Below are 57,103 nucleotides of genomic sequence, written 5' to 3'. Positions count from 1 at the left end.
GCGAATCCACGGTTCACTGGGTTACGAATCGCCAGATCGGTTTGAAGCAGCTTACTACGAGCAGCAGAACCGATGAACTACGTTATGCGGTGTCCACTTTCTTGACAGAGGTCCACAAACGACCTTAACGGGCTCGCTGAGCCGCGATTCGGCTCGCTTAAGGGCTTCAAACGACCTTAACGGGCTCGCTGAGCCAAAATCGGCTCCGGTAAGGACGTCAAACGACCTTATCGAGCTCGCTGAGCCGCGATTCGGCTCGCTTAAGGGCGTCAAACGACCTTATCGAGCTCGCTGAGCCGCAATTCGGCTCCGGTAAGGGCTTCAAACGACCTTAACGGGCTCGCTGAGCCGCGATTCGGCTCGCTTAAGGGCGTCAAACGACCTTATCGAGCCTGCTGAGCCAAAATCGGCTCGCTTAAGGGCGTCAAACGACCTTACGGGCTCGCTGAGCCGCGATTCGGCTCCGGTAAGGACGTCAAACGACCTTATCAAGCTCGATGAGCCGAAATCGGCTCGCTTAAGGGCGTCAAACGACCTTATCAAGCTCGATGAGCCAAAATCGGCTCCGGTAAGGACGTCAAACGACCTTAACGAGTAACGCTGCCCCTCCCATAACTTAACTTATGGGACAGCCCCTTCGTGTTTCTTACGAAACTCTTTATTCAAGAACCTTCCAGCCATCCAAACGAACTGCCTCGACGGGCCAATCGGCTTCATCGGCCAGCCAAGCCAGCGCCTGCATCACAAGCGGCGAGCAGCTTTTTTCGTTAAGCATGCCGGGATCGGCCCATTCCGTTCCAAGGGAATCGTTATTGGGGATGAATTCTTCCATTTCAAGCCCGCCGGGCACGCGCTCTGCCAGATAAAAAATCGCGATATGGTGAATATGCGACGTGCCTCGCTTGTCCAGCTTATAAGGGATGACAAAATCCGCCGTCCCCAATTGACGGTCCGGGCGAATATCAAGCCCTGTCTCCTCTCGCAGCTCTCTGCGCAGCGCGTCGGCCAGCGGTTCTCCCCCTTCTACGCTACCGCCGGGCAAGTCGAACCGATTGGTGTAAGGCCCGCTATGTTTACGAATGACAAGCAGCTTGCCTTGCTCCACACATATTCCGTATACACCTAAATGCCGATGCCACAGTTCCATCCTCATCACTCCCCTGCGCTGTCACTCCGCTGTTTCCCGCCCATCCTTGCGAACAACAAGCCGCTGAGACGAATAGATGCCGCCATGCCCGGAGCATAAATAAGCGATCACGCTCACGGTCATAAAATAAACGGCTGCATCCGCGCCGAACAGCTCCATTCCGAGAATGAAGCAGGCAATCGGTGTGTTGGACGCCGCGCTGAACACGCCGACCAGCCCCAATCCTGCCAGCAGCGGCGCAGGCAGCTGCAGCAGCGGGGCAAGCGCATGGCCTAGCGTTGATCCGATGACAAACAGCGGCGTTACTTCCCCGCCCTGAAATCCAGCTCCTAGCGTAATTGCCGTAAAAGCCAGCTTCCACAGCCAAGCGAGCGGCCCAACCTCGCCCGAGGGCTCAAACGACGACTCCAGCAGCGGCAGGCTCAGGCCAAGATAGTCTCGCGTTCCCGCAGCATACACCAGAGCAATGATGACAAAACCTCCGGCAGCAGCACGCAGCGGAGCCTGCGGAATCCATTTGGCCGAAGCTGCGCGCACAGCATGAACGCTGCGGATAAACAGCCGCGCGGCTAGTCCGAACAGGATAGCGGCGGCGGCCGCCAACGCCAGCGTCTTCAGGTTTACGGCAGGCACTTCGCCCAGCCGGTATACGTGATGGCGAATTCCCCAGGCGCGCGTCACCGCATCTCCCGCGAGCGCCGCCACAAGACAGGGAAACAGCGCGTTATGACGCAGCAGACCGAGCGCCAGAACCTCCAGTCCAAACACGGTTCCCGCAAGCGGCGTACCGAACACGGATCCGAAACCTCCGGCAATTCCGCACATAAGCAGGATGCTGCGGTCCGTGGCCCCGATTCGAGTGATTGTACCGGCCAGCCAAGCGAGCGATCCGCCCATTTGCACGGCTGTGCCTTCCCGGCCTGCCGAGCCGCCGGTCAGATGTGTCAGCACCGTTCCCGCAAGCACCAGAGGGGCCATGCGAAGCGGAATGCGCTCGCGGCCCTCATGAATGCTGTCCAATATTAAATTGGTGCCTCTGCCGGCTGTCCCGCCGTATGTTTTGTACAACCAGCTGACAGCAAAGCCGACTACCGGAAGCAGCCAAAGCAGCCACGGATGAGACAGCCTAACCGCTGTCGCGGCTTCCAGGCACCAAAGAAACAACGCCGAAGCCGAGCCGGCAAGCAGCCCGGCAAAGGTGCCGAGCAGCAGCCACTTGACCAAATAAAGCATCATTCCGTTTGGCCGCTGCCAGCGAAAGTTGAGGCGATTTGGCTTTCCTGTTTCATCCTGATGCGCTCTCATGCCTTTTTTCAACCTCCAGCAGTCCAATCCCTACATTACATCGCAGCGCCTTCGCCGCCGCTGCTCCTGCGGGCCGTCCGATTTCGCCGCAGCAGGCTGAGCAGCGACAGATGCGGCTTGGCCGCATAATATCCGGAGTCCTCATCCGGAGCAAGCAGCACTCCGAGCTGATGATGCTCCCCGGCAAATCGCGCTCTCTGGACAAATTTGATTTGGCCCTCCAGATTGATGACCTCAAGCTTGCAAAATGCCGGATTTTCATGAAGCGCATCGTACAGCTCTTCCTTGGTGCGCACGCGCTGTCCGTTCACCTTATGAAGAACCTCTCCGGCCTCAAGCCCCATCTCCTCCGCTGGAGCACCTGGGACGATACCAAGAATGCAGAGGCCGCGCTCATCATGCACAAAACGCGGCGGCTGCCGCCGCTGGAGAAATTCCCCGAGCAGCGCCAGCGATTCATGCAGCCCCAGCGCCGCAAGTGCCGCTACCGGAATTAGCGGCGAAGCATAAGCAGCTGCAAGCGCAAGCACGGCAAGCGCTCCGCTGTAAAGAAGCAATCGGCGCGAGGCAAGCCGCGCCTGCTGCTTCGGCAGCGAAGAAAGCGCGAGATCGGCAAAGCCGACGATTACCGGCAGCGCGAGTACAGTCCAGCCGCCTTCCCAGGCATCTCCGCCGAGCAGCGGCGTCCAAGGTAAAACCGCCGAGCCCCCGGCAGCCGGAACGAGCAGCAGCAGCGGTACGGGCCAGAAGCCTTGAAGCGAATAGCCGCCGATCAGCTTGCCCCGCTTGCCCTCCAGGTAAAGCGGAGAAGCGAGCTGAGCGGAATCGCGCCGCACGAGCAGCGCCTCGGCCGCATGCAGCCCCGCTACTAGCAGCAATAGGCCAGGAATATCAAGAGCGGCTAATGATTGCGCCGCTTGTCCAACCGCTCCTCCGCTTTCATCCAGCGACAACATTCCAGAAGCTGTCTGCAGCAGCCCCAGCACTCCGACGCTGTAGGCAAAACAAAGGTATCTTACGCGCAGCAGCGCCAGTACAGCTGCAGTTCCCCACAGCCAAAGCACAGTGTCCGGCGTAAGCATCACGCCGACAAACGCAGCAGCCACAGATACGGCCGCCCCGGCAAGCAGACCCCAGCCGGCTGCCCGCAGCAGCTGCAGCGGCCATACGTGGAGCCGCACATGGAACAGGCTTCGCTCCGTGCGAGTGCGGTGAATATAAGCCAAAACCATGATCAAACAGGATACATAGTAAAAAGGCTGGGACAGCAATTGCAGCGCCGCCGAGCCGTAAGCACGCATTAGTTCCATTGTCAGTTCCAAGCAAGCACCTCTTTCTGTTCAAGCTTATTAGCTCTTATTGTTCGACAAATAAAGGCCGAATTCCTCCCCTGGAGAAGAATCCGGCCTGTCAGCTTGCCCTTATGATGCGTCTTCCTGCGCTTATTTAAGCGCGCCTTGCCCGCTTCGCAGCGCCTTCACCGCCGCCTTGAGCTGGGCGTCATGCTCTCCGCTCATTACCCAAGCGCGCACCGCTCCCTCCAGCTTCTCCTGGGTCGGCACGTCAGCGATTCCGCTCGCCTTGAGGCCGCTCGCCTTCTGGAATTTCTTAACCGCCTCGGCAGTGCCGGAGCTAAAATAACCGTCGGTCCGCCCGGGGCGGTAACCGAGCCCCTCCAGCATGACCTGAAGATTTTTGGCATCCTCGCTTATCGCATCGGCCGCAATTGACCCGGAGCGCGAAAGCCGTGAAGCCGTATACAGCGCTGGCGGATTTGAGTTGATATCAGGCTTGATGCCGCTGCGGTGAATCCAGCTTCCGTCCGGAGTCAGCCACTTGGCGATCGTCATTTTGACGAGTCCGCCCTCCAGCTGGCGGTCATAGCTAACCTGGACCGTACCTTTGCCAAAGGAGGTCTCGCCTACCAGAACCGCTCCCGCCGACTGCCGGAGAGCTCCCGCAAGGATTTCCGACGCGCTTGCGCTGCCCTTGTTGATCAGCACCGCGACTGGATAGCTTTTGCCGCCGCCCTCCGACATTACCTTTTCCGCCACCTGGCCGCGCTGTTGAATTTGCACGATCGGCCTTCCTTGCGGCACAAACGGCTGGGCAATTTGCTCTACGACAGGCAGGATGCCGCCGGGATTATTGCGCACATCGATAACAAGGCCCTTCAGCCCGCTCTTCTCCAGCTGGGTTAGCTCGGCCGCGAATCTTTCCGCCGTATTCATTGAAAATTGCCGGATTTCAATCAGGCCAATGCCGCCGTCCATTTTTTTGGCATGTACAGTTTCAACGTCAATCTCCGCGCGCACAACACGGACGGAAAACGGATTGCCGCGCCCGCCCCGCAAAACAACCAGATCCGCCTTGCTGCCCTTCGGACCGCGAAGCTTGGCCACCGCCTCCGAGATCGGCAGGCCAGACAGCTCGGACCCGTTAACGGACAGAATAACGTCTTTGGCCGCAAGCCCCGCTTTCTCCGCCGGCGAGCCTTTAATGGGGGAAACGATGACAACCTTGCCTGCCTCGGATGTAACCTCCGCTCCTACACCTCCAAACGAGCCTTCAACCGCTTCCGCAAACTGTTTGGCCGCCTTAACGTCCATATAGGTCGAGTACGGATCGCCGAGCGCCTCCACCATGCCTTGAAGCGCCCCGTTCACCAGCTTGTCGCGGTCCACCTTTTCGTAAAACTGGCGCTGAATTAGCTCCATTACCATGTTCAGCCGCTGCAGCTCTTCCTTCGACAATCCCGCGCCTTCCTTTCGGGACTCCTCCTTGCGCGTTTCCGCTTGCTGGCTCGCTGCTGGAAGCGGCGCCGCCTTCGCCTTCCATGCCGTTCCGGCCGCCTCGGCTGCCGCTGGCTGTTTAACCGCCGCAGGCTGAGCTCCCGCAGGCACTGCGCCGCCAAGCATAAGCGCAGCCGACATAGCGGCTGCCAGGACAGCCTTCAAACCGCCTTTGCCGCGCCTCGTTTTTGTATGATGCATCGCCAATCTCCTCCCTCATCTCCCCCGGACTTGCCTCCGGGCCGTCAGGCGATTAGTATGCAACAACAGGATGAGGATTATTTGGCAAAAAAGGAGAGCATATGAACAAAGTGTCGATGATGTGCAAAAATAAAAGCCCCTTGGCCCGCCTAACGGCGGACAAAAGGGCTTTACAAAATATCAATATGAATCCATGAAGCCTTAATGAAAATGGCTAATTCGATTTTTGGCCTAAATAAGTCATCGGATTGACTGGCTCACCGTTTTTGCGCACTTCAAAATGAAGATGATTGCCGGTGGAGTTTCCGGTAGAACCGACCTCTCCGATATGCTGGCCGCGTTTAACCGTTTGGCCCTTCTCAACAAGAATTCCTCCGTCAAGAATATGCGGATAAAGCGTCCATAATCCGTTGCCGTGATCGATAACGATCGTATTTCCATAACCGTTCCACCATTGAGCCACAATAACTACGCCGCTTTCCGCAGCATAGATGTTTGTTCCGGCAGGAGCAGCCATATCAACTCCAGCATGCATTTTCCGCTTGCCGGTAATAGGGTGAATCCGATAGCCGTAGTTCGAGCTTAACCGGTAGGAGGACTTGATCGGCATTGCCAGCAAACCCCCGCTGTAGCTGCTGTAGCTCTTTTTCTTCAGCGAGTTCTTTTGTCTGATCAGCTTGGATTCCTTGGTGGCGAGCTCGATAAGCAGCTTTTCCTGCTCCTCGCTGATGTCGCCAAGCGCGTCCAGCTTTTGATTGTAAGTTGAAATCAGCTGGGTTTTCTGAGCTTCCTTAGAAGCCAGCGTCGCCCGGTAATCGGCTACTTTGGCGTACAAAGTTTTGACTTCGGCAAGCTGAACCTCAACCTGGGCTTTCTTTTCAGCAACGAGCTTTTTCTCCTGCTTACGGCTTTGCAGCGTTTCTTTATCCTGGTTCATAATCGTATGCAGCGAATCCAGACGTCCCAGAAAATCGGAAAAGCTCGTGGCGTTCAGCAGCACATCCAGGTAACTGACCCGGCCGTTCATAAACGTAACGCGCATGCGCGATTGCAGGCGCTCATCCTGTTTTTTGATACGCTGCTCGGCCTCGTCCAGCTCCTGGGCGGTACGGTTGAGCGTTTCCGTTCGCGCGTCGACCTGACTCTGAACGTCATTCATGCGCATGCCGACGGTATTAATTTGAGTCATGACGGATTTCAGCGTCTCGACGGTGTTCAGCTTCTGGGTCATGATGGTTTTAGATTGCGCCTCGGCTTGCTTTTGGTCCTTGGCGGCGGCTTGCATCTTTTGACGAACCTGCTTTAACTCTCGGTTTATGCGATCCGCTTGGGATGATGCTTGCGCGGACAACGGCACAGCCGTCAGGCACAGCGCACCGGCAAGAACAGCTCCCAGCAGTTTACGGTAACGTTTGTTCAAGCTGCAATCCTCCTACACTTTCAGATATCTGCGGACGGACAACACGCTTCCCCATACGCCCAGCATCGTGCCGATGCCAACGGTCACAGGGATGACGATAGAGGCGGCTTCACTTATGGATATGAGCTGAATGCTAAGCAGCCCGAGATCGAATTCGGACTGGCGAACCAGTTCGCCATAGCCCAGCAGCACGACAGCGGCCGTAAGCGCCGAGGACAGAAATCCAATAAGCGCTCCTTCAACAAAAAACGGCCAGCGGATAAAGGCGTTGGTCGCCCCGACAAGCTTCATGATGCTGATTTCCCTCTGGCGTCCGATAATCGTCGTCTTGATCGTCGTTGCGATGAGGAACATCGCTGTAATCGCAAGGCCTGCAACGATGGCTAGACCGACGTTGCGCACCATATCGGTAATTTTGAATAACGTCTCAACCGTTCCCTGACCGTACTTCACCTGCTGAAAAGCCGGCGGGTCCTGGGCGCTGCTGATTGCCGTCACCTCGCCCGCAACAGTTGCTATCGCAACCGGATCAAACACTTCAATCGTAAAGCTGGCCGGCATCGGGTTATCCTCGCCCTGGTAGTCCTGAAGCAGCTGTTTGCCGTCCTCTCCGAGCATTTCGCTCATTTCCTGGAGATTCTGTTCCGGAGTGCGGTACTCGACTCCCTTCACCCCGGAAATATTGCGCAGCTTGTTTTCCAGCGCCTTTACGTCCGCTTCCGCCGTATCCATCTGCAGAAACGCCCTGATCTCCACCTGGCTTTCGAGCTGCCCAGCCAGCTTGTCTACGTTAAGCGCCAGCATCATGAACACGCTGAGGATAAATAGCGATACAAAAATGCTGCTGACCGAAGCGAAGCTCATCCATCCGTTGCGAAAAATATTGCGGATGCCTTCCCGGATATGCCGCCCTAACGTTCTAAGCTTCATATCCGTAATCTCCTCTCGCCTGGTCACGCGCGATAAGCCCGTTCTCGATGGCGATAACCCGCTTGCGAAGGGTGTTGACGATCTCGCGGTTATGCGTCGCCATCACAATCGTTGTGCCGCGGAAATTGATCTCTTCCAGCAGATTCATAATGCCCCAGCTTGTCTCGGGGTCCAGATTGCCGGTAGGCTCGTCAGCGACGATAACGCTTGGATTGTTGACGATTGCGCGGGCGATCGCCACCCGCTGCTGCTCGCCGCCGGACAGCTGCGCCGGGAGATGGTTATGCTTGCCGCCAAGACCGACGAGCTCCAGCACCTCCATCGTGCGTTTTTTCATCAGCTTGCGCGGGGCCTCGATGACCTCCATCGCAAAAGCCACATTTTCATAAGCGGTCAGCTTCGGCAGGAGGCGGTAATCCTGAAAAATAACGCCGATATTACGCCGGACGTAGGGAATCTTGCGCGGCTTAAGCTTGCCAATATTGAAGCCGTTCACGAAAAGCTGGCCTTTGGTCGGGAACTCCTCGCGGTAAATCAGCTTCATAAACGTGGATTTGCCGGCGCCGGACGGCCCGACTATATACACGAACTCATTGCGGTCAATGACCACGGACACTCCTCTAAGAGCGTGAGCTCCGTTCGGATAGGTCTTCCAGATGTCCATCATTTCTATCACGTATTAACTCACATCCTGTCTATATTCCGCTTATTGGTGTTCGACAGAAAGAGGGTATTTCCTTTCCCGCAAGGGGCTAAACCCTTAATTTTCACAATTCTCATCATCGAACGCGGACATGCGATGGAGTTCGACAGCGATGCTAGTGAGGATAATGTCGAATTTTTTCAACTATAGTTAACATCGGTAGAAGAGTTTGGCGAATGAAGCCAATACGAGGGTTAATTGAGGTTATGAAAAGATTCTCATTATTTGGGGCGGGCCGATACGATGCGGCAATTAAAACAGCCAGCCGAATGGCCGGCTGGCTGGCTGTTTTTCTTTTTATTGAAGCTCCTGTTCCACGGTCAGCTTCTTGAGCGGCTTCTCAGCCGGACCTTCCAGCACGGCGCCGTCATAACCGAAGCGCGACCCGTGGCAAGGGCAATCCCAGCTCAAATCGCCGGAGTTCCACCTGCATTCGCAGCCCATATGCGTGCATGTCGTATCGACCAAATGCAGCTTCCCTTGCGGGTCGCGGTAGCCGCCTGCGCGTTTGCCCGCTACCTTCACAACCGCGCCTTCGCCCGGCTCCAGCGAGTCCGGCAGCCGCGTCGGCGATTCCAGCTTGCCGGAAATGAGCTGTCCCGCAACGTTCAAATTTTCTTTCACGAACGTTTTGATCGACGGGTCGGCATGGAATCGCGCCGGCTTAAACAGCTCCAGATGTTTGTTTTGACCGGTGTTGACCAAATCGCTGATGATCAGCGCCGCCAGCGTGCCACCCGTCATGCCCCATTTGTTAAACCCCGTCGCGATGAGCATATTGGGGTATTTGTCCCTGACCGGCCCGATATAAGGCATCTCATCCAGCGTCGTCAAGTCCTGAGCCGACCACCGGTAAGGGATATGTTTCACGCCGAGCAGCGAATCCGCGAATTGCTCCAGCGCTTCATAATGCTGAATCATCGGCGCGCCTTGGCCGGTTTTGTGATTTTCGCCGCCAACGATAACGACCGGACGGCCGTCCAGCTCAGCCGCCCGCAGCGAGCGGACCGTCGCTCCCGCTGACAGGTACATGCCGCCGGGAAACGGCTGCTCCGATTCTACCGCCAGCACGTAGGAACGCTGCGCATGCAGTCTGGAGAAAAACAGCCCGCCGCCGTCGGTAAACGGGAAATGCGTCGCTGATACGGCCCAGCTGCAGGACACGGTGCCGCCTGCGGCGCTATGCAGCATAATCCGCCCGTCCTGCTTGTTCTCCTCAACCTTTTCCGTGACAACCGTATTCTCATAAACGGTTAGGCCTAGCTTCAGCGCCTCATCCAGCAGCCCTTTGAGATATAACAGCGGGTGAAAACGCGCCTGGCCCGGCAGCTTGATCGCGCCGCGTTCAGAAAGGCCGTCGAGAGGCAGCTTGTCTACCCATTCTCCGGGCAGTCCGATTTGCTGATACGCCTTCCACTCTTTCTGCAGCAGCTCCAAGTCCGCTTCATTATCTGCGTACAAATAAGCGTCCTCGCTTGTTAGCCCGCATTCAATTCCGAGCGAGGCCGCCGTATTCTGAATCCATTTCAGCGCCTCGTCGTTTGCGTCAAAATACTGCTTGGCCTGCTCCTTGCCCAGATGCTGCAGCAGCTTGTCATAAATAGCGCCGTGCTGGGCTGTAACTTTAGCTGTCGTGTGTCCGGTCGTGCCGTCCAGCAGTTTACCTGCCTCTAACAGCGCCACCTTCAAGCCGTTTTTGCATAACAAATAGGCGCTCGTGATGCCGGCGATGCCGCCCCCGACAACCGCCACATCGGCTTTAATTGTACCTTTGAGCGACGGGAAAGACGGAAGCGATGATGTTGCCCGCCACAAGGACTCCGGCAGCTGCGGCAAACGGCTGGCGGCAACGGGATCAATATTGTTCATAAGAGCCTCCTCATAATGAAAACACTACATCCTTTTATTCCCATTTATGCTCTGTAAAATTCCCTTACGTTCTATTTGCGCCAGACCCCTATAGCAAAAAGAAAGATATAATTCCGCCCCGGCGCGCATAAATCTAGTAGACCACGCTCACCAGAAGGGAGGATTGCCTGTGAAAAGGCTCCACATGCTATTAATCGTTGTACTTGCCCTCATGCTGGCTGCCTTCGCGATATGGGGGCTGCTCTGGATATACGGCTCCAAATCAAAAGTGCCCAACGGCACGGAAGCGGCGGGGCTTCCGCTTGGCGGCCTTCATAAAGCGGAGGCGCTGCAGCTGCTGGAAACCTATCGGCTTGCGCTGGACAATCGCGTTGTCACGCTGGCGGACGGAACACCGTCCGCCTCTTCCGGCGAGGACAAGCCTGTAGGAGCCGCAGCGAACGACGGCGCTCCCTCTGGAACAGCCGCAGCTCAAAACCAAGCCGCTCCCCAGTTAGAGTCCGCAGACGGCTCTATCTCTGCAACGGCCGAGCGCAGCGCGTCATGGGCGCTGGACGAGCTGGGACTGCGCATCAACCTGGATGCTGCCGTTGCCGCGATTAGTAAGCTTGGCGAAGGCTCTGTGCTGGAGCGGGCCAAGTACCGCTGGAATTGGGGCAACCAGCTGCCCGTAACGCTTGCTTCGAACCGGAAACAGTTCGACGCCGCAATCCGTAAGCAATGGGGCTTTTATGACGAGCGGAAGCCCGTGGACGCCGTTCGCACGATTACCCCTTACGATAAAGTCGTTTACACTCCAGGCCGCAACGTCCTGCATCTTGACTTGGAGCGCCAGCATGAGGGCATTCTCCGTTGGGCGGCTAAAGGGCTCGGCAATAATGAAGCGGAACAGCCTGGCGGCGGAATACGCAGCTCTGCCAAGCTCAAGCCATCCCGCCTGCCGCAGCTGGACGGGCCCGGGCTGCTGGCCGCTCTCGGCGTTGAGGCCGGCTGGAACGGCACGCTGCAATTTCGCTCCGTTGCGCCAAAAGTTACGCTGGCGTCGCTCAAGGCGGAAGGCGTCGAGCGGCTGATCGCCTCTTTTTCGACCGATTACAGAACAAGCTCGCAAGGCAGAGCCTTCAACGTATCCGAGACGGCGCGCACGCTTAACGGCTGGATGCTTAAACCCGGCGAGGTATTCGACTACGGCGAGATTATCCGCATTACGGAGCGGGAGACCGGCTACCGGGAAGCGCCTGTTATCCTGAACGGCCAGTTTACGCGCGGTATTGGAGGAGGCATATGCCAGGTGTCCAGCACGCTCTACAATGCGGCTCTCCGGGCGGGACTGGAAATTGTGGAACGGCGGCATCACTCTCTGCCGGTCTCCTATTTGCCGAAGGGACAGGATGCAACATTTGCGGAGGGTTCCATTAACTTCCGTTTCCGCAATACGACCGGCAAACATCTGATTATCCGCACTTATACCGGAAGCGGGCAGCTGACGATCAAGCTGTTTGGCACCATGCCTAAAGAGGTGCGCTACAGCATCGTTTCCCGCACAGTGCGCACTCTCTCCCCCCCTGTCCGGCTTCGCCGAAGCTCCGGCCTGGCCCCGGGCCAGCAGGTCGTGCTGAAGAAAGGGAAAACGGGATATATCGTCGAAACCTACCGGATTCGTTATGAGAACGGCAAAGAGGTATCCCGCACCCGCATTTCCCGCGACACCTACAAGCCGCAGCCGGCCGTCATTATGGAAGGCCCCGCTTCCGCTCCAATTCCACCTTCTCCTGGACCGGGATCGGAAGCCGATCCGCACGGCGCGGAGGAAGCCGGACCGGCTGGAGGGGCGGGAACGCCGCAGCCGCAGCCGCAACCGAAAGATCGCCAAACGTTTGAAGAGCTGGAGCAAATGCCGGACGGTTCATCCCCGCCGACTGAACCGCCGCTGCTGGAGGACGGTATTCGACTGCTTGGGCCGGAACAGAGCAGCCTTCTTCCGGAATTCCCCTTTGTCTCTTGATGCAGCCTCCACTGTTCCGCATGTTAGAAGAAGCGTGAATAACCCGCCAATCTCTTCCGCAGAGATAGGCGGGTTTAGTTTTTTTTACAATTATGACCCCTGGTCGTAAATCGAACTGAGAATCAGGGTAAAAAGTCCTACTTCTTATGCCGATTATAAGAGAAGAGTCACAATAAAAGGAGAATCCATTATGGTGCATCACGAGCCGATTCAAGGCTCCTACAATATAGCGCTCGTCGCCCTCTCTCTGCTAATCCCTGTTGTTGCGTCCTTTGCAACGCTGGATTTGGGCATTCATATCCATAAAGCCCGCGGCAGAGCGCGTTACGTGTGGACATCCTGCGGCGCGCTTTCGATGGGCATGGGCATCTGGTCGATGCATTTCATCGCCATGTTAGCCTTTCATATGCCAATCCGGGTCACCTACAGCCCGCTCGTCGTTGTTGCCTCTATCCTGCCTGCTATATTTGCCTCCTACCTGGCTCTGCGCATCATCAGCCGGCCTTCCTTGAAGCTCCCCAGGGCCGTGCTGAGCGCGTTTCTGATGTCTTTGGGAATCGTCTCGATGCATTATGTTGGAATGGCCGCGATGCAGATGGATGCTATCATCCGTTATAATCCAGGTCTCTGGGCGCTGTCCGCGCTTATTGCGTTTGTCGCCTCGCTCACGGCTCTATATCTGATGTATTCCGTCAAAATAAAAGCCGACCAGCCCCGTCAATGGCTGCGCAAAGCCGTTGCCTCGCTCATAATGGGCGTTGCAGTCTCGGCGATGCACTATACCGGAATGGCTGCGGCGAGCTTTTACAACCGGCATTCTAGCGAACCTGCCGGCGACAATATGCTGAGCAACAGCCTGCTCGCCTACGCGATTGGGATCGGCATGTTAGTTATCCTGAGCATGGTATTTACGAGCACGTATGTGAACCGCCGCTTTGAATCCCAATCGCGGGAATCCGAGCGCAAATTCCGGTCCGTAATTGAATCGGCCAGCGATGCGATCATTTTGGCGGACAGCCGCATGCTTATTCAATCGTGGAACCGGGGAGCGCAGCTCATGTTCGGCTACAGCGATAAAGAAGCGGTTGGCCAGCCGTTAGACATGACGATTCCCGACCGCTTCAAGCAGGCGCATGCCGATGCGCTGCAGCCTTTTCTCATGCTGGAAGACGACACCCTCCCGGGTCTTGGCAGCAGGCTGGAGCTGTACGGCTTGCGGAAGGACGGCACCGAATTTCCAATCGAGCTGTCGCTGGCCGGATGGGAAGAGGAAGGCCAACCCTTTTTGAGCAGCATCATCCGCGACATCACCGAGCGCAAAAAAGCCGAGCATAAGATCAACCAGATGGTTTATCTCGATCCTTTGACCGGTCTGCCCAACCGCCATCTGCTGAACGAACGGCTCAAGGAGGCGCTGGACCAGGCAGGCGAGTCCGGCCTGATGATCGGCATTATGTTCCTCGATCTCGACCGCTTCAAATATATTAACGACACGCTGGGCCATACGATGGGTGATCTGCTGCTCGTTGAAGTGTCGATCAAGCTGCGCGAATGCGTGGACAAGCAGGACACAGTATCCCGCCAGGGCGGCGACGAGTTCATCGTGCTGCTGCCGGGCACCTCTGTAGAGGAGATGACGGTCAAAGCTCAGCGGATTCTGCAGACATTTAATCAGTCTCTGCTTGTCGGAGGCCAGGAGATGTTCGTCACCCCTTCGATTGGCATGAGCCTCTATCCGGCCGACGGCAAAACACGCGATGCGCTAATTAAAAACGCCGACACGGCCATGTACCGGGTCAAGGAGCAGGGCAAAAACAACTACCAGTTCTATACCGCTGAAATGAACGAAGCCGTTACCCGGCGCATGAATCTGGAGATCGGCTTGCGCAAGGGCATCAAGAAAAACGAGTTCACCGTCCACTATCAGCCGCAGGTCGACATTCCAACCGGTGAAATCGTCGGTGTTGAGGCGCTCATCCGCTGGCAGCATCCGCAGTGGGGACTGATTTCCCCGGCTGAATTCATTCCGCTTGCCGAAGAGACCGGCCTGATTATTCCGATTGGCGAGTGGGTGCTGCGCGAGGCATGCCGTCAAAATAAAGAGTGGCAGGATGCCGGGCTTACGCCGCTGCGCATTGCCGTCAACATCTCTTCCCGTCAATTCCAGCAAAGCGGCTTTGTCGAGCTGGTGAGCCGTGTGCTTAAGGATACCGGCCTGGAGCCGCAATACTTGGAGCTGGAGCTGACGGAGAGCATTGTGCAGAACTCGGCTCACGCCATCTCCATCATGCACAAGCTTAAGGAAATGGGAATCTTCCTGTCCATTGATGATTTTGGCACGGGCTACTCCTCGCTCAATTACTTGAAGCTTTTCCCGATCGACAGTCTCAAAATCGACCAAAGCTTCACGCGCAATCTGCTGCAGGACTCCAAGGACGAGGCTCTTGTGCACACCATCATTAACATGGCGCATAACCTCGGGCTGAAGGTCATCGCCGAAGGCGTCGAAACCGGCGAACAGCTGCAATATTTGCTGCTGCGCCACTGCCATGAAGCTCAGGGCTATTATTTCAGCAAGCCGGTTCCGGCAGAGATGATTTCCAATTTGCTTGGCTCGAAGAGCGCATAGGAAAAGGACCTCAATACCCCTTTACGGTGTCTTGAGGTCCTTCATGTGCGGCGTGCGGCGTGCGGCGCGGAGTCAACCTTCAATCCAGACGTACAAAACAGCCAGCACGGCCAGATGCGCCGGGTAAAAGGCCCGCCAGAGCCAGCGCGGCACGCGCAGCTTATCCAGTTCCGCCCGCACCTCTGCCCCGTATACAAGCAGCAGCGTCGACACGATGCTGAACATCTGGATGCCCCACTCCGGACCTTTTACAATCAAATAAAATACATTCAGCAGCAAGTGCAATAGAACGGTCCACAAGCCGCGCGAGTAGCGGTACAGAAGGATGAGCAGCAGTCCGTACGCGTTGTAATCAAAGGGCAGCTCGGTCATGACGGCTGCGGCAGCCAGCACAATCGGCAAAATCATCGTCCAAGCCGCTAAGCGCGGCAGCCGGCTGGTTAAAAGGCCGTCAACGGCATAGAGCACCAAAGCGGAGGCCAGCAGGCTAAAAATGGCGTTGTACCCCGTCGTATTAAACGCCAGCATATACGGGAGCTGCGAGAGCAGAGCAAGTCCGGCAAGCCGCAGCAAATACTTCGGCCGCGAAGAGGTCATCCGGTACCCGACCGTAATGAGATAGGCATAGATGGGAAACGAGATCCGGCCTACCACCCTCCAGCCTGTCGAGTCAGGGAAAAACATCAGCCCGACATGGTCCAGCAGCATCGTGACGATGGCGAGAAGCTGCATCGGTTCACTCCTCCTGTAAATCGATCGATCTATCCTGATTGCTCCAAGTATAGCCCACTAAAATCAAAACGAGCAAACCAGGCCCTTTTCAGGGCCAAGCATGCTCGTTTTTTAATATTGACCGCTTAATAGAACGGGGGAAACGGGAAGCCGCGCCAAGGGCGTCCCTGTTCATGCTGCGCCGAACCCCGTTTAACACCGGCTAGCTAAACGTCTCCCTGCGTATGCTCCTCTACCCATGCCGCGACGCTTTCCAGAGCCTGGGAAGCGCGCCCAATGGCCGCCTCGACCTGCGGGCGAGCCGTGCCGCCGTACACATTACGAGCGTTCACAACCGTCTCCGGCTGCAGCACTTCATAGATGCGCTCGTCGAACAGCTCGGAGAAGCCTTTGAACTCCTCCAGCGTCAGGTCCAGCAGGAACTTGTCGTTCTCGATGCAGTACAGCACCGTTTTGCCGATCACCTCATGCGCCTGGCGGAAAGGCAATCCTTTGCCGACGAGGAAGTCGGCGATGTCGGTCGCGTTGGAGAAGTCTTTGTTGACCGCTTCGCGCATCTGCCCTTTGTTCACCTTCATCGTGGCGATCATCGGGGCAAACAGGCGCAGCGCGCCGGACATCGTTTTGACCGTGTCGAACATGCCTTCCTTGTCTTCCTGCATGTCCTTGTTGTAGGCAAGCGGCAGCGACTTCAGCACCGTTAGCAGGCCGACCAGGTTGCCGTATACCCGGCCTGTTTTGCCGCGCACCAGCTCCGGAACATCCGGGTTTTTCTTCTGCGGCATAATGCTGCTGCCCGTACAAAACGCGTCATCCAGCTCAACAAAGCGGAATTCCGTGCTCGACCAGAGAATGAGCTCCTCGGACAAACGCGACAGATGCATCATCACGATGGACGCATGCGACAGGAATTCGAGAATAAAGTCGCGGTCGCTCACCGCATCAAGGCTATTTTCATAGACGCGGCCAAAACCAAGCTGCTCCGCGACAAAATGGCGGTCGATCGGGAACGTTGTGCCCGCCAGCGCGCCGGCGCCAAGCGGCAGCGTATCGATCCGTTTGTAGCTGTCCTGCAGGCGCTCGATGTCGCGGCCGAACATGCTGACGTAGGCCATCAGATGATGGGCAAACAGAATCGGCTGCGCGCGCTGCAGATGCGTGTAACCCGGAACAATCGTATCCAGATTCTCCTGGGCTTGTCCGATCAGCGCTTCCTGCAGGCTGCGCAGCAGGCCGACAAATTCAACCACGCGCGTACGCAAGTACAGGTGCATATCGGTCGCTACCTGGTCGTTGCGGCTGCGTCCCGTATGCAGCTTGCCGCCGACTGGCCCGATGTCCTCAATTAGCGCCTTCTCGATATTCATGTGAATGTCCTCGTCGGACACGCTGTATTCCAGCTCGCCTTTACGGATTCGCTCCAGCACACGCTTAAGGCCGCCTTTAATCGTTTCCACATCTTCCGCCGGCAAAATGCCCTGTTTGCCCAGCATGCTCACATGCGCCAGACTTCCGCGCACATCCTCTTCAGCCAGCTCTTTATCAAACGTAATAGATGCCGTATATTCCTCAACCAGCTGGTCGGTCTGCTTCGTGAACCGTCCGCCCCATAATTTGCTCATTAACCTTGCCCTCCCCAGAGTAAATGGCAACGGGCCTGCGGGCTCCTGTACGCCCGCAAGCCCATCGATAACTTATCCTTTGCGGCTTTGCTCCACGCCGGAGGATACTTTCAGACGCAGCGCGTTCAGGCGAATGAAGCCTGTCGCGTCGCCCTGATCGTAAGCCTGCGACGGATCGGCCTCCATCGTAGCGATGTCGGGATTGTACAGGCTGACCGGGCTTTTTACGCCGGCGCCGATGACATTGCCTTTGTACAGCTTCAGGCGCACGATGCCGGATACGTTTTTCTGGCTTTCGTTGACGAGAGCCTGAAGCGCCAGACGCTCCGGCGCAAACCAGAAGCCGTTGTATACCAGCGTTGCATACTTGGCGATCAAGGAATCGCGGAGATGCATTACGTCGCGGTCCATCGTCAGCGACTCCATTTTGCGGTGAGCCGAGAACAGAATCGTGCCGCCCGGAGTCTCGTAGACGCCGCGGCTCTTCATGCCGACAAACCGGTTCTCGACCATATCAACACGGCCGATGCCATGTTTGCCGCCCAGCTCGTTGAGCTTCTCCATCACCTGCAGCGGGCTGAGCGATTCGCCGTTAACCGCCGTACAGTTGCCTTGCTCAAACGTCAGCTCCACGTACTCCGCCTGGTCCGGGGCGCGCTCCGGGGAGACGCTCAGCACGTACATGCCTTCGTTTTCCTCGGAGCTCGGATCGAACCAAGGGTCCTCCAGCATGCCGCTCTCAAAGCTGATATGCAGCAGGTTGCGGTCCATGGAGTAAGGTTTGGCAGCGGAAGCCTGTACCGGAATGCCGTGTTTCTCCGCATAAGCGATCATTTCAGCGCGTCCCGGGAATTGAGCGCGGAACTCTTCGCTGCGCCAAGGCGCGATCACTTTGATGTCTGGAGCAAGCGCGGCTGCCGTCAGCTCGAAGCGCACTTGGTCATTGCCTTTGCCGGTTGCGCCGTGCGCAATCGCGGTCGCTCCCTCGGCGCGGGCGATGTCCACCATGCGTTTAGCGATCAGCGGACGCGCGATGGATGTGCCGAGCAGATATTGTCCTTCGTAAAGGGCTCCCGCTTGGAACATCGGGTTAATGAAATCCTTTGCGAATTCATCGCGCAGATCGTCGATGTAAATTTTAGATGCGCCTGTAGCCAGAGCTTTCTCTTCCAGGCCGTCCAGCTCTTCCTTTTGGCCGATGTCAGCAGTGAACGCGATGATTTCAGCGTCGTAGGTTTCCTTGAGCCATTTCAGAATGACCGATGTATCCAGACCGCCCGAATAGGCGAGTACGATTTTTTCCTTTGCCATATAAACTCTTCCTTCCTCAATTGAAAAATGAAACCATATAGTGAAAAGTACCCGCTCCGCCAAAGGCCGGCCCTCCGATCGCTCTTGAACTCAGATTTCCTCGAACTTAACCTCCCGCAGAGGTGGAAATCCGACTTCAAATGCGAACGCTAAAGCTTCTTCGGGCTCAGCCTTTGGCTTCGCTTCTTTTTCAACGCATAATTAGCGTGGTAAACCGTTCAACCCTCAACCCATTGTTAACCTAACTAACGGTTCAAGCCGTTGAACTTTACCAGGGTTAAATCTGTAAGACTAATCGTTCCGAACAAGCAGTCAAGGCTACATCAGCGCGGCCATAATGGCCTTTTGCGCATGCAGGCGGTTCTCCGCCTCGTCGAACACGATGGAATGTTTGCCGTCGATTACGCCTTCGCTCACTTCTTCACCGCGATGCGCAGGCAGGCAGTGCATGAACAGATAGTCCGCTTTGGCATGACGCACCAGCTCCTCGTTCACCTGATAAGCGGCGAACGCTTTTATGCGCTGCTGCTGCTCCGCTTCCTGCCCCATGCTCGCCCATACGTCCGTATACACGATGTCGGCGCCTTCAATGGCTTCGCGCGGATCGCGGCATACGTGGATATTCGATCCCGTGCCCGACGCAACCGCTTTGGTCTGGCTGACGATATCCGCATCCGGCTCGTAGCCTTCCGGCGTCGCTACGCTCATATGCATGCCCAGCTTGGCCGCTCCCATAAGCAGGGAGTGCGCCATGTTGTTGCCGTCGCCGATATAAGCGACCTTGAGGCCCTCCAACCGGCCTTTATGCTCCAGCGCCGTCTGGTAATCGGCCATAACCTGGCACGGATGCTCCGAATCGGTCAAACCGTTGATGACCGGAATGGTCGCTCCGCGGGCCAGATCGATAACGGTGCGATGCGCAAAGGTGCGGATCATGATGCCGTCCAGATAGCGGGAAAGAACCTGGGCCGTATCCAGAATAGGCTCGCCGCGGCCGATTTGCAACTCGTTGCCGCTCAAGAAGAGCGCATGGCCGCCAAGCTGGTACATCCCGACCTCAAAGCTGACACGCGTGCGCGTCGAGGATTTTTCGAAAATCATGCCCAGCGTTTTGCCCTTCAGCGGCTGATACGCCTCTCCGCTTTTCTGGCGTTGCTTCAGCTCGATCGCCAGATCAATCAGATAGCGGAGCTCCTGCGGCGTGTAATCGGCCAGCGCCAAAAAGTCGCGTCCCTTCAGGCTGGCAGCCAGCTCTTCGTTATCCTTTCCGGTTAAAACGGAAGTTTCCTGTGCGCTCATGCAAACATCACCTGCTTTTCTATGAAAATCCGCTTAGAAATACGGTGAAAAAGCGACCGCTACACCAAAGGCCGGCCCTCCGATCGCTGTTGAACTCAGAATTCCTTGATTACACTCTCCCATAGAGGTGGAATTCCGACTTCAAAGGCGAACGCTGACGCTTCTTCGAACTCGTCCTTTGGCTCCGCTACTCTTTTCACCACTTTCTAGAAAATGCGGTTTTAAGGATTATTTAGAAAGGGTTACTGTTTTTTCTTTAAGAACCGCTGAGATAATACCGACCGCCTGGTCAATCTCCTCGTTGGAAACGAGCAGGTTCGGCAGCAGCCGAACGACGTTAGGCCCAGCCGGAACGACGAGCAGGCCGCGCTCGCGCATTGTGGCGATGACGTCTGAAACGGGACCGCCGCATTCGATGCCGATCAGCAGGCCAAGCCCGCGAATCTGCTTCACCCACGGATTGCCCGCCAGCTTCTCGCGGAGCTGGCCTGTCAAATAACTGGCCGCTCCCGCAGCGCGGTCGGAAAGCCTTTTGCCGGCAATCTCCTGCACCGTTGCCTTCACTACAGCCGAAGCAAGCGGCGTCCCGCCAAACGTTGTTGCGTGGGAGCCTGGCGTAAACGCCTCGCGCAGATGCTCCTTGGCCAGAATAGCTCCAACCGGGAAGCCGCTGCCAAGCCCTTTGGCCGCCGTGAAAATATCCGGCTGAATGCCGTAATGCTCATGAGCGAACAGCTTGCCGGTGCGCCCCATGCCCGTCTGCACCTCGTCGAGAATAAGCAGAATGCCTTTGTCGCGGCAAAGCTTGCTCAGGTCATGCACGAATTCCGGCTTTACCGGGAGCACTCCGCCCTCGGCCTGAACCAGCTCCAGCATAACCGCAGCCGTATGATCGCCGATCGCATTCTCAACGGCAGCCAAATCATGCATCGGAACCGTAACAAAACCTTCCGGCAAAGGCAGGAAGCCCTCCTTCACCTTATCTTGGCCGGTCGCCGTCAGCGTTGCCAGCGTCCGTCCGTGGAACGATTGGTTAAACGTAATAATTTCATAGCGGTGCTCGCCCTTTACCTTCTGGAAGTAGCGGCGCGCCAGCTTAATTGCGCCTTCGTTCGCTTCCGCACCGGAGTTGCAGAAGAAGACCGCATCCGCGCATGTATGTTGAACGAGCAGCTCAGCGGCTTCCTCCTGCCCCGGGATACGGAACAGGTTGGACACATGCCACACCTGGTCCAGCTGCGCAATCAGCGCTTCCTTGATTGCCTGCGGCGCATGTCCCAGATTGGTCACAGCGAGTCCGCTCATAAAGTCCAGATACTTTTTGCCCGTGTCATCCCACAGCCAGCTTCCCTCGCCTTTAACAAGCGCAAGCGGGTATCTCGCATAGGTCGGGAATAATGCCTCTCCGCTCATTTCTTCTCCGCCTCTCCGGTTCAAAATAATCGCGGGGCCTGGAGCGCATTCGCGCCCGGCCCTCCGCGTCAAACTTCGATTATCGTGCCGATGCCGCCTTCGAGCACAGCGCGGCTAAGTACGTTAGGCTCCGTGCCGCTGACGATAACAACCTCACGCACATCGCCGTGCAGGCATGCCAGCGCCGCTTTTACTTTGGGGATCATGCCGCCGTAAATCTCGCCCGAGGCAATCATCTCTCCGATTTCTTTCGCCGTAATGCGGGGCAGCACCTGCCGCTCGCCGTCGACGACCCGCATGATGCCCGGCACGTCCGTTACAACGATCATCCGTTCCACGCCGAGCTGCGAGGCAACCGCTCCAGCCGCCGTATCCGCATTGATGTTGTAGCGCTGGCCCTCCGCGTCGATGCCTACCGGCGCGATGACCGGGATATACCCCATCTCCATTACGCCTTCGATGACCGCCGCATTAACCGCCGTCACCTCGCCGACATGGCCGATCTCGGCAGCATTAGCCACCGGCTTCGCCTGAATGAGCATGCCGTCCACGCCGGACAGCCCTAGCGCGCGCGCGCCTGCTCCCTGGATGCGCCGGACGATCTCTTTGTTAATCGTGCCGGACAATACCATTTCCACCACATCAAGCACTTCCTCCGTCGTCCGCCTCAAACCGCCAACGAACTCCGTCTCTATGCCGAGCTTCTCCAAGGTGCCGGAAATTGCCGGGCCGCCGCCATGAACGATGACCGGACGAACGCCCTTCTCCTGCAGCTGCCGCAAATCTTCGAAAAAAGCGGCGGGCAGCGCCGCAAGCGTGCTGCCCCCGCATTTCATCACAAAACGCTGTTCCTTCGCCATCCGCTCACGCAAGCTCCTTCCTTGCCCGTACTGCCCGCGCCTGTACACGCGCAGAACGGTTTAACAACATGCCATTACCGCATGCGACACTGGCCTTCCCTGAATTAAGTCCGGTAAGCCGCGTTAATGCGTACATAGTCATAAGTCAGATCGCAGCCCCACGCCAGCGCGGCGCCGCTGCCAATTTTGAGATCAACGATGATCTCGACTGTATCGCCCTTCAGATACTCCAGCGCCGCCTCTTCATCGAATGCAACCGGGCGCGAGTTCTCCAGCGTCAAAATCGGACCGAGCGCAATATCGACCGTATCCGGGTCAAGCGGCTCTCCGGCGCGGCCGGCTGCCGCGATAATGCGGCCCCAGTTGGCGTCGGCGCCAAACACGGCCGACTTGACAAGCGAGGAGCCGACGATCGTTTTGGCAATCGCCGCCGCCGATGCGTCGCTCTCAGCGCCGCTTACCCGCACCTCGATCAGCTTTGTTGCGCCTTCACCGTCGCGCGCGATCGCCTTGGCAAGCACCTCGCATACGTAGATGAGCGCGGAAGCGAACGCGTCCCAATCGGGATGCTGCGGCGTCAGCTCGTCCCCGCCAGCCAATCCGCTGGCCATAGCAACGAGCATATCGTTGGTGCTTGTATCGCCATCCACCGTAATCATATTAAACGTGCGGTCCGTCGCCTGGCGAAGCAGCACATGAAGCGCCTCGCTGTCGACAGGGGCATCCGTCGTCACAAAACCAAGCATAGTCGCCATATTAGGATGAATCATGCCGGAGCCTTTTGCCGCGCCCGCTACATGCACAGTGCGGCCGTTCGCCTGGACAGCGACACAGATGGATTTTTTCACAAGATCGGTCGTCAGGATCGCTTGGCAAAAATCATCCGCGCCTTCGGAGCCGCCCTTCAAGCGCTGCGGCAGCGCCGCAATGCCCGTGCGGACGCGATCCATCTTGAGCAGCTCGCCAATGACGCCGGTAGAGGCGACAGCGATCTGCTCCTGCGGGATGCCGACCGCTTCAGCAAAGGCATTGCGCATCTCGTACGCGTCTGCCTCGCCCTGACGGCCGGTGCATGCATTAGCGTTGCCGCTGTTAACGAGCAGCGCGCGCAGCCGTCCGCCTGCGGCCAGGCTTTCGCGCGTCACCTTGAGGGGCGCCGCCTGCACTTTATTCGTCGTATAGACCGCCGCTGCCGCTGCCGGCACCTCGCAGAGGATGGCGCCCAAATCGTGGCGGTCCGTTTTTTTGAGCCCGCAATGCAGACCTCCCGCCCGGAATCCGGCCGGTGTCGTGACGGAGCCATCCTCCACGACGGTAAATTGCTGTTCTGCCGTTTGTTGTGATTGTGCCATCCTATGCTTGCCTCTCCTTCTGGCGCTGACGCGTCATCAATTAGGGATACATCGGGATAAACTGCAGTCCCGCATTTTCCTCCCAGCCCATCATCAGGTTAAGATTTTGGATCGCCTGTCCTGCCGCGCCTTTGACCAGATTGTCAATGACCGACACGACCGTAACCCGTCCGGTTCGGCTGTCTGCGGCAAAACCGATATCGCAGTAGTTAGAGCCGCTGACTTCCTTCGTCGCAGGCCATACGCCCGCCGGACGTACACGCACGAAAGGCCGGCCTTGATAAAATTCACGGTACAGCGCGATAAACTCCTCATTCGTGCGCTCTTCCGTCATTTTGGCGTACATCGTCGACATGATGCCGCGTGTCATCGGAACGAGATGAGTCGTAAACGTCGTAACGACCTCGCGGCCCGCCGCGTCGGACAGAATCCGTTCGATTTCGGGAACATGCTGGTGCTTGTTGATTTTGTATGCTTTAAAATTCTCGTTAAGCTCCGAGTAATGCGTCCCCAGGCTGGCTCCGCGGCCAGCGCCGGATACGCCGCTCTTTGCATCGATAATAATGGTATCGGGATCAATCCAGCCTGCCTTAATAGCTGGAATGAGGCCAAGCAAGGTTGCGGTAGGATAACAGCCCGGATTGGAAATGAACGGCGCATTCTTAACCTGGGAGCCGTAAATTTCGGCAAGGCCGAATACAGCCTTTTCCAAATAGGCGGAATCGGCGGCCGGTTTTCCGTACCACTGCTCATACAGGCCTGGCTGCGGAAGACGGAAATCCCCCGACAGATCAATGACCTTCAGTCCCTGCTCCAGCAGCTGCGGAGCAAGCTTGGCAGCTACGCCCGCCGGCGTCGCCAGAAACACAACGTCCGCTTTTGCCTTAATCGCTGCGGGATCAACGCCATCCAGCAGATCGGTTCGGATCTCGCTCAAATGCGGATAACCTGCGGCAATGGCTTCTCCTGCGCTGGATGAAGATATTACGGAACTGACCTCCGCATATGGATGAGCTTGCAGCAGACGAATGAGCTCGACGCCGCCATAACCGGTAGAGCCTACAATCGCAACCTTGATCTTTGCTTCCATTGTACCGACACTCCTATCATCAAGAGACCGTCCCAGATCTCCAAGTTCTGAATCATTATACGTTCATATTAATAATAATACAACAGGAAAAATACTTCTAGCATCACGAAAAAAAGGCTGTCTCCAGCCACGTTATGTGACTGGGACAACCCCTTTTTAAAGCTGTGGTTACTAATGCTCCGTAAGGTCGTTTGACGTCCTTACTAGAGCCGACTCTCGGCTTTTTCCGCTCCGTAAGGTCGTTTGACGCCCTTAACAACGCTGACTCTCGGCTTTGACCGCTCCGTAAGGTCGCTTAACATCCCTACTAATGCAGGCTCACGGCTTTCCCCCACCGTAAGGTCGGATTGAAGGCGCCTCTGAAGCCCATCCCATAAATCCAATGTCATTTGGCGCTAATCAGCACAACTCCCGCTACAATGACCGCACAGCCGATCCAGCGGTTTAGCGGCACCGCCTCGCCGAACAGCCTCCAGGCAAGCAAAATGCCCAGCACATAGGCTAAGCTTTGCAAAGGGTAAGCCAGACTGAGCGGCAATCTGGACAGAACTGACAGCCACAGCAGAGTGGCCAGTCCGTACATGCCGATTCCGGCGAGGATTAGCGGTGAAAAAAGCACCTGCAGCCAATTTTCCGCTCTCAATCCGCCGGCCCGATCCAGCCCCATCTTCCAAACCGTCTGCCCGGCGACCAGCAGCAGAATATTCAGCAGCAAGAGCACATAAGGCATCAGCGTATCTCCTTTTTGACGGGAACAGTGCGGGCCTCACCGCTCTCAAGTTCCTCTATCCTCCGCTCAAGCCGCTTGACCTGTTCTTGTCGTAAAGCTGCAGCTTGCGTGATCGAAATCAGCTTATGCGTTAAGGTTGAGATGGCAATTGTCAAATGAAGCAATATGAACAGCACGCCCATGAGGCCTGTAAAATAAAGCAAGGAAGGCGCGTAATCGACATCCAGCAAATTAGATGCCGTTTCCAGCAAATTCGGGAACAGTGAAATTCCCAGCATTCCGATGCCAAGCAGAAGCCATAACAGTGAATACTGCTCCCGCAGCTTGCGTTTGCGGATTAAATGCACAATTGTGCCGATAAAACCGATGCTGGCTGCAATTCCGACCCAAACAAATTCAGTTGCCATAGCCCAAGCTCCACTCGCGTTTCTTTTTGCTTTTTGTAATCAGAACGGCAAGGGTGACTTTTATCATATAATAGCAGGATTTAAAGGCTGAAATGCTGGACACTCCGCCATCGCGCTCCGACATAACAACCGGAACCTCCATGAACTTGCCGCGATAGTTATCGAGCAGAACGAGCGCTTCAACTTCCGGGTAATCCGTTGGATACTCTCTGGAAAAGAGCGAGATCGCTTTGCGGCTGCATAAACGGTAGCCCGATGTTGGGTCGGTAATCCGCTGACCCGTCAGCGCGCTCACAAGATTAGCCAGCAAACCGATGCCAAGCTTCCGGGTAAAGGTCGATTGAAAGCCGCGCTTTTCAATAAACCGGGAGCCGACAACCATGTCGACTTCGTTTTCGCGCATCGCTTGCAACAGATAGCTCAGATCGGCCGGATTATGCTGTCCGTCCCCGTCAATCTGCACCGCGTAGGTGTAGTCATTTTCCTCCGCATAACGATAGCCTGCCTGTACCGCTCCGCCAATCCCAAGGTTGCAGCTGAGATTAAGCACCGGCACTCCTTGCATTTCGGCAATACTTCCCGTATTGTCCATCGACCCGTCGTTCACGACGACAAGATCTGCATAAGGAGCATGCTCCTTAATCGAAGCAATTGTGTTTCGGATGCCCGAAGCCTCATTATAGGCTGGCACAATGATAAGCACATTGGACTTAATGCCTTGCTCAATGTGCAGCGGCTGGGTTTTCATTGGCTGTCTCCTCCTTATGTTTGATCTTGTCGGTTTCTCTTTTATTACCCCGATTCACAACGGCCTGTACAACGATTACGGCAAAAACGGAACCCATTACGATCAGAAGCGGCATTGCTGTGAAATTGTACCGGGTTTCGGGAATAAACAGCAGCCTTAGCGTGGACATGGAAGCGACGATAAGCGCCAGCGCCGAAGCCTGATGCCTCCAGCGAAACAGCATGTACAGCATCGCAACAAATCCGACCGCCATAATGGCTAGATGGAATGGCATTTTAAGCACATTTGGTATAACCGGGTACCAAGGCGTATGACCGCTGCCTCCAAACGGGCGGCCGTACGTATACTGAATCTTTCCAACCGTATACCATTTAACAAAGGTCCATGTATGCTCGGTAAAGCCAATGCGGAGCCTTTCCTTGGCAACCTCCATTTGCGTTTTATCCTTCCGGTCAACCAAGCCGTCATCATAGTTTTTATTTGGATAAGTACCGGCTGCAAACGGGTTGACCTGGGTTGAACTGACGATTAATTTATCAAAGGTCACAAAATTTCGAATGACCCATGGCGAAAGCGTAATAGCAAGGCCAAGACCCGCAACAATCACAAATCGCAGCGATTTTTTCCAATCCCGGCTCCACAGCAGAATCAGGATATGCATAAGGATAAAAATCGGCAGAAACTCTGTTCGGGTCAACACGGTAATGCCAAGAGCAACGCCCGAGGCCGCCATGAGCCAGCTGCTGTTTTTCCGGAATCCGAGCAGCAGCAGATAAACATAAAGGACCAGGAAACATGCCGCCATCGTTTCTGTCAGAATAGCTCCAGTAGTCCAGACAAAAGCAGGATATATGGCGCCCACAAAAGCAGCTGCAAGCCCTCCCCACCGGTTGGATAGCATACTGCCGATGAGATACATCAGGTAAACCATGGTCAAGCTCATAAAGACATTTGCAAATCGGATATAAGGATAAGGATCGTTAACCTTGTAGTCGACCATCTTATACACAGCGGCCATGAGGATCGGAAAACCCGGCGTTACTCGAGCGTTGGGCTCACCTGACGGCTTCTTATATTCGTACCCGTATACGCCCTTTTCCAGGAGCTGTCGAACCATCATGTCGTAGTTTTTAGTATCCTGGCTCACTTTATGATCGACGGAAACGTTAAAATCGATACGAAGCCAAGCGCCTAACAGCAGAACTGCTGCAAGCAACAAAAAAATCAGCCGCTTTTTTTTGTTAAGTTCAGCTTGTGCCGTGTCTGAAAAATAACTCATACTGCTTCCCCTTCCATGAAAACCTGCGTAATGATTAAGAATTGGTTCAAACCTGCTAGAACCCATTATGGCGTACAGGTTTTAAAAAACTCTGCCTGAATTTCTTAAGAAATTCTTAGTGCCTCTCAAGGCGCAGCGAATAAGCTTCCTCGTCTAACAGCTCTCTATCGCAAACCAAGCATATTAGGAAGTTATATCAGTTCCATATAAAATATTTCCGACTTTCATCCAAAGCTTAAGGTAAATATTCACTCCAAAATGATTTTTAGTTAGCCGATGCTTTGTGCGTAGTTTACCCATTCTGGGCTTAGAGCAACCGCATTTTATGATTAAAATAAAGAAAAGCACCTTCTGGCAGCAGCTTTTTTCCGTCTCAACGGATCGAAGCTGCACCAAAGGATGCTTTAATTGTTCTCTCGAAAAAAACTCTACTCCAGCTTAAAACCCTGCCCTAACACTTCAGCCGTATGGCTAATAATGACAAACGCATCGCGGTCCACAGTCTGGACAAGCCGTTTCAGCTCCGGCACCTCGTTTTGGCTGAGGACAACCATAAGAACAGTGCGATTATCGCCCGTATACCCGCCATGGCCGTCCAGACGCGTCAGGCCGCGATCCAAATCATGGAGGACCGCATCGGCAATTTCTTCGGAACGGGAGCTGATGATAAACGCCACTTTAGACATAGCTAACCCGGTCTGCACGATATCGATTGTTTTGCTGGTGACAAATAGACCGATCAGCGCATAAAGCGCCTGTTCCGGCGAAAGCAAAAAACCGGCTGCAACGATGACAAGACCGTCCATAAGAGCTATACAAAGACCGAGCGACATTCCCGTGTACCGATGCAGAATCTGCGCGATTAACGCTGTGCCGCCCGTAGAGCCTCTGCCCCGGAATACAAGCCCGAGACCTAATCCAACACCAATGCCCCCGTAAATGGAGGCTAACAGCGGATTTTCCGTCGGAACGCCCCAGTGGGAGGTAAGCAGGACAAATAGCGGCAGGAAAATGGTCCCCACCAGCGTTTGCAGCGCAAAACGCCGGCCAAGCAGCAGCATGCCTGCAAAAAACAGCGGAATATTAATGGCCCATTGAATAAAAGCCGGATTAAACCCGTATAAATGCTCGATCAGAATGGACAAGCCGTTAATGCCGCCGGAGGCGATATCATTGGGCAGCAAAAAGCTATTAAAGCTGACCGCGATTACAAATGCCCCTACAACAATGGAGATCAGATTGGTTACCCGTTCATTTTTTGACCGCTTGCCGGTTTTACGGTGTTTACGCGCCTTCGGCTTACCGGTTATGGCCTGGGCCATCCCTTCGGCTCGTTTATCCCGTCCAGCCTGTTCCTCATCCATCGCCTGTCCTCCTTGTCCTTCCCGACCAGCCGCAGCTTCTATCCTGTTGTTATCCCTCATCGAAGCGGCCACTTCCGTGCTTGCTTCTTGCATATTATGCTCATGCGAAACCCTCGGCTCGTTATGTTGCGGGTTACCCTTTAATATTCCCGATTCGCCGGATAAGCCGCTCTGTTCCCCCTGTTTACTCAATTCTGCCGGACTCCTTCCCCCTGGCAGCGGTACGTAAATTCCCACTGCCGCCTTTACTCTGCCGCGGTAGCGCAGACCACTCTTTCTTTCCGCGCGAAAAAGAGTTCCGCACTCTGTTCAAGTGTCGGAACTCTTCTCCTGTATTATTCGGCGGATTGCCGCTTAGGCTTCGGGCTGCTGCCTGATCTGATGACGAAGATACCCGTTAATAAACGCGTCCAGGTCTCCATCCATTACAGCGCCAACGTTACCGGTTTCCACCGAGGTGCGATGATCCTTTACCATACTGTACGGATGAAAAACATAGGAGCGAATCTGGCTTCCCCAAGCAATTTCGGACTGCTCGCCGCGGATTTCCGCCAGATGCTTTTGTTGCTCCTCGATTTTACGCTCATACAGCTTGGAACGAAGCATCTTCATCGCCCTGTCGCGGTTCTGAATCTGCGAGCGCTCCGTTTGGCAAGCAACAACGATACCGGACGGGATGTGCGTAATCCGGATCGCTGATTCCGTCTTGTTGACGTGCTGTCCGCCGGCGCCGCTGGAGCGGTACGTATCAACCTTGAGATCCTCAGGGCGAATCTCAATTTCGATACTGTCGTCAATCTCCGGCATGATGTCGCAGGATACAAAGGACGTATGCCGGCGGCCCGAGGCGTCAAAAGGAGAGATGCGCACCAGGCGGTGCACCCCTTTCTCCGCCTTGAGATAGCCGTAAGCGTTATGCCCTTTAACGCTAATCGTAACACTTTTGATTCCCGCCTCGTCGCCGGGCAAATAGTCCAGCACTTCGACCTTGAAGCCGCGCTTCTCGGCCCAGCGTGTGTACATGCGGTACAACATTTGGCCCCAGTCCTGCGACTCCGTGCCGCCCGCGCCAGGATGAAGCTCCAAAATCGCGTCCAGCTTATCGTAAGGCTGATTAAGCAGCAGCTGAAGCTCGAAGTTGCCGATTTCGTTCATCAGGCTGGCTACGCCGCTCGTCAGCTCACCGTCAAGCGACTCGTCATCTTCCTCCGCAGCCAGCTCAAGCATCGTCTCCAGATCTTCACGCTGGCTGCTGAGCTTATCGTATTGCTCTACGACGGATTTGACGGCATTCATCTCGGAGATGAGCTTCTGGGCTTTTTCGTTATCATCCCAAAAATCCGGCGCCGTCATCTTTTCCTCAAAATTGGCTATGATCTCCTGTTTGAGATCTAAGTCAAAGGGACCCCCTGAGATCTTGGAGCCGCTTTGCCGCCTCGCGCAGGTCTTGCTTAACCGTTACGTCGATCATGACAATGCTTCACCTCAAATTTAATAATACGTATATTAAACTTACTTGCCGTGACAAAGCTTGTATTTCTTGCCGCTGCCGCATGGGCAAGGGTCATTACGTCCGATGCGCTCCTCGCGCTTCGCAGGGCGAGCCTCACGCGGTTCGCTGCTGCCGCCGGATTCCACCTGGCCCTTGGCTACTTCTTGACGCTCAAGGTTTTGCTCTACTTGAGCTTTCATAATGTAACGAGCGACCTCTTCTTGAATCGTCTCGACCATCTCGCCGAACATTTCGAAGCCCTCGAATTGGTACTCGCGCAAAGGATCCGTACCGCCGTATGCACGCAGATGGATACCTTGGCGAAGCTGATCCATAGCATCGATATGGTCCATCCACTTGCTGTCAACAGCGCGCAGCACGACGACCTTTTCGAATTCGCGCATCGTTTCAAAGCCCATCGCTTCCTCGCGCTCGTCGTACTGGGCCGTGATTTTGCTCATCAGCAGCTCAATGATCTCTTCCGGCTCTTTGCCCCACAGATCATCCTTCGTAATGGATTCTTCCGGCAAAAGATTGCCGTGCACGTAATCCACGACTGCCTGCAGATCCCATTCCTCCGGCACTTGCTCCGACGGACAGTGCACGGTAACGATCCGCTTCACAACCGGCTGAATCATTTCCATGACGATATCGCGGATGTTTTCGCTAAAGAGAACTTCGCGGCGCTGCTTGTAAATAATTTCACGCTGCTGGTTCATCACATCATCGTATTGGAGAACGACCTTACGCGTGTCGAAGTTGTTGCCCTCGACGCGCTTCTGAGCGGACTCGATCGCTCTCGTAATGAGGCGGCTCTCGATCGGCTGATCTTCCTCAAAGCCTAGCTTTTCCATCATGCCCATGATGTTCTCCGCGCCGAAGCGGCGCATCAGCTCATCCTCAAGGGACAGATAGAACTGGGATGAACCCGGGTCGCCCTGACGGCCGGCACGGCCGCGCAGCTGGTTGTCGATCCGGCGGCTCTCATGGCGCTCCGTACCGATGATATGCAGACCGCCGCTGGTATTAACACCATCGCCGAGCAGGATGTCGGTACCGCGTCCCGCCATGTTCGTGGCGATCGTGACGGAACCTGCTTGTCCGGCGCGGGAAATAATCTCCGCTTCCTCCGCATGGTACTTCGCGTTGAGAACTTTATGTTGAATGCCTTTTTTCTTGAGCAGCTCAGACAGCTTCTCGGAGTTCTCGATCGAAACCGTACCGACCAGAACCGGCTGATTCTTTTTGTGGCGTTCCACAATCTCTTCCACAACCGCTTTGAACTTGCCGCCTTCGGTTTTGTAGACGATGTCCTGCAAATCCTCGCGGAGCAGCGGACGGTTCGTCGGCACCTGCAGCACTTCAAGGCCGTAGATTTTTTTGAACTCCTCTTCCTCCGTCTTTGCCGTACCGGTCATGCCGGCCAGCTTGCGATACATCCGGAAGTAGTTCTGGAACGTAATCGTCGCCAGCGTCATGCTTTCGTTCTGGACCTTCAGGTCCTCTTTAGCCTCGATCGCCTGATGGAGACCGTCGCTGTAGCGGCGGCCGGACATGATACGGCCGGTGAACTCGTCGACGATCAGAACTTCTTCGTCCTGAACGACGTAATCCACGTCGCGCTTCATGATCGCATGCGCCTTCAGCGCTTGTTGAATATGGTGATTAAGCGTTACATTGGCATGGTCGAACAGGTTTTCGATACCAAAAGCCCGCTCCGCCTTCTCTACACCAGATTCCGTCAGCATAACCGAGCGCAGCTTAATATCGACCGTGTAGTCGTCCTCTTGCTTCAGACGGCCGACAAACTTGTCCGCAGCATGGTATAGCTCCGTCGACTTGGCTGCCTGGCCGGAAATAATGAGCGGCGTCCGCGCTTCGTCGATCAGGATGGAGTCTACTTCGTCAATAATGGCAAAATAGAGCGGCTTTTGCACCATTTGCTCCTTGTAAAGCACCATGTTGTCACGCAGATAGTCAAAGCCGAATTCATTGTTCGTGCCGTACGTAATATCGCAAGCGTAAGCAGCCTGTTTCTCCTCATGCGAAAGGGAGTTCAGGTTGCAGCCAACAGTCATGCCAAGGAATTCATACAATGGACGCATAATATCGCTGTCACGCTGAGCAAGGTAATCATTGACCGTAATAACATGTACGCCTTTGCCGAGCAGGGCGTTTAAGTAAACGGGCAGAGTGCCAACGAGCGTTTTGCCCTCGCCGGTTTTCATCTCGGCGATTTTGCCCTCATGCAGCGCCATGCCGCCGAGCAGCTGCACATCAAAATGCCGCATGCCAAGCACGCGTTTGCCGGCTTCCCGAACCGTCGCATACGCTTCCGGGAGCATATCTTCAAGCTCCTCGCCTTTTTCCAAGCGGTCGCGGAACTCTTGCGTTTTTGCCCGAAGCTGATCGTCCGTAAGAGCCGCATACTCAGGCTCCATTCCATTTATAACCTCAACGTTGCGCATGAGACGTTTGACTTCGCGCTCATTGGCATCGCCGAAAATTTTCTTCACCAGTCCGAGCATGGTATACCCCTTTCGTGAGACACTTTGCCTTAATTTTAACAGTTGTCCGATCATGCCGCAATCAATCGACAGGCTTTTCCAACATTATATACGCGACCGCCAGGTAAAGTGTTGCCTGGTAAGACTAGGAACAAGGATTTTGCCCCTTTCGGCACGTTGTTGGAAGCCTAATTATTGGAGATTGGACCGCGGGATCGGGACTTAAAAACGCCCTTTCCCCGGAAGGAAAGGACGTGAGTTATGAGTTCAGTATATTCAAATGTAAATTGAGATTTAGAATGAGATTTAGAATGAAAGACCGCCGTATTAATAATTACATAAGAATTATACCATCAAGGCCCTGCGGCTACCCTTGTTCAATCAGGCCGTAACGGCCATCCGTGCGGCGGTAGACGACATTCACTTCCTTCGTTTCAATGTTGTTGAATACATAGAAGTTATGGCCGACCATATCCATTTGCAAAATCGCTTCTTCCACATCCATCGGCTTCAGCTTGAAGCGCTTCATCCGTACAACCTCAAGGTCCTCTTCCGGATCTTGCACGGCAACCGAGGTAACGTCGTCTTCACGGAAAAGCGTCTTAATGCTTTCGTTCTGCCGGAACTTACGGTTCATTTTTGTTTTGTGCTTGCGGATCTGACGCTCCAGCTTATCAACGACCGTGTCGACCGATGCGTACATATCCGGGCTTTTCTCCTCGGCTCTCAAAATCACTCCCGTAAGGGGAATCGTGACCTCTATGCCGTGGCGTCCCTTGTGTACCGACATCGTGACGCTGGTGTCAGCGGCAGGGGGGGCATCAAAATACTTATCCAGGCGGTTCAACTTCTTCTCGACGTAATCCCTCATGGCATCCGTCACAGGAACGTTTTGACCTCGAACGTTGTATTTCATGTAGCACTCCTCCTTTACATGGTCTTATTATACCACGATACGCAGGATCAAATCAAAAGACTTATTTGTGAATTTAGAATTTTCAGATAAATATTTTTCATGTACCTCATTCTTTAATAGCTTGTTCAAGAAGATCAATAATGACAGCATCCTGTTCTACATCAAATTTTCGAGCAAAAAGAGCTGATGACGACATCATAGAAATGGCATCCCCAGTTGTCAAGACTCTTGGGCTGGCCGCATTAAGCGGGACCATTTCATTTGAATGATACACGGTCATATCAATGAATCGTAGATTTTCGTTGACTACATACCTAGAATAAATGGAGTTAAGCAACACCGTCTGAAAGAAATGTTCGTCAGGAACAAACGATTGTTTAAAAAAACTCTTTAGATTATTAGTATTTTCCGATATGGCGGCATACAACGCACTTTCTCTCGTTAGCACTTTCCATTGACTTCCTGTGAATAACTGTTTATTTGGAAACAATTGATGGAATCGTTCAGTACGTTCTCCCGTTGCGATAACTTCCCCTTTCCGTTCTTCAAAAATAAATCTATACTTTAAATCCATTACTTCTTCATCTTCTATTGATCTGTAGTTCATGAAAATCTTTTTAGGGTGATCCTGTAAATAAGCACCAATTAATCTCTGAGATGCAAGCGGGAAATCCTGACCACTAAGATTTATATAGTGGCTCCAACCCGAGAGCTCCGCAAGTAAGGAAATCGCTTGTAACTCAACTTCCACAAGAGACCAGCCCCCCCAAGCACAACTTGCAGATGTCAACATAAAAATGTTCTCATTAGCTTCCGCTAAACGGCTTGCAAAGAGCAACAATTCTGTTGAAGCATTGGCGTCGATATGTAGAACGTAGTAGTTGTTTTCATGATAAATGGCCTCTATCATTCGTCTAAGCTGATTGGGTTTAGTGTGTGCCGTAATGCAATAGGCTAAACTCATTTGAATCCCTCTCCCTAAATTCATCATTGTACGGAAGAAAAATAAAAAAAGAGGCCCTGAAAACCAGGACCCCGTAAGGTTTGTCGTTCTTGTCAATCATCTATTAATGGCCGAAACGGCCGGATGATTACAGTTTGATTACGTTAGCAGCTTGTGGACCGCGAGCGCCTTCTACGATATCAAACTCAACGGATTGGCCTTCTTCCAGGGTTTTGAAGCCCTCGGATTGGATTGCGGAGAAATGAACAAATACGTCGCCGCCTTGCTCAGTCTCGATAAATCCGTAACCTTTTTCTGCGTTGAACCATTTCACTTTACCTTGCATTCAGAACATTCCCTTCATAATCAAATGCTGTGAGACGCCTTATTTGCATGGCCCACATTTTGACTATAGCACCGGAATCAAACAGTTGTCAATATGACATGGAAGCGGATTCACGAGCTTTATTTTAAATAGATTCACTAAATGAAGCCATTTGTCAAAATTCGACTAAGATAAAATCATTCAACGCTTCTAACATCTACATCTTCAAGATCGTCAAATTGATCTATGAACTTAAAATTCTCATATTCTTCAATTTGCTTTATACAAAGGTCTTGAACATCTTTACCTTGTAGATATCCGCTAAACCATTCAACTGTAGTATCTAATGCTGACTCTAAGGACCATTTTGAAAACCAATAGAGTTCATTCATTGCTTTTGAACAATCCAGTTTGAGCATTTTGGCTTCGTGTATCTCGTTCTGCTGAATAATTTTATAACCTGAATGTTGATCCGGCCACTTGTGCAAAATTCTTTTTACAATCCATTCAACTGGCCTTACGTCTCTTTCTTGAGGACCGAAGTTCCAAGACTGAGCGTATTGTCTGCCTTCAGTAAATAACTTCTGACACAATAACAAATACCCAGATAGTGGTTCTAAAACGTGTTGCCATGGACGGACAGAGGCTGGATTACGAATTTGAATTTGTGTTCCGTTAAACAAGGATCGAAAAATGTCTGGGATTAATCTATCTTCTGCCCAGTCTCCTCCTCCAATTACATTACCTGCTCTAGCTGTTGCTACTCGAATGTCCAACGACCCAAGAAATGAATTTCGATAAGCTGAGGTAATTAATTCTGAACAAGCTTTGCTGCTTGAATAAGGATCATGTCCCCCCAAGGGCTCCGTTTCTCGATATCCCCAATGCCACTCTTGATTTTCATAGCATTTATCTGTCGTTACATTTAGTACAACTCGAACAGACTTGCACGAACGAGCAACTTCCATAATATTGACAGTACCCATTACATTTGTACGAAAGGTCTCTACTGGATCTGCATAGGATCTTCTCACAAGAGGCTGTGCCGCCATATGAATAACGATTTCGGGTTCTGCATGCTCAATTGCTTCCTTCAGCCTGCCAAAATCAGCTACATCTCCAATAAATGAATCCTCCATTATCTTGTCAATATGAGCAAGCTCAAAGAGAGCTGGATTCGTTGGTGAATGAAGTGAATACCCCGTTACTCTAGCTCCCATATGGTGGAGCCAGATGGCAAGCCAGCTACCTTTAAAACCAGTATGACCCGTCAGAAAAACTTTTCTTCCTATCCAAAAATACCTATTTATTGTTTTGTTATTTTCCATCTGGAATCTCCTGGATAATATGAATTCATTAAAGACGAATTGTCACAATAAAATATCATTTATACACGCTTCATTTGATACATTTGGTGACTCGTTTTAAGCACAGAAGCTATATTGCTCTTCTCCTTCTCTTCCCCGCCGGCTAAGGAATGAGCTACATCCTCAATAAGCCTTTGATCTTCATCGCTGAGTCGAGCTCCGAAATTAAAAATGGACGTTACTTCAAATCTATAAGCATGTGCTTGCAGGCATATCATTTCTTTTGTATAGATTCTTTGATTATGTATTTTATCTGAAGAATAAATAGAATTATATAAAAACTCCAGGCTTGCACTGTTAGTTATTTTGAAAATAACAACCCCATTTTCTTGAACCGCTTTTGAAAGATGATTAAAAATAGAGCTTAAGTCTTCGGAGTAATTGTCAAGAGATCTTTCGATATAAACCAGGTCCATTTTTTGATCAAGTTTTAAATGTAGCTCTTCGAAGCCGACTTCCGGATACACTTGATCGGCAATAGATTCCTGGTCCTTTAAGTACTGTTGCTCCGAAATGGCTCCAATAAGTAGAGCTGGCTTCACTCCATGATTTTTCCAAATGTTATTTTTGAATTGCAGAAGAGTTGCTCCGCATTTAACGTCAATGCCTAAAATGGTTTTCACATGTTGGAACAGATTAAAGTCCAGCTCCAAATAGTCCGAATTCATTCGAGCATCTGACCATGCATCAAATCCATATTTTTCTCGGAAAGTTAATCTACCTTCCTCGAGGGAGTGGGTTTGATGATCGCTTATTGTGGTCAGACTTCCATAATGATAGGTGACCGTATCCGAGCAATAAACAAGTTTATACCCAGCACGTCTTATTTTGAAGCTGATGTCGTCGTCAGCAAACTCACCACGGAAAAAACGGGTATCATAATATCCAACTGCTTCAAGCAAGGCAGTGGGACAACATAGAACGTTGGGCAAAAGAACCACTCGTTCCTCCCACTTTGTTGAATCACTCACGTTGTATGCTCTAGCCTTATCCTGAAACTCCTCCATGGTTTTAAAGGATAACGTAATTTGCTGCATGTTTGAAATCGATGTTGCCCCTGGCGAAACATACCCTATTTCAGGGTCAGACTCAATACAAATCATTAGATTATTCAGCCAGTTTGGTGTGAAAATAAAATCATTGCATAAGACGGCACAATACTTCCCCTCTGCTGCCATCATCCCAATATTAAAGCCTTTAACAATATGTAAGTTATATTTGAGATGAATGACTTTTGCTCCGACTATGGAATCAAAATATTCCTTAGTCCCATCAGTTGATCCATTATCCACCAAAATCAATTCATAATCGACGTCTTTCGTATGTGACAAGATACTCTCGACGCAATCACGAGTGTAATCTAGATTATTATATGCTAGAAGAACGACACTAACTTTGCAAGGAGCATCTTCTCCTCGTTTGGATATTTCATGGTGATTAATAGGATTGACTTCAGGATAGAGGCGCGGGTAATTCGATTTATCTACGTAGTTCTCTACTACGTAGGCCATTTCGAGTTCAAGGATGCGAAATAAAGCGCAGACATGATAACGGAAATTATAAATAAAGCTACTGCCGTTGTCTTGATTAAAACTATCCTTAAGCTGTTCAATATAATAACCAATATTTGCAGAAATTTCTTTCAATCGGTTAGGTGCAGCGTCTTCTGCGATGGCTCCCACCATTGCATTAATAAGGTCGGCAACCGTGTCTAATAGGGTCACATCCGTTAAGCTCAATTCTCCGTGATTAATACGATTCTCCAAATGATGTATGCCTTCATAAGCGCTCTCTAAACTCCTTAGGAGAGTCGTCGCCCAGTTGTTATCCATGACTATTCCCTCCTGACAAAAATAATCCATTTTTATCCAAGTCAAAATCATTCCACTGCTTGTCCTTATTTGAAATAATTAATTGACTTACGTCCGTTATAGGCCATTCTAGAAGGAATGCAGTATCATTCCATCTAATACCGGACTCATGCGAGGGGGTATAATACTCGCTTACCAAATATTCAATACTAGTGTTTGGTTGAAGGGTTAAGTATCCATGGGCAAAACCTTTAGGGACCACTAAAGATAAATTGTTATCTTCGGTCAATGTGATTCCAAAACATTCTCCATAGGTTGAACTTTCTTTGTTTAAATCAATAATGACATCGTATATAGCGCCGCTAACACACGATATAATTTTATCTTCACAAAAAGGAGGCCGTTGGAAATGCATACCTCTGAGCGTATTTTGATATTGATTAAAAGCTACACTGGCTTGGGCAACATCAAATGCGATCCCATACTCAGCTAATGTTTTCTTGCAAAAACTTCTAGCAAAATACCCGCGGCTGTCCTGTATCGGTTTCCGTTCTATTACAGCCGCATTGTTTAAAGGCACAGATTTAATAATCATACAAATCTCCTTATTTGAACGGGTATGCTTTATTTTGGGCTAGCAACACCCCTAGCATTTCATTTACAAATTCACTCAAACAATCGCTAGGTATCGGAGCAATATTTTTATGGAGACTTGAAAAGTCAAATTGACGGTAAGACTCGTCCACGTCAGAGGGACGGATAATCTGCACGGGTAGTTTGTAGATATCCTGAGCCATTTTTTGAACTATGAGAGCATAATCATAAACGCTCATGGTTTGACTTCCATAGGCATGAACAATGCGTTCCATCGGCCTTTCTTTCAGGATCCACATTACTTTTTCAGCTAAATCATTTGTGCCGACAAAATTACGCAATTGATTGCCACTTGTTAAGAGCGTAATTGTATTTGTTTCAATTGCTTCTTTACAAAATAAAAATGGTATAAGATTCCATCTCTTAAACTGTTTAGTATCAACTGGAACCCCGAAAAGATTGGATGGTCTAACTACCCAAGCATTAATCTTATTAAGTCGATTAAACATTTGAATCGTTTGTTCAGCCATGGAATGGGCCAGTCCATAATCATTTGTAGGCGATATTGGAGTATCTTCCTTTAGTTGTCCAGCGCTACTCCCAAAAACATGAAAACTGGAGAAGTAAATGAAATCTCTGATTTTATTGTTGTAACAAAAGTCAAGCGCAGCATGAATACCTGATACATGCTCGGAAAGCGCGTAATAGGGATCGGACTTGTACAAAGATTCATTGGGTGAAACTGTATGAATCATTGCATCTATTCCATTGACGTTAAGAGTAGCAATTTCAGACGGATAGGAGAAGTTCATTTTAAAGTCACCATCGTGTCTAGCTGCTGTTACAACCTTTATGTTACAACTTCTCAAATAACGTGCCATATGAAGACCCAAATATCCGTTTGCTCCGCTGACTAAAATGGTTTTTGTTTTCATTCATCAAACCTCAAAAGGGATAGGCACATTGAAAAAAGTTTGCGCCCATGATGAATCGTTTCTTTGCAATATTAAATGATGCCCAGTATCTATATCACGATAGTACAGAGATTTGCTTTTTAAATTTTTATTACGCAAAAGAGCCTGATTTCCAATGGTTGAATGGTCTCCTATAATACAATTACCTACTATTGTAGATTGAGGTGCCATAGCAACTCCTTTTCCTAGAGAGGGGTACACACCATGTACCGCTCCTACCGTACAACCTTGGCAACATACAAAAAAATCACTGTAGGACGCTTTTCCTAATACAATGCCTCCCCCATGCAAAACAAGGAATATATTGGGCATCTCAGCATCATACATGCAAATAAATCCGTTCAGCACTTTGTTGAGATAGAACATTTTCGAAGCCAATTCCGCATCTTGGAATTCCCTCCACACAGAATTAGACAGAAACCATAAAAAAACTGAATATTGATCCGAGTGCAGATGGGAAAAGAATGTAGTGTCTTTGTCATGATAAGTTTTTAATGCGACATGTCTAAAACAATATTCCGATCGTTCCATGGCTTGATTAAATGATTTCATTAAAAGCGGGTCAGTTAAACTCAATCTATCATCAGGAAAAAAATTATTGATCTGTCGCATGACATACGTTTTTAAATCGTTTATATTAAGAGTCGATTTAAACATAGTTAGCTCCTAAAAAAGAGTAATTGTCCCTGGAAATTAGTTTTCCCAAACCTTCCAGGGAGCTTGACTTTTTTTCCACATTTCCTCGAGATTATTCTTTTCACGCAATGTATCCATTGGTTGCCAAAAGCCTTCATGCTTGTAAACGTTTAATTCACCATCAATAGCTAAATTTTGTAAAGGCTCCTGCTCAAGGATGGAAAAATCGGAATCAAGAAAGTAATTGAACACTTGGGGTTCAAATACCATGTAGCCACCATTTATCCATCCCCCATCTCCTCTCACTTTTTCGGTAAATCCTCTGACCCGTTCACCGTCTAATTCAAGTCTTCCGAATCTTCCCTCTGGTTGAACAGCTGTAATGGTGGCCAAGCGCCTATTCTTTTTGTGAGAACTAACCAGATTCTCAATATTTATATTTGATAATCCATCACCGTAAGTGAGCATAAACGGCTCATTTCCTACGTATGGCTGGATTCGTTTTATACGGCTGCCTGTCATGGTATCTAAACCCGTTTCGACTAGCGTGACTTTCCAAGGCTCTACTCGATTTTGATGAATTTCTACGGCATTTCCAGATGTAAAATCATACGTTACGGCTTCAGACATATGCCGATAATAATTCGCAAAATATTCTTTAATAACATAGCCCTTGTAACCCAGGCAGATAATGAAATCATTATATCCATAATAAGAATAGGTCTTCATAATATGCCATAGAATTGGAGCATCTCCTATCTCCACCATTGGCTTTGGTCTTAAATAAGACTCCTCGCTGATTCTTGTCCCTCTTCCACCTGCTAAAATAACGACTTTCAAGGCTTTCTCCTCCTGTGATGAGGGTAGTTACTCCTTCTCTTATCTCTCTAAATTATCGACAAATCGAAAATAAAAGTTAGTAGTTTTCATTAAAGCTTTTAATTAACCCTTAATGCCACCCGTTAAATAAGAAGCCAACTTAGAAATCAGTTCAACCGTTTTCAATAAACCGCTCAGGTTCCTTTCTATTGAAATTCCAATCAAAACCCGATATATAGAATAAGAATATTTTCACTTAGGAGACCAGACATGTTACTTTCTCTCTGTATGATTGTTAAAAACGAACAGGAAGTTCTTGAGAGGTGCTTAGAAAGCGTTAAAAATGTTGTTGATGAAATTATAATTTTAGATACCGGTTCTACTGATCGAACTAAAGAAATTGCACTTTCGTATACATCGCATTTTCTAGAATTTGAATGGATTAAGGATTTTTCAGCAGCTCGTAATGAATCCATTCGAAATGCCTCTGGAAAATGGATTCTTGTTCTGGACGCAGATGAATATTTTGCACCGGAAGAAGGAGCGAGGCTCCGCTCATTTCTTGAAACGGTAGAGCCCTCTCCATTGCATGTCTTTTCAATTAACGTAATTAACTTTGTAGGTAAATCTTTAGAACAAGGCATGATTACAAGTGGTGAAGTTCCTCGATTATTTCCGAATTTTCAGGGGATTCACTTTCAGCGCCCAATTCACGAACAGCTTCACTCCAATCAAGGTGAATTGACTTCTTCCTTAGCGCCAATCTCGATTTTTCATACAGGATACCTAAAGGATAGGGTAGAACAAAAATCAAAATTAGAACGAAATGCTGAATTATTTACTCAATTAAAGAAGAATACCGGCTTTAGTGCTTATGACTACTATACTTTAGGCAATGAATGCTCCGTTGCGGGCGACTCCAAAAAAGCTATTTATTATTACGAACGGGCTATTAAAAAACAAAACCAGCCTCTCAGCTCTTCCTGGTACTCTCATTGCTTAATATCTCTGACACTGGGTTATCTCAACCAGCATCGCTTCTACGATGCTTGGGAAATAATCGAATCTAAACTTTTATATTGGAAGGATTATCCGGAGTATCGCTTTTTAAAAGCAAACATGCTGCACTACTTAGGCTTTACAAACGAGGCTAGAGAGGGCTATGAGGAAGCGATTGCTACTGCTTCTATAAAAGCAACTGATTCCGTAAAATTTTGGATTGAGAGCGCTGACTTTGCTTCTACTATCCCCATGCGCAAATTAGTATCCATTTTTGAATCGCAGGAAAATTGGGAAAAAGCTGTGTACTACCTTACAAATTTGTTGAAACAAGATCTTCATGATTACAGCGCGCTTCGCTCGCTTTTAAAGATACTTCTGCGGTTCGACGATGTCGCTTCTATTACATCCTTGTTGGATCGAATTTATGATTCAACTAATAATCGTCATCAATACATTCTTTTCCGATCATCTCTTGCAGTGTATGATCAGAATTTAACTCAATTTTATTTTGAACGACTTTCTATAAACAACGAGAAGGCCCTTTCACAAGAAGATAAACTCTTTTACTTTTTCTTAGTTAAAGACAAGAATAGGTACCACGAGACAGCTGCTAGTTTTGCAGGAGAGGTAGACAACCAGCTTGCCCTAGTCACCCATGCCGCCGCTTCATATCTATGGGAATTAAAAGTAGAATTGAAATTTGTTGATTCATCTAGAGAAGCTTACAAACAAATTATCTCTTTTTTAAAAAATGACGGCCTTGAAAGTCAACTTTATGAGCATTCACCGATACTCGTTTTTGAATTATTAAAAGTCTATTATCAAGTTCAGGAGTTTGAACTTTTTGATGAAATTCTCAAACGCTGCTCGAGTCCAGAAATTTTAAATTTAATAGCTAATCATTTTTTTGAGCAAAAAAATACAGAATTAGCCTTGAATTTCTATACTCTGCTTTTGGAGCAGAACTTGCTAAGTCCAGTTAGTTTAGAGAACCTCGGAATTTACCATTTGAATAATGGTTTTACGGAAGAAGGCTTAGAGTTCATAGATACTGCATTAAAAACTTCACCGCAAACAATCCATCTTTATGTTCTATATCTTAAGCATTGTCAGAATCCACTGCTTCGAAAATCTATGCAAAAGCGGTTACTCCAAGAGTTTTCAGCTGCAAGAAAAATCCCTTTTTTCGCTGCAATCATGAATTAAAAAAAGTCCGGCATTTGCCGGACTTTTTTTAATTTCTTTTATCAATAAAATAGCTGCCTAAAGCTCCAGTCGAACTGTATGCATTTTTTTGAACTTTGGATTGTTGTATTTTCAACAACGCAGCTGCTGCCTCTTCCTTCAACTCTCTCATCCGTGACAGCAAGGTTGCATCATAGGATTGAAGCACTCTAACGATTTGCATATCGTCGCTTGTCAGTTGCGAAGAATTAAAAGAAGCTAACACAGACTCCCTTAATTCAATTAAATACTCCAGTTCCTCAGGAGCAACCGTCTTTATCCTTGAGATAAGCGCAGTTGTATATACTTCTAATTCGAGTAATGTCATGGTAACTATGCCTGCTGCTGGATAGCTGCGCTGCCACCGGAAAGCTGTTTCCAAGACTGTCTTAATTCCACTAAATGCTCCACTACCTCTTGAGCATTCCCTACTTGTTTGTATACGTTAGCCTGTATTAACTGATGTAACATATATTCGTAAATAGTTAGCAATTGCTTCGCAACAGGAAACTCAAAGTTTAATGATGCTACTAACTCATGTAAAATGGACTCTGCTTTACAAAAGTTGTTATTAGCTGCTTCATAGTTGTTATGCTCAAGTCCAGTTATACCTTGCTTAACAAATCGAATTGCCCCATCATAAAGCATAATAACTAATTGTAATGGTGTGGCCGTTTGAGCAGACAACTGCTGATATTTTTGGTAGGGGGACTGAATCATTTCAGGTCACTCCTTATTAATTGCTAGAAAAAGCGGATGACTGTGAGCTATATCTGTTTATCGCTGTTTCCATTGCAGTAAATTGTTTGTAATACTGATTTTCTTTATTAAATAAATAACTATTCATACTATCAATTCGCTTGTCTAAATCTCTTAGCTGCTCCCCTAACATAGAATTGGCCATAAACGCAGCATTTTTATCTGAACTGAAAGCTGATGTACCAGCTTTTTGAGATAGAGATTGTAAAGTCGTCATCAACGTGCTGCTTAACTTAGTAAATAATCCGGAGTTTGGACTCGTAGGAGCCAGGTCCTCTTTAGACGTCGATGTCTTCTTATTAAACAGAGCAACGACAGCATCCGGGTTTTTCTCAATAGCCGCCTTTAACTTCTCTTCGTCTTCAATAATAAGCTTACCATGCTGATTCCAACTACCTGTAACGATTCCAAGTGATTGGAGGTTTAATATATCGGAGGACCCTGTATCCACAGTAGAAAGAACTGACATCCGCAAATCGGAAATCATTGAACTGAGAATAGGCTCGTTTTTTAACAGTCCGCTCTTCGCCTTATTTTCCCAGAGGGTAATTTCGTTTTCTTTCATATCTTGTTTTTGTTCTTCTGTCAGTGGCTTAAAGGAACGATACCGATCTTCATTGAGTTTTCCATTGACTTGATCTAGAATCGAATTATAATCCGATACAAAAGACTTTATTGTATTTAAAATAGAACTCGTATCCATTTTTGATGTAATCGTAGCTGGATTGTTAGTTGAAGTTACTTCTTTTAACTGCAAATTATATCCGTTTACACTAATATAATTGCTTGAAGAAGTCATTGCAATTCCATTAACCGTGTATAATGCATCGCCACCAGATGTTGATTCAGCTTTCTCCGTCATATTAAAGGCTCCACCGACTGAAATATCGTTTAGTCCAGTGGAATTGCTTCGAATGGAAAGTAAGCCGTCTTTGCCTACCATAGCCGTTACATTAAGTTTTTTATTGCTATTAATGCTTCCAAGAACATCCCCTAAAGTGGAGCTATCGTCGAAAGTTATCGTTTCTGAAGTACCGTTTGAATTAATAGTAAGTGTATAATTTCCATTACCATCCTTACTGTCAAAGTCAAGATTTAAGTCTTTCATTAATGTAGTATTATCGTAGGATGTTAAAGGGGAACCTGATCCCGGACTTAATTGATACAATGAGTTTGTTGTTTTAGCGAGGCTCTCTATGGTTACGCTTAAGGAACCGGTTGCCGCGCTTGTCGTAGAGGTCACCGAAACTGCATTTAAGTTCCCGGTAACCTCTGATGTCTTGGCGCTCAATGAACTTAAATTATTATATTTTGCTAGTTTGTTATTGCGGAAGTCAATTAAAGAAGTGCTGATGTCTCTATACTGTTCTTGCTGCCACGTTATTGTTGCTTTGCTTGCTTTAAGCTTATCTAATTTCGCATTTTCAGCTTTCATTAATTGCTTAACCATACTATCGATATCAAGGCCTGAATTAAAACCAGATATGCGAAGGTTGCTCATTATGTTTCCCCCTTAATTTAAATCCGATGATCAATTAACAATCCTGCTATTTCCATGAGTTGTGCCGCCACATCTAGCGTTTTTTCGGGTGGAACCTCCCGAATAACTTCATTTGTTTCCTTATTAATGACTTTAATCATGATGGAATTGGTTTCCTTATGCACGGAGAATTCTACTGAAGTATGAGGACCTTCCATAGCCTTGATAGCTCGGTCAACTGCCTTAATTTTTTGCTCGTCCGCTATTGTTGGCTTTGCTCCACGTAACTCAGCTAGTCTAAGAGCCTCTGTCGTATTTATTACTAAGGATCGATTTATTCCAGAGCTTACGGTACCCGAACCAGACGATAGTGGAGGTACAGCATTGCTGTTAATGGACGATAAGTTCATAGACATCACCCTTGTCTTTTGATTTCAGTTAATTATTTTATCGGTTATTCTTCTATCTCTCATAAGTCCAGATTAAATTGTTACAGACTTTTTAATCTAATACTTGCCGACTCGCTTCCTAAGCTAACTGCCCTTTGATAAGCCTTAATAGCTTCATTTGTTTTACCAGTTGTTTCATAAAAAACCCCTAAGTTATAATAAGCAGCATCTGAGCCTGTCCCTTTAACCGTCTCATACAAGTCGCTTTCTCCGACTTCTATTGCTTTTAAATACGACTCTTCTATTTTATATAGTAAGTGCACTCTATCAGAAGGGTTGTCCATTATGTATTCCAAGTAGAAAATACCGCACACAAAATGATAATCGGAAAACTGCCCCACAAACTCATGAGACTGATTAATTATTTCCATCGCACGAGAGAGGTTCTTCTGGCCTATTAAAGCATAGATATATTGTACGATAACATTTGGAGCATACGCTTCAAATCCGGTTATATTAGCATATGATTTTTCAAAACAGTTACAGGCTGCCTTGAATTCTTTTATCCCGTAATACTCTCGTCCTAATTGATAATTATAATAAGGATGTGTTGGTTGCTCTTCCAGTGCCTGTATGAGCAAAGGCATGTTACGATTTGACTTATCCGTCTCTAAATATCCGTCATGCCTAACAACAATAGGAACGTTTATCCTGTCATAATCTGAATTTACTTGTTCATGAATTCTCCCCGTGTAGTTGACTTCGGCAGGCAATAATCGAGAATACCACCCCTCTGATTCTACGAGCTGTTCATTTTGAATGACTTCATCAATTATTTTAATTTTCCCTATTTTTTTAGAGCTAGTTAAGAACTCCTTTAATTCTTCCATATCGATATGAGTAACGTAGTTGTCTGCATCCAAAATCAAATTCCACTTTGATGTCGATTTGGATAATGCATAATTTCTCGCCTCAGAAAAATCATTAGTCCAAACAAAATCAAATACCTTTGCTTCGAATGCCGTAGCTATTTCTTTTGTACGATCGCTTGAACCCGTATCTACAATTATAATTTCCTGCACCAAGCCAGCAACGCTTTTTAAACAGCGTCCTAGCTTTTTTTCCTCATTTCGCACAATCATGACGAGTGAAAGATCTTTCAATACAATACACCTCTTTAAATGAATAAAGAACCTTAGACAAGTCTAAGGTTCTTTAAATTGAAACGGAATAAATTAACGGAGCAGCGACAGAACGCCTTGAGGAGCCGAGTTCGCTTGAGCCAGCATCGACTGGGAAGCTTGCAGAAGGATATTGTTTTTCGTAAGAGCAACCATTTCCTTCGCCATATCCGTATCACGGATACGGGACTCGGATGCAGTCAGGTTTTCTGTAGTAGTACCAAGGTTATTGGAAGTGTATTCCAGACGGTTCTGGACTGCACCAAGCTTACCACGCTCTGTTGCTACAGCAGAGATTGCATCGTTGATGTTAGTAAGTGTGGACGCGGAAGTTAACGAGCCGAACGACGTTGTGGAAATCGAGCCGATGGTGATCAGTGTACCTTTGTCGTCAGTTACGATGCCAGCTCCAGCAGTAATTGCTTTTCCGTTGAAAGTTGTGTTCGTGAGAATGTTGCTGATTTGGGAAGAAAGAGCCGTCATCTCTTCACCAATATTGTTCGTATCGGTCGTTGTGTACGTACCGTTATCCTTTTGTACTTTCAATTCTTTCATGCGAGTCAGCATTGCGGACACTTCGTTCAGCGCGCCCTCAGCCGTTTGTACAAAAGAGATACCGTCTTGAGTATTACGTTGAGCTTGCTCAAGACCACGGATTTGACCGCGCATGTTCTCGGAGATGGACAGGCCAGCAGCGTCATCAGCAGCGCGGTTAATACGCAGGCCGGAGGACAGCTTCTCCATGTTTTTGCTTGAAGCCGTTTGGTTCAGACCCATGTTGCGGTGCGTGTTAACTGCGGAAATATTGTGATTGATAATCATGATTTGTTTCCTCCCTGAAATTAGGTAATTGTCCCACTTCCTTGTGGTAAACCAGCTATCAGGTCGGCCGCCCTTTAGCTGATCTAATTTATATATCGGGAGGAGTCTATCTATTGTTTAGAGGGATCTCGGTAAAGTTAGAGATTTAAATTGGATTTTTAAGTCTTCCACTGAGACCAAATGTTGAACGGCATCCCGATTCGTATCCGCGATCTCCTGATACAACTCCTTGCGGAGGATCGTCACATCTCTCGGAGCGGAAATGCCGAGCTTGATTCCATCGGCCCCAATCTCCAGAACAGTCAGCTCAATATCTGGCCCAATTAAAATCGATTCGCCTTTGCGGCGTCCAAGTACGAGCATCAGGCTTCCTCCTCTTCATTAGGCTTCTCGGACTGCATCAGCGCATGGCGGGTCGTGTAGCTAGTCCCCTCCAAAATAATCTGACGGGCCGTTCTGCTGCTTGTATTAAAAATAACTGGGGCTACCAGGTTCAGCGACGCTTCCGCCAAAGAGCCTTGGATGCTGACGATGTTCAGAACGAGCACCTCTTCGGGTGTCTTCAGTTCTAACTCTCTCTCCGCCTGCTCCGGCAGCTTGAATTCATAATCGGGGTAAAACGAGAAGGGATCCGCCGCTACAAATGCCAGACCGCCTTCCTCCAACGACTGCAAATGGAACAGCGGGCTGTCCTCCACCGGGATGAGCGCATACTGCTTATACTCTGGGAAACCGGGTATGCCAGACGGGAAAGTGTACACTTCTTTATCCCGGACCTCTATTGCACCAAAACGGGTCGTTTCTATAATCATCCTATTCACACTCCATATTCATTTGGAAAAGCAAGCCTTAGTGGGAAATACACAGAACGAACAATATCAATGTCAAAAGAAAAAGAAAGAGCCACAAAATCGATATTTCGATTTTATCGCTCTTTATTAAGGAATGGCAAACTCCCAAAGGAGTCAGGGAAAGGTATTCGGTCTATCTGCTTCTTATTTCAACTCGAAGACCCTAAGCCCCTTTAATCAGCTCAAGCCTGCAACTCCACAAACGGCGGAGGCGTCACGGTCACTTTCGGGTACTGCGCCACAGAAATATGCACCTTACCAGGCGCGTAATCTACCTCAGGCTTGCGGGTCTGCACCTGAATGTCGACATCCCCCGGTGTTATATTGATTTCTGGACGTTGAATGTCGAAGTTAATGCGCGTGTTGAATATAGAAGGTTCGCTATACAGCTGGCGAGGAGCACGTTCACGCCTGGACTCTCTTAGAGCAACATCGGGAAGCGGGTTTTCCTTCGTTCGCAGATCCGAAATCTCCCGCCATTTCTGAATCGTACGCTCGACATGCTGCAACGCAATACTCTTCGTATCCGAATAAATGCGCTGCATGAACGCCTCAGGCTTGCCGCCGTTAATGGCGTTCCAGGTATCCGTCTGGTCGATCAGCAGCTCCGGACGATGGGTTTGAACGTCTATAACCGGTTTTGTCGAATTGATGCTGACCTCCGCGCGGGGCTGGCGGATGTCAACCTTCGCTTTCTCCGTCCGAATGTCCAGACGAATCGGCTGCTGCTGAATTTGAAGCTGAGGAAGCCTCATTTTAGTTCAGGAAATTGACCAGCGAAGGCATAATGATTTTGGCCCCAACAGAAAGTGAAGCCTGGTAAATATTCTCGCTAACGCTAGATTCAAGATACAGCTTCTCTACATCTGCACCCTCTGTTTTGCCTTGAAGCGCCGACAGGCTCACGTCCAGATCCTTCAGACGGTTCTCCATCAGCTCGGTGCGATTTGTTCTTGCACCTACTTCGGCACGAGCGGACATCATTTTGTTCATCCGGCTCTTGATGTTGTCCAATTCGGCCCCGATCGCCAGATAATTTGTGCTGGAAAGCGAAGCACTTAGCCTGTCAAATATAGAAAAAATATTGTCCGAAGTGCCACCTGCATCGGCTTCCCCAAATACGTCGGCTGCCTGTAAATTCACATTTATTGTTATTGACTCCCCGATTGCATAAGTTACCTGCCCGTTATCAGCCGTAACGGCCCTGGCGTCAAAGCCGGCCGCTCCGGTATCGTATGGCTTCTGGTCAAAACGCTGTCCAGCAAAAACGTATTTGCCGTTGAAGCTGCTGTTGGCGATGTCCAGCATCTGGTTTTTGAGCTCGGCAATTTCTTTGTTGATTGCATCCAGCGAGCTTGTTGTGTTCGTGCCGGTGGAGCCCTGGGTCGTCAGCTCCGTCAGCCGCTGCATAACCGCTGTGGCTTGGTTAAGCTGAGAGTCGTTGAATTCCAGCCAGGACAACGCGGAGGAGACATTGTCCTGGTACTGCTCGTTGGCGGCCAGATCGGAGCGGTAACGGAGGCCGTACGTAATGCCTACCGGATCGTCCGAGGCTTTGTTGATTTTGCGGCCTGTAGAAATCTGCTCCGAATAACCTGACATCCGGTTCAGGTTTGTATTCAAATTGCTCATCAATTGGGAATGCATCATGCCCTGAGTAACGCGAAGCGCCATCTAATTCATCTCCTTACGATTAGCGGCCGACCTGTCCTGTGCCGTTAATCAGCTTTTCCAGCAGCTCGTCCATCGTGGTCATAAAACGGGCAGCCGCATTGTAGGCGTTCTGAAATTTGATCATGTCGGACATCTCTTCATCGGTAGAAACGCTGCTTACGGACTGGCGGCTGCTATTGGCTTGATCGACCATGGCCATGGAGTTTGTGTACTGGCGTTTTGCCTCTTGGGACTGTACGCCCAGTTGGCCAACCATTGAGTTGTAATAACTGCCGATTGTCGCCCTGGACTCTGTGCCGCCGGTACCGCTCAGGTTCATTAAGAAAGCTTTGTCTTTGGCCTCGCCCATTAACAAGGCGAGCGTATTGTTGCCCTTGATGACCGTAGTCACTCCAGCTGCATCCGTTGAAGTACGCATGGAGCTGGCGATTTTGTTGGAATCGGCCGCGATCGCCGGGTTTAGCCGAAGGCTGCCAGCTGTAATGCCGGAAGCCCCGCTTGTGGAGTCAAAGGTGAAAAAGTCGAGGCCGGCCGTTGCCGGACTCTCCAGCGTATATCCGAGCTTATGCAGGCCATTGATGCCGTTGACGGTCATCACCGTGTCTTCAGCGAGCGGCACGGTTGTGCCCGGAAGCACAGAACCCTTCGGTACGGTAACCTGGAACTCGCCGTTCGCCAGCGTATTGGCCAGCTGATCCAGCTGGGTCAGCATCCCGCGGACATTCGTGTCCCGGGCGCGGAACGTGCCGTGGAGCTCTCCGCCGTTCAAATCCCCGCCTTGATATGCGGCTTCCAAAGCGGCTCCGGTCAATTGCTGGGCATTAATGCCTTCCACCAGATTGGTGTTGCCCATATTGATCGTATAACCGTCGCCCGTGTCGGTTACCGTGACGTTCATCATCTTGGAAAGATCATCTGTAAGCTGATCCCGCTTATCCCGAAGGTCGTTGGCGTTGTCCCCAAGCCCCTCCATGCGTTTGATCTGTCCGTTAAGATCAGCGATGGACTGAATGATTGAACTCGCCTGAGCTGCTTTTGTATCAGCACTGGCAGTCAAGTCCGTCTCCAAATCCGTTAGCTGGCGGCTCATCTGATTAAAGGAGTCGGTAAGCGCCTGAGCGTTCTGCCTGACAATCTGGCGGTTCGTAATGTTTTCGGGGTCTTTACTGAGGTCAGACCAGGAAGCCCAGAACTTCTCCATTAGAGTGCGAATTCCGGTATCGGAAGGCTCGTTGGCGATTTTCTCGAGCTTGTCGAGCGTCTCCGCCTGGATCTGCCAGCTTCCCTCGTATTTGCTCTCGCTGCGGTACTGGTCATCCAGAAAAGCATTGCGAAGCCTTATAATGTCCGAAGCCTCAACGCCGGAGCCTAATTGGCCCGCTGCGGAGGAGTGATGAAAGCCGAATGGCTCCATCGGAGTGGCAGCGCTCATATTAACTCGCTGCCTGGTGTATCCTGGCGTATTCGCGTTGGAAATGTTATGTCCTACCGTGTTCAATGCAGTCTGCTGAGTGAACAAGGTGCGTTTGGCGGTCTCAATTCCGTGAAACGTGGATGCCATTAGGGCGATCCTCCTCTAGCCTTTTCTGTCGAACATGCCCGCCTTCGCATGCCCGGCCGGGCTTAATTGCGGGTGGGTATAAGTGTAATCGTCATATGGAGCCTCGGATGTGAGCTCCAACGAAAACTCGATAAACTCCAGCGACTGCTTCGTCAGCGCAAGATTATGCTCATTGCGGGAGCGCACATCCTCCAGCAGCTGCGTAAGCTCCTTTTGAAGCTCCGCAAGACGCTGCTTCTCCTCCGGCTGATTGACAGTCCGGATCAGATCGGAGAGCTTGCCGCTGCGAAGGCGCAGCTGGAGCCGGGAAAAATGAATGTTGACCAGCGTCTGCCGGCGGACTTCAAGCTCCTCAATTTGCTTGGCAAGCTTGCGTTCTTTCATCAGCAGGGCGCTGAGGGCGTTGACATCCCCCTTCACCAGCACAGGTGTCTTGGCGGCGGCAAGCTCCAGCAGCTCGCGGTAAAGCCCGCTTTGCTGCTCAAGCGTATCAATTAGCTCTTGTATGGTCATACATCCCATCCGTTCTTGGGTATTGAGGTCGGGCTTATTTCAAAAAATCCCATAGCTTATCGGCAATTTTACCGGAATCAACATGATAAGTGCCGGATGCTACTTCGTTTTTCAGCTCTTGTATGCGCTGCTTGCGCTCTGCGCTTTCGGGCTGGCGGCTGGCTAACATCGCTTTGGCCTCCTCGGAAATCTGCACCTGGTCGGTTTTGCGGGTGCGTGCGCTCTCCGAAATCCGTCCCTCGCCTTGTTTCTGGTACGTAGTAATAGGATTAATTCTGCCGGTCTCGTTTATTTTCAAGTTGGTTCACCTCGTTAGGTTTGCTGCAGGACTGCAGCCGATTTGTCATGTCCCTATTATCGGCCCTTCAGAAACCTTTGTTTATAGAACAGTTGGACTATTTGTCAAGTCCTATATTTATCGATTAAACAAGAATTTTGTCAAAGACTCAAGACTTATCTTTAATGCGATAGGCTCTTTGGACGGAGATATTTCGTTTATTTTCAGTCTCCGAGTCCTTCATACGCTGCACATCGCCGCGCAGTCGCAGGCGGCAGGAATCGCACATATGGTCCTCACGGATCAGAATCCCGCACACTTCACATGGATAGCTCAAATTCGGGGCATCCAACAGGGAAATTCGTCCTTCTTTAATAAATTTGGTGATCTGACGGATGCTGACATTGGTTTGTTCGGAAAGCTCGTTAATGGTTGCGCCGCGATATTTGCGGAGATAATCTCGGCATTCGTCGTACTCACGGTCGATTTCACGTATGCAATTTGGACAAACGTCGCGGAAATTTTTAGCAAAAAGTCTGCCGCACCGCGGACAATTATCTAGGTTCATGGGACAAGCCCCCTTCAAGTTACCTTTCTCATCTTTCTTATATATCGGTCAATGCGGCTGTTAATTGGAGATAAGAATAGGTCAAATATTTTTCCAGTAAAGGAAGGTTAAGGGGCAGATGGCGGAAAAGCCGCCTTTGCTTAGGAGAGAAGCGTAAGACGGCTAGAAAATGGAAGCCAGAGACGAGGTCTCGCTTGTAGGTCAGCTGACATTTTAAAACACATTGCAGTTGTTCTTAGGCTGAGGTGGTGCGAGTTGGAATGATGGCAATGGAAAGATTTAAATGTAAGGTTATATGCAAGGTCTGATACGGCTTGTCCTTTGATTTTAACGCAACCGGGATTCGTTATTTAAGGCAAAAATGGCTATTTGACGGATATAAAGACCGAATAGGGCCGCTCAGCTTTAATTGCCAAATAAGGACGCTGAGTTGCGTTGCAGAGATTTGAGGAGCGGCAGAAATGATAGTGTTCATTTGGGATATAGCCGACTCACGCACGCGCCCAGGTTAAGCCGAAAATATCGACCGGAACGGGTGACGCTAACTGCAGCGCTCTGGCACAGCTGTCCAGGGTGCCTCCGGTTGTATAAATATCATCAATTAATAACAGCCGAAGCGGGCGGCGATTAGCTTCCGATCGGCTTGCAATAATCGACAAAATTCCGCTCGCCTCTGGAGCAGGAGAGAATAAATCTGCGGCGGATCTCAGCCTATCTCTGCGGGATTTACCGCTCATTTTGCCTCTCTCCCCGTTACGAATAAGTAATGGCCGCGAAACGAGGCCCACCCGGACTGAAAGCGAGGCTGCAAGGCGCTCCGCCTGATTGAAGCCGCGCTCTTGCAATCGTTCGGCGCTCACAGGAACCGAAGTAATTAGATCAAATACTGGAACACTGCCGCGACGGACTGAATGCAAACCGTCTCCAAGGCTCAGCTCATCGGAAAGCGCAGTAAATGCGGGTAGCAGCATTACCGCAAGCCAAGGTAAAAGCCTCTCTTCACCCCGATACTTGTAGCGGGCAAGCAGACCTCGCATTTCTGGCGTATAGGAAACTGCACTGCGGCTGCGAATAAAGCTGGCTCCAGTTCTGCGGCAGCAGTCACCGCACACCTCCGGGCGTCCGCATACAAAACATTTGATTTTACGAATCCAAGGCATAGTGCCGGAACAGCTGCGGCAGATACCGTTTGCCCAGGAGGAAGGCAGACCCTCAGGAATTCCATGCTGCTGCGAGCGTGCGGCAAAACGTTGCAAACAGATAAAACAAGGAACGCGCTCCGGCGACAGCAGCTCCAGCATTTGTTCATACCAACGGAATGGAGCACGAGATCGCTTCGCTGGGTATAAGCGCGTTGAATCCTGCGGCGGCTCGGCCAGCGGCCCTGTGCCCGATACGAGTGGCTGCAGCCTGCCGGATGAATGATCATTGAACAAAGGACAGCTCTCCTAAAGGTACGTGTAATGGGAAGATCTCCTGTTTAGCTTTGCAAATATCCGCCCCGTTGGGCTGCCCGGTTCATTGCAGTAATCTGACGAATGGCCTGCTTTTGAGCATTGCTAGCCTCAGCGGATACAAACCATACCCGGCCATGCGGGTCGTCTGCAGAACGGCCGGCGCGACCCGAGGCTTGGACCAGCGATGCCTCTCCGAACACTTCCGAGTCTGCGTCAAAAATAAAAACGTCGCTGCGGGGTACGGTTACTCCCCGTTCCAAAATCGTCGTTGTTACCAGCAAACGAATGCGAAGCTCACGAAACCGCTTGACCTTCTCCATACGCTCCGAATCCTGAGAATGTGTACCGGCGACAGGAAACTGGGCAGGGATGAGGCGGTCAAGCAGTAGAACGAGCGGCTGCACATCCCGGATGGAAGGAAGGAACAGGAACACTTGCGCGCCGCGCTCCAGCGAATGGAGCAAAGCCTGTACAAGCCGACGGGGCAGCCTTCCGGCGGCAAGCATACGCGGAACGGAAGGCGACCGCAGCTGGCGCGGGACGGGCAGCGGCTTTCGGTGAAATCGAACCGGAACCTTCGCATGCGGCATAAGCCCCCTCCGCGCCATGCGCCGCAGTTCTTGCGTCGGAGTGGCCGTAAGAAGAACAACTCGCGCGCTTGTTTTGGCGCTTCGGGCAGCAGCGGCGTGGAGCAGCTCGTCGTTTACAAACGGAAAAGCATCCAGTTCATCAATTAAAACAAGGTCAAATGCTTCCCGGAACCGCAGCAGCTGATGCGTGGTGGCCAGAAACAAGCTGCCGTTTTCCCAGCGCTGAGGGCTGCCTCCGTAAAGCGTAACCAGTGGCACATTAGGGAACGCCTTGCGCAGGCGAGGCTCCAGCTCAAGGACGACGTCGCGTCGCGGCGTCGCCAGCAAAGCTTTGCCGCCGCGCTGAAGTACCGATTCCAGCAGCGGAAACACCATTTCTGTTTTGCCAGCTCCGGTCACTGCCCAGAGCAGAAAAACAGGACGGAGGCCGGTGCCAGCCTGTCTGAAAGACTTGGCCGCAGGGAGAGAGTGCTTGACGAGCATTGTGAGTGATCGATATAGACAGGTAAAAGCGCCGGCAACCTCCATGAGCAAATGCTTGCTTTGGGGCCGTTTATTTACAGTGCAGAGTGCTTGGGCCATGGAGGCAGTAGAAGGAAACGCTGTTCTGGCCGGTAGTTCAATGGAGCAAGCCGAAGGCTCAGCTATATTGGTAGGCTGCTTTATGGAGCGAACCGCAGGATCAGCCTTTTCTGAGGGCTGCTCTAGGGAGCGAACCGGAGAGCCAGCCTTTTCGGCGGGCCATTCTACGGAGCGAACCGGAGAGTCAGCCTTTTCGGCGGGCTGCTCTAAAAAGGCCAGCGCCGCGGCTGCGGCGGCGCTTTGAGCTGGGCTCAGTCCCCAGCGGCGAAGTCTGGCCGCCGCTGGGGACTGAGCCTGCGGCAGGGCAAGCGAAGCGCCCTGCCAGCCCTGGGCCGGCATGCCTAGCACGAGCAGCCCGCATTCGCGGCTGCGCCCCATTGCCAGGCATGCCTGGCAGCAGGCGCAGCTGCCGCTCCCGCACGCGGCACATGCCGTGCGGAGCAGCTGCGCCTCACCGCTGCCGCAGCGCTGGCAGCGGTGGGCGGCGAAGCCGCCCTTCCGCCGGGGCATCTGCCCGGCGGCAACGGCGCTGCCGAGGCGCAGCCGGCCAAGCAGCGCCGCAAGCTGCAGCGCGGCGTCGC

The 57,103-nt window shown here is 50.9% G+C and carries 51 protein-coding genes; 3 read left to right on the top strand and 48 right to left on the bottom strand.

Annotated elements, in window-relative coordinates; translation table 11 throughout:
* Positions 1 to 658 precede the first annotated feature (658 nt).
* The 8 genes from M3223_RS23000 to M3223_RS22965 form a co-directional block, all read right to left on the bottom strand.
* Entirely contained in the window at positions 659 to 1,147 is a 489-nt protein-coding gene (locus M3223_RS23000) for an NUDIX hydrolase (protein WP_251566030.1), read from the bottom strand.
* 21 nt (positions 1,148 to 1,168) lie between these two features.
* Positions 1,169 to 2,452, bottom strand: coding sequence for a chloride channel protein (locus M3223_RS22995; RefSeq protein WP_251566029.1), 1,284 nt, complete (start codon positions 2,450 to 2,452; stop codon positions 1,169 to 1,171).
* Between the two features lie 35 nt (positions 2,453 to 2,487).
* Entirely contained in the window at positions 2,488 to 3,774 is a 1,287-nt protein-coding gene (locus M3223_RS22990; RefSeq protein WP_251566028.1) for a PDZ domain-containing protein, read from the bottom strand.
* 120 nt (positions 3,775 to 3,894) lie between these two features.
* Positions 3,895 to 5,445, bottom strand: a complete 1,551-nt coding sequence (locus tag M3223_RS22985) for a S41 family peptidase (RefSeq protein WP_251566027.1) — start codon at positions 5,443 to 5,445, stop codon at positions 3,895 to 3,897.
* A 214-nt stretch (positions 5,446 to 5,659) separates the two neighbouring features.
* Positions 5,660 to 6,865 (bottom strand): murein hydrolase activator EnvC family protein, encoded by a 1,206-nt coding sequence (locus tag M3223_RS22980; protein WP_251566026.1) that lies wholly within the window; start codon positions 6,863 to 6,865, stop codon positions 5,660 to 5,662.
* 12 nt (positions 6,866 to 6,877) lie between these two features.
* Complete coding sequence (ftsX, locus tag M3223_RS22975; RefSeq protein WP_251566024.1) at positions 6,878 to 7,795, bottom strand: permease-like cell division protein FtsX; 918 nt, start codon at positions 7,793 to 7,795, stop codon at positions 6,878 to 6,880.
* Positions 7,785 to 8,471: a cell division ATP-binding protein FtsE gene (gene ftsE / locus M3223_RS22970; RefSeq protein WP_353057728.1), complete on the bottom strand. Its 687-nt coding sequence runs from the start codon at positions 8,469 to 8,471 to the stop codon at positions 7,785 to 7,787. The genes ftsX and ftsE overlap by 11 nt, the downstream gene beginning before the upstream one ends.
* Positions 8,472 to 8,795: 324 nt before the next feature.
* Positions 8,796 to 10,367 carry an FAD-dependent oxidoreductase gene (locus tag M3223_RS22965; protein WP_251566022.1) on the bottom strand — a complete coding sequence of 524 codons (1,572 nt, stop codon included), beginning with the start codon at positions 10,365 to 10,367 and terminating at the stop codon, positions 8,796 to 8,798.
* Positions 10,368 to 10,536: 169 nt separating this feature from the next.
* On the opposite strand from M3223_RS22965, the gene M3223_RS22960 reads away from it, so the two are divergent.
* Positions 10,537 to 12,372, top strand: coding sequence for a VanW family protein (locus M3223_RS22960; protein WP_251566020.1), 1,836 nt, complete (start codon positions 10,537 to 10,539; stop codon positions 12,370 to 12,372).
* Positions 12,373 to 12,562: 190 nt separating this feature from the next.
* Positions 12,563 to 15,001 carry a bifunctional diguanylate cyclase/phosphodiesterase gene (locus M3223_RS22955; RefSeq protein ID WP_251566019.1) on the top strand — a complete coding sequence of 813 codons (2,439 nt, stop codon included), beginning with the start codon at positions 12,563 to 12,565 and terminating at the stop codon, positions 14,999 to 15,001.
* A gap of 72 nt (positions 15,002 to 15,073) precedes the next feature.
* Here M3223_RS22955 and M3223_RS22950 read toward each other — a convergent pair whose 3' ends face one another.
* The 24 genes from M3223_RS22950 to rfbF form a co-directional block, all read right to left on the bottom strand.
* The gene (locus tag M3223_RS22950) at positions 15,074 to 15,733 is read right to left on the bottom strand and encodes a TraX family protein (RefSeq protein WP_251566017.1); all 660 of its coding nucleotides are present in this window, start codon (positions 15,731 to 15,733) and stop codon (positions 15,074 to 15,076) included.
* Between the two features lie 206 nt (positions 15,734 to 15,939).
* Positions 15,940 to 17,355 (bottom strand): argininosuccinate lyase, encoded by a 1,416-nt coding sequence (gene argH, locus M3223_RS22945; protein ID WP_251566015.1) that lies wholly within the window; start codon positions 17,353 to 17,355, stop codon positions 15,940 to 15,942.
* Between the two features lie 72 nt (positions 17,356 to 17,427).
* Positions 17,428 to 18,666, bottom strand: coding sequence for an argininosuccinate synthase (locus tag M3223_RS22940; protein WP_251566013.1), 1,239 nt, complete (start codon positions 18,664 to 18,666; stop codon positions 17,428 to 17,430).
* A 318-nt stretch (positions 18,667 to 18,984) separates the two neighbouring features.
* Positions 18,985 to 19,965, bottom strand: a complete 981-nt coding sequence (argF, locus tag M3223_RS22935) for an ornithine carbamoyltransferase (protein ID WP_251566011.1) — start codon at positions 19,963 to 19,965, stop codon at positions 18,985 to 18,987.
* 228 nt (positions 19,966 to 20,193) lie between these two features.
* Positions 20,194 to 21,378 carry an acetylornithine transaminase gene (locus M3223_RS22930; RefSeq protein ID WP_251566009.1) on the bottom strand — a complete coding sequence of 395 codons (1,185 nt, stop codon included), beginning with the start codon at positions 21,376 to 21,378 and terminating at the stop codon, positions 20,194 to 20,196.
* A 68-nt stretch (positions 21,379 to 21,446) separates the two neighbouring features.
* Positions 21,447 to 22,238 (bottom strand): acetylglutamate kinase, encoded by a 792-nt coding sequence (gene argB, locus M3223_RS22925; protein WP_251566007.1) that lies wholly within the window; start codon positions 22,236 to 22,238, stop codon positions 21,447 to 21,449.
* A 104-nt stretch (positions 22,239 to 22,342) separates the two neighbouring features.
* A complete protein-coding gene (gene argJ, locus M3223_RS22920) occupies positions 22,343 to 23,590 on the bottom strand; it encodes a bifunctional ornithine acetyltransferase/N-acetylglutamate synthase (protein ID WP_251566005.1) in 1,248 nt (415 codons plus the stop codon).
* A gap of 40 nt (positions 23,591 to 23,630) precedes the next feature.
* The gene (gene argC / locus M3223_RS22915; protein ID WP_251566003.1) at positions 23,631 to 24,680 is read right to left on the bottom strand and encodes an N-acetyl-gamma-glutamyl-phosphate reductase; all 1,050 of its coding nucleotides are present in this window, start codon (positions 24,678 to 24,680) and stop codon (positions 23,631 to 23,633) included.
* Between the two features lie 385 nt (positions 24,681 to 25,065).
* The gene (locus tag M3223_RS22910; protein ID WP_251566001.1) at positions 25,066 to 25,410 is read right to left on the bottom strand and encodes an EamA family transporter; all 345 of its coding nucleotides are present in this window, start codon (positions 25,408 to 25,410) and stop codon (positions 25,066 to 25,068) included.
* Positions 25,410 to 25,817, bottom strand: coding sequence for a DUF2304 domain-containing protein (locus tag M3223_RS22905; RefSeq protein ID WP_251565999.1), 408 nt, complete (start codon positions 25,815 to 25,817; stop codon positions 25,410 to 25,412). Before M3223_RS22905 ends, M3223_RS22910 begins: the two co-directional genes overlap by 1 nt.
* On the bottom strand, positions 25,807 to 26,565 hold the full coding sequence (locus M3223_RS22900; RefSeq protein ID WP_251565997.1) for a glycosyltransferase family 2 protein: 759 nt from the start codon (positions 26,563 to 26,565) through the stop codon (positions 25,807 to 25,809). The genes M3223_RS22905 and M3223_RS22900 overlap by 11 nt, the downstream gene beginning before the upstream one ends.
* The gene (locus tag M3223_RS22895) at positions 26,540 to 27,844 is read right to left on the bottom strand and encodes an ArnT family glycosyltransferase (RefSeq protein WP_251565995.1); all 1,305 of its coding nucleotides are present in this window, start codon (positions 27,842 to 27,844) and stop codon (positions 26,540 to 26,542) included. Before M3223_RS22895 ends, M3223_RS22900 begins: the two co-directional genes overlap by 26 nt.
* A gap of 428 nt (positions 27,845 to 28,272) precedes the next feature.
* Complete coding sequence (locus tag M3223_RS22890; RefSeq protein ID WP_435368037.1) at positions 28,273 to 29,166, bottom strand: YitT family protein; 894 nt, start codon at positions 29,164 to 29,166, stop codon at positions 28,273 to 28,275.
* A gap of 396 nt (positions 29,167 to 29,562) precedes the next feature.
* Positions 29,563 to 30,679, bottom strand: a protein-coding gene (gene prfB, locus M3223_RS22885) for a peptide chain release factor 2 (protein WP_251565991.1) whose coding sequence is annotated in 2 segments (ribosomal slippage) — positions 29,563 to 30,606 and positions 30,608 to 30,679 — 1,116 coding nt in all. Because the reading frame shifts where the segments join, the coding sequence is not laid out codon by codon here.
* A gap of 41 nt (positions 30,680 to 30,720) precedes the next feature.
* Entirely contained in the window at positions 30,721 to 33,228 is a 2,508-nt protein-coding gene (gene secA / locus M3223_RS22880) for a preprotein translocase subunit SecA (RefSeq protein WP_251565989.1), read from the bottom strand.
* Between the two features lie 346 nt (positions 33,229 to 33,574).
* A complete protein-coding gene (gene hpf / locus M3223_RS22875) occupies positions 33,575 to 34,123 on the bottom strand; it encodes a ribosome hibernation-promoting factor, HPF/YfiA family (protein ID WP_251565987.1) in 549 nt (182 codons plus the stop codon).
* Between the two features lie 106 nt (positions 34,124 to 34,229).
* Entirely contained in the window at positions 34,230 to 35,087 is an 858-nt protein-coding gene (locus M3223_RS22870) for a beta-1,6-N-acetylglucosaminyltransferase (protein WP_251565984.1), read from the bottom strand.
* A 127-nt stretch (positions 35,088 to 35,214) separates the two neighbouring features.
* A complete protein-coding gene (locus M3223_RS22865) occupies positions 35,215 to 35,412 on the bottom strand; it encodes a cold-shock protein (protein WP_042170033.1) in 198 nt (65 codons plus the stop codon).
* A 176-nt stretch (positions 35,413 to 35,588) separates the two neighbouring features.
* Positions 35,589 to 36,719: a CDP-glucose 4,6-dehydratase gene (gene rfbG, locus M3223_RS22860; RefSeq protein WP_251565982.1), complete on the bottom strand. Its 1,131-nt coding sequence runs from the start codon at positions 36,717 to 36,719 to the stop codon at positions 35,589 to 35,591.
* Positions 36,720 to 36,778: 59 nt separating this feature from the next.
* Positions 36,779 to 38,590 (bottom strand): glycosyltransferase family 2 protein, encoded by a 1,812-nt coding sequence (locus tag M3223_RS22855; protein WP_251565980.1) that lies wholly within the window; start codon positions 38,588 to 38,590, stop codon positions 36,779 to 36,781.
* Complete coding sequence (locus tag M3223_RS22850; RefSeq protein ID WP_251565978.1) at positions 38,583 to 39,164, bottom strand: dTDP-4-dehydrorhamnose 3,5-epimerase family protein; 582 nt, start codon at positions 39,162 to 39,164, stop codon at positions 38,583 to 38,585. Before M3223_RS22850 ends, M3223_RS22855 begins: the two co-directional genes overlap by 8 nt.
* A gap of 10 nt (positions 39,165 to 39,174) precedes the next feature.
* Complete coding sequence (locus M3223_RS22845; RefSeq protein ID WP_251565976.1) at positions 39,175 to 40,098, bottom strand: NAD-dependent epimerase/dehydratase family protein; 924 nt, start codon at positions 40,096 to 40,098, stop codon at positions 39,175 to 39,177.
* A 3-nt stretch (positions 40,099 to 40,101) separates the two neighbouring features.
* On the bottom strand, positions 40,102 to 40,794 hold the full coding sequence (locus tag M3223_RS22840) for a hypothetical protein (protein WP_251565973.1): 693 nt from the start codon (positions 40,792 to 40,794) through the stop codon (positions 40,102 to 40,104).
* A gap of 36 nt (positions 40,795 to 40,830) precedes the next feature.
* A complete protein-coding gene (gene rfbF, locus M3223_RS22835) occupies positions 40,831 to 41,613 on the bottom strand; it encodes a glucose-1-phosphate cytidylyltransferase (protein WP_251565971.1) in 783 nt (260 codons plus the stop codon).
* A 249-nt stretch (positions 41,614 to 41,862) separates the two neighbouring features.
* On the opposite strand from rfbF, the gene M3223_RS22830 reads away from it, so the two are divergent.
* Positions 41,863 to 43,800, top strand: coding sequence for a TPR domain-containing glycosyltransferase (locus M3223_RS22830; RefSeq protein ID WP_251565969.1), 1,938 nt, complete (start codon positions 41,863 to 41,865; stop codon positions 43,798 to 43,800).
* Positions 43,801 to 43,828: 28 nt separating this feature from the next.
* Here the strand turns inward: M3223_RS22830 and M3223_RS22825 are convergent, their stop codons facing one another.
* The 16 genes from M3223_RS22825 to M3223_RS22750 all read right to left on the bottom strand — a co-directional run.
* Positions 43,829 to 44,146: a hypothetical protein gene (locus tag M3223_RS22825; RefSeq protein ID WP_251565967.1), complete on the bottom strand. Its 318-nt coding sequence runs from the start codon at positions 44,144 to 44,146 to the stop codon at positions 43,829 to 43,831.
* A 5-nt stretch (positions 44,147 to 44,151) separates the two neighbouring features.
* On the bottom strand, positions 44,152 to 44,538 hold the full coding sequence (gene fliS, locus M3223_RS22820) for a flagellar export chaperone FliS (protein ID WP_251565965.1): 387 nt from the start codon (positions 44,536 to 44,538) through the stop codon (positions 44,152 to 44,154).
* Positions 44,539 to 44,554: 16 nt separating this feature from the next.
* Complete coding sequence (gene fliD, locus M3223_RS22815) at positions 44,555 to 46,078, bottom strand: flagellar filament capping protein FliD (RefSeq protein WP_251565963.1); 1,524 nt, start codon at positions 46,076 to 46,078, stop codon at positions 44,555 to 44,557.
* A gap of 17 nt (positions 46,079 to 46,095) precedes the next feature.
* Entirely contained in the window at positions 46,096 to 46,467 is a 372-nt protein-coding gene (locus tag M3223_RS22810; protein ID WP_251565961.1) for a flagellar protein FlaG, read from the bottom strand.
* 80 nt (positions 46,468 to 46,547) lie between these two features.
* Positions 46,548 to 47,609 (bottom strand): tetratricopeptide repeat-containing glycosyltransferase family 2 protein, encoded by a 1,062-nt coding sequence (locus M3223_RS22805; RefSeq protein ID WP_251565959.1) that lies wholly within the window; start codon positions 47,607 to 47,609, stop codon positions 46,548 to 46,550.
* A gap of 72 nt (positions 47,610 to 47,681) precedes the next feature.
* The gene (locus tag M3223_RS22800; RefSeq protein ID WP_251565957.1) at positions 47,682 to 48,449 is read right to left on the bottom strand and encodes a flagellin; all 768 of its coding nucleotides are present in this window, start codon (positions 48,447 to 48,449) and stop codon (positions 47,682 to 47,684) included.
* Between the two features lie 117 nt (positions 48,450 to 48,566).
* A complete protein-coding gene (gene csrA / locus M3223_RS22795; protein ID WP_251565955.1) occupies positions 48,567 to 48,812 on the bottom strand; it encodes a carbon storage regulator CsrA in 246 nt (81 codons plus the stop codon).
* Positions 48,812 to 49,261 carry a flagellar assembly protein FliW gene (fliW, locus tag M3223_RS22790; RefSeq protein ID WP_251565953.1) on the bottom strand — a complete coding sequence of 150 codons (450 nt, stop codon included), beginning with the start codon at positions 49,259 to 49,261 and terminating at the stop codon, positions 48,812 to 48,814. The genes csrA and fliW overlap by 1 nt, the downstream gene beginning before the upstream one ends.
* Before the next feature lie 221 nt (positions 49,262 to 49,482).
* Positions 49,483 to 50,055 carry a DUF6470 family protein gene (locus M3223_RS22785; RefSeq protein ID WP_251565951.1) on the bottom strand — a complete coding sequence of 191 codons (573 nt, stop codon included), beginning with the start codon at positions 50,053 to 50,055 and terminating at the stop codon, positions 49,483 to 49,485.
* A gap of 1 nt (position 50,056) precedes the next feature.
* On the bottom strand, positions 50,057 to 50,974 hold the full coding sequence (gene flgL, locus M3223_RS22780; RefSeq protein ID WP_251565949.1) for a flagellar hook-associated protein FlgL: 918 nt from the start codon (positions 50,972 to 50,974) through the stop codon (positions 50,057 to 50,059).
* Positions 50,975 to 50,993: 19 nt separating this feature from the next.
* The gene (gene flgK / locus M3223_RS22775; RefSeq protein ID WP_251565947.1) at positions 50,994 to 52,535 is read right to left on the bottom strand and encodes a flagellar hook-associated protein FlgK; all 1,542 of its coding nucleotides are present in this window, start codon (positions 52,533 to 52,535) and stop codon (positions 50,994 to 50,996) included.
* Between the two features lie 15 nt (positions 52,536 to 52,550).
* Positions 52,551 to 53,048, bottom strand: coding sequence for a flagellar protein FlgN (locus M3223_RS22770; protein ID WP_251565945.1), 498 nt, complete (start codon positions 53,046 to 53,048; stop codon positions 52,551 to 52,553).
* 34 nt (positions 53,049 to 53,082) lie between these two features.
* Complete coding sequence (gene flgM / locus M3223_RS22765) at positions 53,083 to 53,346, bottom strand: flagellar biosynthesis anti-sigma factor FlgM (protein WP_251565943.1); 264 nt, start codon at positions 53,344 to 53,346, stop codon at positions 53,083 to 53,085.
* A gap of 148 nt (positions 53,347 to 53,494) precedes the next feature.
* Positions 53,495 to 53,893: a TIGR03826 family flagellar region protein gene (locus tag M3223_RS22760; RefSeq protein ID WP_251565940.1), complete on the bottom strand. Its 399-nt coding sequence runs from the start codon at positions 53,891 to 53,893 to the stop codon at positions 53,495 to 53,497.
* A gap of 491 nt (positions 53,894 to 54,384) precedes the next feature.
* Entirely contained in the window at positions 54,385 to 55,329 is a 945-nt protein-coding gene (locus tag M3223_RS22755; RefSeq protein WP_251565938.1) for a ComF family protein, read from the bottom strand.
* A 44-nt stretch (positions 55,330 to 55,373) separates the two neighbouring features.
* Positions 55,374 to 57,103: helicase-related protein (locus tag M3223_RS22750; RefSeq protein WP_251565936.1), on the bottom strand; the 1,730-nt coding region annotated here is incomplete at its 5' end.

The organism is Paenibacillus pasadenensis (assembly GCF_023715725.1).
Lineage (GTDB): Bacteria > Bacillota > Bacilli > Paenibacillales > Paenibacillaceae > Paenibacillus_O > Paenibacillus_O pasadenensis_A.
Note: the sequence above shows the minus strand (reverse complement) of the source record. Positions and strands in the feature narration are given on the sequence as shown.

Excerpts from the sequence above, each read along its gene's own strand:
- M3223_RS23000 (WP_251566030.1), bottom strand. The coding sequence starts at position 1,147 with ATGGAACTGTGGCATCGGCATTTAGGTGTATACGGAATATGTGTGGAG.
- M3223_RS22995 (WP_251566029.1), bottom strand. The coding sequence starts at position 2,452 with ATGAGAGCGCATCAGGATGAAACAGGAAAGCCAAATCGCCTCAACTTT.
- M3223_RS22985 (WP_251566027.1), bottom strand. The coding sequence starts at position 5,445 with ATGCATCATACAAAAACGAGGCGCGGCAAAGGCGGTTTGAAGGCTGTC.
- ftsX (WP_251566024.1), bottom strand. The coding sequence starts at position 7,795 with ATGAAGCTTAGAACGTTAGGGCGGCATATCCGGGAAGGCATCCGCAAT.
- M3223_RS22965 (WP_251566022.1), bottom strand. The coding sequence starts at position 10,367 with ATGAACAATATTGATCCCGTTGCCGCCAGCCGTTTGCCGCAGCTGCCG.
- M3223_RS22955 (WP_251566019.1), top strand. The coding sequence starts at position 12,563 with ATGGTGCATCACGAGCCGATTCAAGGCTCCTACAATATAGCGCTCGTC.
- M3223_RS22950 (WP_251566017.1), bottom strand. The coding sequence starts at position 15,733 with ATGCAGCTTCTCGCCATCGTCACGATGCTGCTGGACCATGTCGGGCTG.
- argH (WP_251566015.1), bottom strand. The coding sequence starts at position 17,355 with ATGAGCAAATTATGGGGCGGACGGTTCACGAAGCAGACCGACCAGCTG.
- M3223_RS22940 (WP_251566013.1), bottom strand. The coding sequence starts at position 18,666 with ATGGCAAAGGAAAAAATCGTACTCGCCTATTCGGGCGGTCTGGATACA.
- argF (WP_251566011.1), bottom strand. The coding sequence starts at position 19,965 with ATGAGCGCACAGGAAACTTCCGTTTTAACCGGAAAGGATAACGAAGAG.
- M3223_RS22930 (WP_251566009.1), bottom strand. The coding sequence starts at position 21,378 with ATGAGCGGAGAGGCATTATTCCCGACCTATGCGAGATACCCGCTTGCG.
- argB (WP_251566007.1), bottom strand. The coding sequence starts at position 22,238 with ATGGCGAAGGAACAGCGTTTTGTGATGAAATGCGGGGGCAGCACGCTT.
- argJ (WP_251566005.1), bottom strand. The coding sequence starts at position 23,590 with ATGGCACAATCACAACAAACGGCAGAACAGCAATTTACCGTCGTGGAG.
- argC (WP_251566003.1), bottom strand. The coding sequence starts at position 24,680 with ATGGAAGCAAAGATCAAGGTTGCGATTGTAGGCTCTACCGGTTATGGC.
- M3223_RS22910 (WP_251566001.1), bottom strand. The coding sequence starts at position 25,410 with ATGCCTTATGTGCTCTTGCTGCTGAATATTCTGCTGCTGGTCGCCGGG.
- M3223_RS22905 (WP_251565999.1), bottom strand. The coding sequence starts at position 25,817 with ATGGCAACTGAATTTGTTTGGGTCGGAATTGCAGCCAGCATCGGTTTT.
- M3223_RS22900 (WP_251565997.1), bottom strand. The coding sequence starts at position 26,565 with ATGAAAACCCAGCCGCTGCACATTGAGCAAGGCATTAAGTCCAATGTG.
- M3223_RS22895 (WP_251565995.1), bottom strand. The coding sequence starts at position 27,844 with ATGAGTTATTTTTCAGACACGGCACAAGCTGAACTTAACAAAAAAAAG.
- M3223_RS22890 (WP_435368037.1), bottom strand. The coding sequence starts at position 29,166 with ATGGCCCAGGCCATAACCGGTAAGCCGAAGGCGCGTAAACACCGTAAA.
- secA (WP_251565989.1), bottom strand. The coding sequence starts at position 33,228 with ATGCTCGGACTGGTGAAGAAAATTTTCGGCGATGCCAATGAGCGCGAA.
- hpf (WP_251565987.1), bottom strand. The coding sequence starts at position 34,123 with ATGAAATACAACGTTCGAGGTCAAAACGTTCCTGTGACGGATGCCATG.
- M3223_RS22870 (WP_251565984.1), bottom strand. The coding sequence starts at position 35,087 with ATGAGTTTAGCCTATTGCATTACGGCACACACTAAACCCAATCAGCTT.
- M3223_RS22865 (WP_042170033.1), bottom strand. The coding sequence starts at position 35,412 with ATGCAAGGTAAAGTGAAATGGTTCAACGCAGAAAAAGGTTACGGATTT.
- rfbG (WP_251565982.1), bottom strand. The coding sequence starts at position 36,719 with ATGGAAAATAACAAAACAATAAATAGGTATTTTTGGATAGGAAGAAAA.
- M3223_RS22855 (WP_251565980.1), bottom strand. The coding sequence starts at position 38,590 with ATGGATAACAACTGGGCGACGACTCTCCTAAGGAGTTTAGAGAGCGCT.
- M3223_RS22850 (WP_251565978.1), bottom strand. The coding sequence starts at position 39,164 with ATGATTATTAAATCTGTGCCTTTAAACAATGCGGCTGTAATAGAACGG.
- M3223_RS22845 (WP_251565976.1), bottom strand. The coding sequence starts at position 40,098 with ATGAAAACAAAAACCATTTTAGTCAGCGGAGCAAACGGATATTTGGGT.
- M3223_RS22840 (WP_251565973.1), bottom strand. The coding sequence starts at position 40,794 with ATGTTTAAATCGACTCTTAATATAAACGATTTAAAAACGTATGTCATG.
- M3223_RS22830 (WP_251565969.1), top strand. The coding sequence starts at position 41,863 with ATGTTACTTTCTCTCTGTATGATTGTTAAAAACGAACAGGAAGTTCTT.
- M3223_RS22825 (WP_251565967.1), bottom strand. The coding sequence starts at position 44,146 with ATGACATTACTCGAATTAGAAGTATATACAACTGCGCTTATCTCAAGG.
- fliS (WP_251565965.1), bottom strand. The coding sequence starts at position 44,538 with ATGATTCAGTCCCCCTACCAAAAATATCAGCAGTTGTCTGCTCAAACG.
- fliD (WP_251565963.1), bottom strand. The coding sequence starts at position 46,078 with ATGAGCAACCTTCGCATATCTGGTTTTAATTCAGGCCTTGATATCGAT.
- M3223_RS22810 (WP_251565961.1), bottom strand. The coding sequence starts at position 46,467 with ATGAACTTATCGTCCATTAACAGCAATGCTGTACCTCCACTATCGTCT.
- M3223_RS22800 (WP_251565957.1), bottom strand. The coding sequence starts at position 48,449 with ATGATTATCAATCACAATATTTCCGCAGTTAACACGCACCGCAACATG.
- csrA (WP_251565955.1), bottom strand. The coding sequence starts at position 48,812 with ATGCTCGTACTTGGACGCCGCAAAGGCGAATCGATTTTAATTGGGCCA.
- fliW (WP_251565953.1), bottom strand. The coding sequence starts at position 49,261 with ATGATTATAGAAACGACCCGTTTTGGTGCAATAGAGGTCCGGGATAAA.
- M3223_RS22785 (WP_251565951.1), bottom strand. The coding sequence starts at position 50,055 with ATGAGGCTTCCTCAGCTTCAAATTCAGCAGCAGCCGATTCGTCTGGAC.
- flgL (WP_251565949.1), bottom strand. The coding sequence starts at position 50,974 with ATGGCGCTTCGCGTTACTCAGGGCATGATGCATTCCCAATTGATGAGC.
- flgK (WP_251565947.1), bottom strand. The coding sequence starts at position 52,535 with ATGGCATCCACGTTTCACGGAATTGAGACCGCCAAACGCACCTTGTTC.
- M3223_RS22770 (WP_251565945.1), bottom strand. The coding sequence starts at position 53,048 with ATGACCATACAAGAGCTAATTGATACGCTTGAGCAGCAAAGCGGGCTT.
- M3223_RS22760 (WP_251565940.1), bottom strand. The coding sequence starts at position 53,893 with ATGAACCTAGATAATTGTCCGCGGTGCGGCAGACTTTTTGCTAAAAAT.